Raw genomic sequence first — 57,671 nt, 5'->3', positions numbered from 1 at the left:
CGAAGCCCAGCTCCTTCAGGGCGTCGGCCAGGACGGCCGTGGGCGGCCCCGTGGTGCCGGACGGCGAGGCCGGGTCGGCGCCCGCCACCAGGATCCTCCGGGTGCGGCGCCGCGAGAGCGGAAGTGTGCGCTCCTTGTTGACCAGCAGGGTCGTCGTCGCTCCGGCGATCCGGTCGGCCGCGTCCAGGTGGGCCTCGGTGCCCACCGTGCGCTCGACCTCGCGCCGGGTGACGTACACGTCCCTCAGCAGCCCCAGCCCCGCCTTGAGGCGCAGGATGCGCAGGACCGATTCCTCGATGCGCTCCTCGGTCAGCTCGCCCTCGCGGACGGCGTCCAGGACCGCGTGGTACGCGACGTCGATCGAGGGCGGGTTGAGGAGCTGGTCGACGCCCGCCTTGAGCGCGAGCACGGGGACGCGGTCGTCGCCGTACTTGGTGCGCACGCCCTCCATGCCGAGCGAGTCGGTGACCACGACGCCGTCGTAGCCGAGCCGCTCGCGCAGGATGCCGGTGAGGATCGGGCGCGAGAGGGTCGCCGGGTCGCCGGACGGGTCGAGCGCCGGGACCACGATGTGGGCCGTCATGATCGAGTCGATGCCGGCCCGGATCGCCGCCCGGAACGGCGGGGCGTCCAGCTCCTCCCACTGCTCGCGGCTGTGCCCGATGACCGGCAGGCCGGTGTGGCTGTCGGTCGCGGTGTCGCCGTGGCCCGGGAAGTGCTTGGCCACGGCCGAGACGCCCGCGCCCTGGTAGCCCTTCACCTGCGCGGCCACCATCGACGCCACGGCCTCGGGGTCGGCGCCGAAGGAGCGCACGCCGATGACCGGGTTGGCCGGGTTGACGTTCACGTCGGCGACCGGGGCGTAGTCCTGGCGGATGCCGAGCGCCTTCAGCTCGGCGCCGGCGATCCGGCCCGCCTCGCGGGCGTCGGCGGCCGAACCGCCCGCACCCAGCGCCATCGCGCCGGGCAGCAGCGTCGCGGGCCTGCCGACGCGCGCGATGATGCCGTGCTCCTGATCGGTGGAGATCAGCACCGGCAGGCCGCGCGGCTGCTTCAGGGAGGCCGCCTGGATGCCGTTGGACAGCGCCGCGATCTGCTGCGGGTCGCGGGTGTTGTGCGCCCAGGCGAAGTAGATGACGCCGCCGACCCGGTACTTCGCGACCAGTTCGGCGGCCGTGCGGACGCCCAGCTCCTCCAGGTTGGCGTCGATGTCGGCCTGGTCGGGCTCGGTCGCGGAGTGGCCGTACACCCGCATCACGAAGAGCTGGCCGACCTTCTCCCCCAGCGTCATCCGGGAGACGAGCGCGCGGAGCCTCTTGTCGTCGTACCGGCCGCGGGTGCCGGTACCGGCACCGGCGCCTCCGCGGTCCGCGCCGGCGGTCCGCGCGGGGGCGGCGCCCGCGGTCCCCGCGCTGCCGGCGCCGGCGGCCACGGCGGCGGCCGCCACCGCGGTCGCGGTCAGCAGACCGCGTCTTGAAGCGCCGGGGGAGCCCGGGGCGCCGGGGGCGCCGTTGGCGTCCGGGGCCGTGCTTCCCGTGCTGGTGTCGTGCACGTGCGCTCCTTCCGGAGGAGATCCGCGGACGGATCCGAGGAGGGGCTGCTTCTGAAGGAAACTTCCGAGGAGCACGAATATCCGGGAAGTTTCTTCCAGTCAAGGGTGCGCACACGTGCGGCGCAAGGGGCCGCCACCGGCGCTGTCGGAGGGGGGCGCGCCGGTGGCGGCGTGCTGCCGGCCGCATGCGGCGGAGAGGGTGGTCAGCGATCGCAGCCAGCAGCGAGGCCGACACCGCACTGCGGAGACTCATCCGGCAGCATGCGGGTTTGACGAAGGGTGGCGCGCGGGGGTTCCCGCTTTCCGTCGATCCCGCGAAGTTGGTACGGGTGGGGCGCACGGGGTCGCGCGGCGGGGTGCCCCGGGGGTGCCGGGGGCTCGGTGGAGGGCGTGGACGGGCTCGGACGGGCTCGGACGGGCCCGGGGCGGGTGCGCGGGGAGGGTCAACGGGCGGGGACGGACGCGGGAGTGGGCGCGGGGGCGGATGCGGGCCTGGGTACAGGGGTGGATGCGGACGCGGGGTGCTGCGGGGAGACCTCCGGCCAGTGGGCGCGGAGGGTGGCGACCGTCTCCGCGATCGCCGGGCGGCGGGCCGCGCCGGTGCGCCAGAGGGCGTACAGGTGCCGTACCGGCACCGGCTCCAGCGGGACCTCCACGACCCCCGCGGGCAGCGGGCCGCGGCCGAGGCGGGGCAGCAGCGCGATGCCGAGGCCGGCCGCGACGAGCGCGATCAGCGTGGGGTTCTCGTCGGCCTGGTGGACGATGTCCGGCTCGCAGCCCGCCTCGCGCAGCGTGCGCACGAGCCAGTCGTGGCAGACCCGGCCGGGCGGCTGGCAGATCCACCGCTGGTCCCGCAGGTCCTCCCGGCGTACGGACGGCCTGCCCGCGAACGGGTGCCCCTCCGGTACGAGCAGGTCGCACGGGTCGTCCCCGATCGGCGCCTGGTCGACGCCCGGCGGCGCCGGCAGCGGCGCGATGTCCCAGTCGTGCGCGACCGCGAGGTCCACCGCGCCCTTGGCGACCAGGTCCACCGACAGGTGCGGGTCGATCTCCGTCATCCGGGTGTCCAGGGCCGGGTGCCGTACGGCCAGGTCCGCCAGGACGCCCGGCAGCAGGCCGCGCGCGGCGCTGGCGAACGCGGCGATCGTCAGCCGTCCCGCCGGCAGGCCGCGCCGCTCCTCCAGTTCGGTCTCGGCGCGCTCCACGATGGCCAGCAGTTCCTGGGCGGTGGCGGCCAGGTGCTGCGCCTGGTCGGTCAGCCGCACGCCCCTGCCCTGCCGTTCCAGCAGGACGGTCCTGGTCTCCCGCTCCAGCTTCGCGATCTGCTGCGAGACCGCGGACGGGGTGTAGCCGAGGGCGGCCGCCGCGGCGCCCACGGTGCCGTGGACGGAGACGGCGTGCAGGGCTCGCAGGCGGTGCAGGTCCAGCAACTGGGCCTCCTGGGAGGGGTGGAGGAGGGGGGGAGTGGGGGTGGGGAGGGGGAGTGCCGTTCGGGTTCGCGGTGCGGTGTGTGGTGTGGGTTCGCGGTGCGGTGCGTGCTTGGTGACTCGGGGTTTCTTAAGCAGTGCTTCATTCATTCATACAGGAAGCGGAGCTGGTGCTGAACGGTGCGGTCGGCCGATGCTCGGATCATGCGCCCCGCTCACCTCGGTCTCGCCGTCCTCGTCGCCGCCGTCTGGGGCGTGAACTTCACCGTCATCGAGGTCGGGCTCGGCCACTTCCCGCCGCTGCTCTTCTCCGCGCTGCGCTTCCTGGCCGCCGCCCTGCCCGCCGTGTTCCTCGTGGGCCGGCCGAAGGTCGCCTGGAAGTGGATCGTGGCCGTGGGACTCGTCCTGGGCGTCGCCAAGTTCGGGCTGCTCTTCATCGGCATGGACGCGGGGATGCCGGCCGGGCTGTCGTCCCTGGTCCTGCAGATCCAGGCCGTCTTCACCGCCCTGTTCGCCTTCGTGGCCCTCGGCGAACGGCCGTCCCGGGTGAGGGCCCTGGGCATGGTGATCGCCCTCGGGGGCGTCGTGGTGGCCGCCGTGGGCGAGGGGACGGGCGGGCCGCTCGCCGCCTTCGGGCTCGTCGTCGCGGCCGCCGCCTGCTGGGGTGTCTCCAACGTCGTCACCCGGCGGGCGGCCCCGCCGGACTCGCTGAACTTCATGGTGTGGGTGAGCACGGTCCCGGTGCTGCCGCTGCTGGCCCTGTCCCTGCTGACCGAGGGGGCGTCGCGGGACCTCGCCGCGCTGCGGTCCCTGGACCGGCAGGGGGCGGGCGTCGTGCTCTACGTCGCCTGGGTCACGACCGTCTTCGGCTTCGGTGCGTGGGGGTGGCTGCTGAAACGCCACCCCGCCTCCACGGTGGCGCCGTTCTCGCTGCTGGTGCCGGTCTTCGGGATGTCGTCGGCCGCGCTGTTCCTGGGGGAACCGGTGCGGGGGCCGCAGTGGTGTGCGGCCGCGCTGCTGGTGGGCGGGGTGGCGCTGGCCTCACTGGCCGGGCGGGGCGGGCAGGGCGCCCGGAGGGCCGGAGGAGCCGGGGGCGCCGAGGGGCCCGGAAGCATCGGGGGTTCCGGGGAGCCCGGGGGCGTCGCGGGTGTCCACGGTGCCGTTACGCCGAGTCGGCCAGCAGGCGTGACAGGTGGTCCCGGCCCGGGCCGAGCAGCGGGGGCAGCGGTGCCGCCTTCTCGTACCAGCGCTTCTCGTACTCCCAGCACAGCCAGCCGTCCCAGCCCTCGCGGCTGAGGAGTTCCACGGTCTCGGTCAGCGGCAGGACGCCCTCCCCGAGCGGCAGCGGCGTCGTGTCGTCGGCCGAGGCGATGTCCTTGACCTGGATGTATCCGAGGTACGGGCAGAGCGCCGCGTACGTCTCCGGGGGCTGCTCGCCGCCCAGCCAGGTGTGCATCACGTCCCAGAGGGCGCCCGCGTTGCGGTGGCCGACCAGGCCGAGGACGCGGATGGCGTCCGCGCCGGTGCGGTGGGAGTCGTGGGTCTCCAGGAGGATGCGGACGCCGAGGTCGGCGGCGAGTTCCGCGGCCGTGCCGAGGCGGCGGGCCGCTGTCGCGTCCGCCTCCTCGGGGGTGGCCGCGTCCTCGCCGCCGGGAAAGACGCGGACGTAGGGGGCGCGCAGGTCGTGGGCGAGGTGGAGGAGGGCGGTGATCTCCTCCAGTACGGGGGTGTCGCCGCCCGGGGCAGCTAGGCGGGCGTATCCCGCGAGGCCGAGGATCTCGACGCCGGTCTTCTCGAACTCGGCCCGTACGGCGTCCCGTTCGGCCGCGTCCAGGCCGGTGTGCACCGGTTCCTCGGGGTGGGTGCGGAGCTCCACGCCGTGGTAGCCGTGCGCGGTCGCGAGCCGCAGTACGTCGGTCAGGGGCAGGGCGGGGACGCCGAGGGTCGAGAACGCCAGCTTCATGGAGCGGACCCTACCCGGGACTCGGGGGCGCGGGGTCGGTGCGGGGCCGGAGTACGTCGCGGGGCACGGGGCGGTGGGTGGTGCGTCCGCCGGCGTGGGGTCGGGGCCGCTCTGGGACGGCCGCCCGCAGCTGTGCGGGTCGGGGGCCGTCTGTGCTGTTTCCCGGGGTGTGCTGCGGGCGGACATCCCGGCCGTCCCCTTCCGCCGGTACGGCCGCCACCCGCCGGTGGGGGTTCGCCGCAGCGCACTGCTTCCACCGGCGCGTGCCGGTACAGCTCGCGGGTCAGGGCCGCGGTGCTCCTGTGGAGCCCCTGACCATCAGTTCGCCGCCCACCGTCGCGATTCCGCCCGGGGGCGGCTCCTCCCGGGACATCGCGATGCGGCCCGCCCGGGCGCCCGCCTCCGCCAGGGGGAGGCGGACCGTCGTGAGGGCCGGGACCGCGTCGATGCTGAACGGGAGGTCGTCGAAGCCGGCGACCGAGACGTCGCCGGGGATGCGCAGGCCCGAGTCGCGCAGGGCCGCGCAGGCGCCGAGGGCCACCGTGTCGTTGGCGGCGACGATCGCGGTCAGGTCCGGTTCGCGGCGCAGGAGTTCGAGGGTGGCCTCGTAGCCGGAGCGGCGGTCGTAGCGGCCGTGGACCGTGCGGCGGGGGTCGTCCTCGATGCCGTGGGCCGCGAGGGCCGCGCGGTGGCCCTCCAGGCGGTGGCGGGTGGTGGTGCGCTCCTCTGGGCCCGCGATGTAGCCCAGGCGGCGGTGGCCGAGGCCGATCAGGTGCTCGGTGAGGCGGCGGCCGCCGCCGCGGTTGTCGAAGGTCAGGGCCACCGCGTCGGTGTCGGCGGGGGCGGGCGGGCGGCCGCACAGGACGACGCGGGTGCCCGCGTCCGCCAGTTTGCGCAGCTTGGCGGCGACCGCGGAGACGTGCGCCTCGTTCTCGATGGCGCCCCCCGTGAGGATCACCGCCGCCGCGCGCTGGCGCTGGAGGAGCGTGAGGTAGGTGAGTTCGCGCTCGGGGGAGCCGCCCGTGTTGCAGACCACCGCCAGGCGCTCGCCGCCGGCCCGGCCGCCGGGGCCGCCGATCTCGGACTGGATCGCCCCGGCCATGATGCCGAAGAAGGGGTCGGCGATGTCGTTGACGAGGATGCCGACCAGGTCGGAGGTGGCGGCGGCCAGGGCACTGGCCGGGCCGTTGAGGACGTAGTCCAGCTCGTCGACCGCGCGCAGGACGCGCTCGCGGGTGGACGCGGCCACCGGGTAGTTGCCGTTCAGCACGCGGGAGACGGTGGCGGGGGAGACCTGCGCGCGGGCCGCCACGTCCGCAAGGGTCACGGTCATTCGTCGTCCTCCGGTCGTCGCGCATCTCGCGGGCCGCGCGGTCTTGTCCGATCCGTTGCACAGAGGCTAGCTTCTTTCCGGATAGAAAGCGCTTGCTGCGGTGCTCGCCGATGCGGCGCACGGCGCGCGGGACGGCGTACGGAGGGAATGACGTGACACGCAAGACGGTGCGCATCGCCATGAACGGCGTGACGGGACGCATGGGGTACCGACAGCACCTCGTACGCTCGGTCCTCGCGCTGCGGGAGCAGGGCGGACTGGACCTGGGCGACGGCACCGTGCTGTGGCCCGAGCCCGTCCTGGTCGGGCGGCGCGAGCACGCGCTGAAAGCGCTCGCCGAACAGCACGGTCTGGAGCACTGGTCGACCGACCTCGACGCCGTGCTCGCCGACGAAAGCGTCGACATCTATTTCGACGCCCAGGTGACCTCCGCGCGTGAGGAGGCACTGGCCAAGGCCGTCCGGGCCGGGAAGCACGTCTACACCGAGAAGCCGACCGCCACCGGGCTGGACGGCGCCCTCGCGCTGGCGCGGCTCGCGTCGGAGGCCGGCGTCAGGCACGGGGTCGTGCAGGACAAGCTGTTCCTGCCGGGGCTGCTGAAGCTGAAGCGGCTGGTGGACGGGGGGTTCTTCGGGCGGATCCTGTCCGTGCGCGGGGAGTTCGGGTACTGGGTCTTCGAGGGCGACTGGCAGGAGGCGCAGCGGCCCTCGTGGAACTACCGGGCCGAGGACGGCGGCGGCATCGTCGTCGACATGTTCCCGCACTGGGAGTACGTGCTGCACGAGCTGTTCGGGCGGGTGACCTCCGTCCAGGCGCTGACCGCGACGCACGTGCCGCAGCGGTGGGACGAGCAGGGCAAGCCCTACGACGCCACCGCCGACGACGCCGCGTACGGGATCTTCGAGCTGGAGGGGGGTGCGATCGCGCAGATCAACTCCTCGTGGACCGTGCGCGTCCACCGCGACGAGCTGGTGGAGTTCCAGGTCGACGGGACCGAGGGGTCGGCCGTGGCGGGGCTGAGGAAGTGCCGGGTGCAGCACCGCGCCGCCACGCCGAAGCCGGTGTGGAACCCGGACCTGCCCGCCTCCTACTCCTTCCGCGACCAGTGGCAGGAAGTGCCCGACAACGGCGAGTTCGACAACGGGTTCAAGGCGCAGTGGGAGCTGTTCCTGCGCCATGTGTACGCCGACGCGCCCTACCACTGGGACCTGCTGGCAGGCGCCCGCGGTGTCCAGCTCGCCGAGCTGGGGCTGAGGTCCTCCGCCGAGGGGCGCCGCATCGAGGTGCCGGAGGTGACGCCGTGACCGTCCGGCTTCCGGGCGCGGGGGGCTCGGTGCGGGCCTATGAGCCCCGCACCGAGCCGTTCGCCGTGCCCCCCGGTGCCCCGCTCGCCTCGCGGGCCGTCCTCTCGGCCGCGCACGTGGTCGCCGATCCGTACGCCGACGTCTCGCCCGACGCGCCCGCCGCCGTCGACTGGGACGCCACCCTCGCCTTCCGGCGCCACCTGTGGTCCCACGGGCTCGGTGTCGCCGAGGCCATGGACACCGCCCAGCGCGGCATGGGGCTCGACTGGGCGGGGGCCGCCGAGCTGATCCGCCGCTCGGCCGCCGAGGCGCGGGCCGTGGGCGGGCGGATCGCCTGCGGCGTCGGGACCGACCAGCTCGCCGGCGGGAGCATCGCCGAGGTCCGCGCGGCTTATGAGGAGCAGCTCGCGCTGGTGGAGGGCGTGGGGGCGCAGGCCGTCCTGATGGCCTCGCGGGCGCTGGCCGCCGCCGCGGCCGGTCCCGAGGACTACCTGGAGGTCTACGGGCACCTGCTGCGCCAGGCCGCCGAGCCCGTGGTCCTGCACTGGCTCGGGCCGATGTTCGACCCGGCCCTGGAGGGCTACTGGGGGTCGTCCGACCTGGACGCGGCGACGGAGACCTTCCTGGAGGTCGTCGCCGCCCACCCCGACAAGGTCGACGGGGTGAAGATCTCCCTGCTGGACGCGGGCAGGGAGGTGGCGCTGCGGCGGCGGCTGCCGCGCGGCGTGCGGTGCTACACCGGTGACGACTTCCACTACCCGGAGCTGATCGAGGGGGACGAGCGCGGCTTCAGCCACGCCCTGCTCGGCATCTTCGACCCGCTGGGGCCGCTGGCCGCGCAGGCGGTGCGGGTGCTGGACACCGGGGACGCGAAGGGGTTCCGGGAGCTGCTCGACCCGACCGTCGAGCTGTCCCACCACCTCTTCCGGGCGCCGACCCGCTTCTACAAGACCGGCGTCGTCCTCCTGGCGTGGCTGGCGGGGCACCAGGAGCACTTCGCGATGGTCGGCGGGCTGCAGTCCGCGCGGTCGCTGCCGCATCTCGCCCGCGCCTACGAACTGGCCGACGGGCTCGGCCTGTTCCCCGACCCCGCGCTGGCCGAGGCGCGGATGAAGAACCTGCTGTCCGTGTACGGAGTGGCCCAGTGAGTCTTTCCCGCTTCAGCATCAACCAGATGACCGTGAGGCAGCTGTCGCTGCCCGAACTCGTGGACGCCTGCGGCGAGCTGGGCGTTTCGAACGTGGCGCTGTGGCGCGAGCCCGTGCGGGAGTACGGGGTGGAGGCCGCCGCGAAGCTGGTCCGCGACGCGGGGCTGGGCGTCACGACGCTGTGCCGGGGCGGCTTCCTCACGGCCGTCGGCCCCGCGGAGCGGGCGAAGGCCCTGGCGGACAACCGCGCCGCCGTCGACGAGGCGGCGGCCCTGGGCACCGACACGCTGGTCCTGGTCTCGGGCGGGCTGCCCGCCGGGTCGAAGGACCTGCGCGGCGCCCGGGAGCGGATCGCCGACGCGCTGGCCGAACTGGGGCCGTACGCCGAGGAGCACGGGGTCCGGCTCGCCATCGAGCCGCTGCACCCGATGTTCGCCTCCGACCGCTGCGTCGTCTCCACCCTGACCCAGGCCCTGGACCTCGCGGAGCGCTTCCCCGCGCACCAGGTCGGGGTGACCGTGGACACGTACCACGTCTGGTGGGACGACCGGGCCCCGGCGGAGATCGCCCGCGCGGGCGCAGGCGGGCGCATCCACATCTTCCAGCTGGCCGACTGGGTCACCCCGCTGCCCGAGGGCGTCCTCAACGGCCGCGGGCAGATCGGGGACGGGGCGGTCGACATGCGGGAGTGGCAGGGGTACGTGGAGGCGGCCGGCTACACCGGCCCCATCGAGGTGGAGCTGTTCAACGACGGCCTGTGGGCCCGCGACGGGCGCGAGGTGCTGGCGGAGACGGCCCGCCGGTTCGTGGCGCACACGGAGTAGGGCCGGGCGCCCGTTCGCGCCGGTGAGCGGAGGCCGGAAAGAATTTCCGGAATCCCGTGCAACCCTTTCGGGGCCCGGCGGGTCGTACGTGGCGTCGGGGTTTCCGGGGGAGGGATCCGGGGGGATCCGCGAAGTCCTGACGGGTGGGGAAGCCGAGGGGCCCGGTCGTGACCGGGCCCCTCGAAACGTGTGCGGCGGGCGGGGTCAGAAGAACACGCCGCAGCGCAGCAGGACGTTGGCGTACGGGGTCGCCTCGCCGGTGCGGACGATCAGGCGGGCCCGCGCCGATCCCGCCTTCAGGTCGTCGTGCGGGATCAGGGCCAGACCGGGGAGGCGGGCCGTCAGGAGGGCGGAGGCCGCGGGGTTCGCCTCCGTGACCTCGCGGGCCGCCGTCGCGCCCTCCACGACCAGCTCGTCCAGCAGGCCGTCGAGGACGTCCGCGAAGGACGGGACCCCGGCGCGGAAGGCCAGGTCCACCAGGCGCGGGCCGTCCGGGATCGGCAGGCCCGCGTCGCAGACCAGCACGGTGTCGCCGTGGCCCAGCGCGGCCAGCGCGCCGGCCAGGTGGCGGTTGAGGATTCCGGCCCTCTTCACAGCGCGTCGACCTCCTGCGCGGTCGGGTACGACGCCTGGGCGCCCTCCTTGGTGACGGCCGCGGCGCCCACGCGTGCCGCGTACCCGGCGGCCTCGGCCAGGGCCTCGCCCCGCCCGAGCCGCCAGGCCAGGGCCGCGGTGAAGGCGTCGCCCGCGCCCGTCGTGTCCACGGCCTCCACCGCGACGGACGGGACGCGGGCCGTGCCGGACGCGTCGGCCACCAGGGCGCCCGCGGCGCCGAGGGTGATCACCACCGAGCGGGGGCCGAGCTCCAGCAGCCCGGCCGCCCACTCCTCCGGCCCGCCGCCGGCCGCGCCGCCGAGGACCACCCGGGCCTCGTGCTCGTTGACGATCAGCGGGTCGCAGGCCGCCAGGACCTCCCGCGGCAGTTCCCGCGGCGGGGAGGGGTTGAGGACGAAGCGGGTGCCGGGAGCCAGGTTCCGGACCGTCTCGACCACCGTCTCCAGGGGGATCTCCAGCTGCGTCGAGACCACCCGGGACGCCGCGAGGAGCGCCTGCGCGTCCCTCAGGTCGGCGGGCGTCAGGCGGGAGTTCGCGCCCGGGGAGACCACGATGCTGTTGTCCCCGGAGGGGTCCACCGTGATCAGCGCGACGCCGGTGGGGGCGCCGCCGACCAGGACGCCGGAGGTGTCGACGCCCGCCGCGCGCTGCGCGTCCAGCAGCAGCCGGCCGTGCGCGTCGTCGCCGACCCGCGCCAGCAGCGCCGTGCGCGCGCCGAGGCGGGCCGCCGCCACCGCCTGGTTGCCGCCCTTGCCGCCGGGGTGGACGGCCAGGTCGGAGCCGAGGACCGTCTCCCCGGCGCCGGGCCGGCGCTCGACGCCGATCACCAGATCGGCGTTGGCCGAGCCCACGACCAGCAGGTCGTAGTCGTACATCAGTCCTCTTTCCGTTCCTGTGGGTGCGGGCCGCGTACCGGGCGTCAGGACGTGAAGTCGGCGACGTTCTGCGACGTCACCACCTTCACCGGGACCTTCACCGTCGCGCCGACCTCCTTGCCGTCCGCCGCGCGCAGCGCGTTCTCGACCGCGATCCGGCCCAGCTCCTTGGGCTGCTGGGCGACGGACGCGTACAGCATGCCCTTCTCCACCGCCGCCAGGCCGTCCGGCGTGCCGTCGAAGCCGACGACCGCGACGGACCTGCCGGCCTTGGCGCCGAGGGCCTTGGCCGCGCCGAGCGCCATCTCGTCGTTCTCCGCGAAGACGCCGTCGACGCCCGGGTGGGACTGGAGCAGGTTGGTCATGACGTCCAGGCCCTTGGTGCGGTCGAAGTCGGCCGGCTGCCTGGCGAGGACCTTGATGCCGGGGTAGGCCTTCAGACCCTCGGCGAAGCCCGCGCCGCGCTCGCGGCTGGCGGAGGTGCCGGCCGTGCCCTGGAGGATCACGATCTCGCCCTTGCCGCCCAGCTTCTCGGCGAGGGACTTCGCGGCGAGCCTGCCGCCCGCGACGTTGTCGGAGGCGACCAGCGTCGCCGTCCTCGCCTTGTTGACGCCGCGGTCGGCGGCGACCACCGGGATGTCCGCGTCGTTCGCCGAGCGGACCGCCGGGCCCACGGCGTCGGAGTCGACCGGGTTGACGACGATCGCGCCGATGCCCTCGCCGGTGAAGTTCTGCAGCTGGTTGGCCTGCTGCGAGGCGTCGTTCTGGGCGTCGGTCACGGTCAGGTCGGCGCCCGCCTCCTTCGCGGCCTCCTCGGCGCCCGCCCGCATCTGCACGAAGAACGGGTTGTTCAGGGTGGAGAGGGACAGGCCCACCTTGTTCGCGGACGAGGACGAGTTGCCCGTGAGGAAGGACATCGCGGCGACCACCGCGGCCACGACCACGGCCGCCAGGGCGAACTTCGCCGCCTGCGGGCCCTTGCGGCCCGCCGCCCCGCCCGCGCCGGACGCGGCCGGAGCCGCCCCGGCCCTGCGGCGCACGGTGTCCAGCAGCACCGCCAGCGCGATGACGACGCCGATCACGACCTGCTGCCAGAACGCCGACACCGACAGGAGGTTGAGGCCGTTGCGCAGCACCGCCAGGATCAGCGCGCCGATGAGCGTGCCCGAGGCCTTGCCGACGCCGCCGGACAGGCTCGCCCCGCCGATGACGACCGCGGCGATCGCGTCCAGCTCGTAGCCCTGCGCGGCCTGCGGCTGCGCCGAGGACAGCCGGGCCGCCAGGACGATGCCGGCCGCCGCGGCGAACAGGCCCGACAGGGCGTAGACGACGAGCTTCTGCCGCTTCACGCGCAGGCCCGACAGGCGCGCGGCCTCCTCGTTGCCGCCGATGGCGTACATGGAGCGGCCGATGTACGTGCGGCCCAGGACGAAGGCGGTGACCAGACCGAGGACGATCATGACCAGGACGGGCACCGGCAGCCAGCCGCCGACGGTGTCGCCGAGGTGCGACACGGACGACGGGACGGCGATCGGGCTGCCCTGCGAGATCACCAGGGACAGGCCGCGGCCCACCGACAGCATGGCGAGCGTCGCGATGAACGGCGGCAGCTTCCCGTACGCGACGAGGAAGCCGTTGACCAGGCCGCAGGCGATGCCGGTGACGACCGCGAGGAGCACGGCGATCCAGACCGGTACGCCCTGCGAGGTGGCGCTCCAGGCCAGGACCGTGGCCGACAGGGCCGCCACCGAGCCGACCGAGAGGTCGATGCCGGCCGAGACGATCACGAAGGTGACGCCGAAGGCGAGGATCGCGGTGACGGCGGCCTGCACGCCGACGTTCAGCAGGTTCTGGGTGGTCAGGAAGTCGCCGGAGAGCAGCGACAGGGCGATGACCAGGACGATCAGGGCGGTCAGCGCGCCGTTGTCGAGCAGCAGGCGGCGCAGGCCGCCCGAGGCGCTGCCCGCGCCCCCGCCGCTCTTGAGCGTGTCAGTGGCCACGGGGGGCCTCCTTGTCGACGTCGTTGTCGGGGTGGATGTCGGTGCCGACGGCGGCGCCGTCGTGCGGGGTGGTGCCGTCGGTGGAGACGGCGAGCGCCATGACGGCGTCCTGGGTGGCCTCGGCGGCGGAGAGTTCGCCCGCGACGCGGCCCTGGGCCATCACCAGCACCCGGTCGCTCATGCCGAGCACCTCGGGCAGGTCGCTGGAGACCATCAGGACGGCGTGCCCGGCGGCGGTGAGCTCGTTGATCAGCTGGTAGATCTCGACCTTGGCGCCGACGTCGATGCCGCGGGTGGGCTCGTCGAGGATCAGCACCTTGATGTCGGCGAGCAGCCACTTGCCGATGACGACCTTCTGCTGGTTGCCGCCGGACAGGGTGCGCACGTGCTGGCCGAGGCCCGCCATGCGCACGCCGAGCTGCTCCGCGATCCGGGCGGCGGCCGTGTGCTGCGCCCTGCGGTCGACGAGCCCGGCGCGGGTCGCCGAGCGCAGCGTGACCAGGCCGAGGTTCTCCTCCACGGACGCGTCAAGGACCAGCCCCTGGCCCTTGCGGTCCTCGGGCACGAGCCCGATGCCGGCGGCCATGGCGGCGTTGACGTCGTGCCGGGGCAGCCGCGTACCGGCGACCTCGACCGTGCCCGCGTCGTAGGGGTCGGCGCCGAAGACGGCCCGTACGACCTCCGTGCGGCCCGCGCCGACGAGGCCCGCGATGCCGACGACCTCGCCGGCCCGCACCTCGAAGCGCACGTCGTGGAAGACGCCGTCCCGGGTGAGGCCCTCGACCCTCAGCAGGGGAGCGCCCGTCCCGGTCCGCTCGCGCGGGTACTGCTGGTCGATGCTGCGGCCCACCATCAGGCGCACGAGCTCGTCCTCGGGCGTGGAGGCGGGCACCCGGCCCACGCTCCTGCCGTCGCGGATCACCGTCACCCGGTCGCCCAGGGCGGCGATCTCCTCCAGGTGGTGCGTGATGAAGACGATGCCGACGCCGTCCTCGCGCAGCCGGCGCACGATCGCGAAGAGCTTGTCGACCTCCTCGGAGGTGAGCACGGCCGTCGGCTCGTCCATGATCAGGACGCGGGCGTCCAGGCTGAGGGCCTTGGCGATCTCGACCATCTGGAGGCGGGCGATGCCCAGTTCGCGCACCCGCGCGCGCGGGGACACGCGCACGCCGACCCGCTCCAGGAGGGCGGCCGCGTCCGCCTCCATCCTCTTGCGGTCGATCATCCCCAGGCGGCGCGGCTGCCGCCCCAGGAAGATGTTCTCGGCGACCGTCAGGTCGGGGACGAGGTTGAACTCCTGGTAGATGGTGGCGATGCCGAGCCGCTCCGCGCTCTGCGCGTCCTGGATGCGCACCTCCTCGCCGCCCACGAGGATCCGCCCGGAGTCGGGCCGGTGGGCGCCGGAGAGCATCTTGATGAGGGTGCTCTTGCCCGCGCCGTTCTCGCCGAGCAGGACGTGCACCTCGCCGCGGCGCAGGTCGAAGTCGACACCGTCGAGCGCGACCACACCGGGGAAGGCCTTGCGCACCCCTTCGATACGCAGCAGTTCGTCCGGGTTGCTCACGGGGTGCTCCTTTGCACGCGGGAGGCGGGGGTCTCGGGGGCGCCGGCCGGGGCGCCGGCCCCCGGGCGGCCGGTGCCCTCGCCGCCCTCGTCGCTCTCGCCGCACGAGCGGCGCACGACGAGGCGGGCGGGCAGGGTCACGGACCGCGGCGTCCGGCCCTCGATGCGGTCGACCAGGGCCCGTACGGCGGCCCGGCCCAGCTCGCCGGTGGGCTGGGCGACGGCGGTGACCGGCGGGTCGGTGTGCACGAACCACGGGATGTCGTCGAACGCGGCGAGCGCGATGTCCTCGGGGACCCGCATCCCGCGCGCGCGGATCGCGTCCAACGCCCCCAGGGCCATCAGGTTGTCCGCCGCGAAGACGACCTCGGGCGGCTCGGGCAGGTCCAGGAACCGCTCGGTGGCCCGCCGCCCGCTCTCCGCCTGGAAGTCGCCCTGGCCCACGTAGGCGTCGGGCAGGCCCACGCCGTACTCGGCCAGGGCCGCGCGGAAGGCCTCCACGCGCTCGCTGCCGGTCGTGGTGGCCGCCGGACCCGCGATGATCGCGAGCCTGCGGTGGCCGAGCCCGTGCAGATGGGCGACGAGGTCGCGCACCGCGCCCCGGCCGTCCGCCCGGACCACCGGCACGTCGAGGCCCGGGATCCAGCGGTCGACGAAGACCATGGGGGTCCCCGCGCGCGCGGCCTCCAGCATCAGCGGCGAGCCGCCGTCGGCGGGGGAGACCAGCAGCCCGTCGATGCGCCGGTCCAGGAGTGTGCGGACGTGGTGGTCCTGGAGGTCGGGCCGCTCGTCGGCGTTGCCGATGACGACGCTGTAGCCGAGCGCGCGGGCCTCCTCCTCCACGGAGCGGGCCAGCTCGGTGAAGTACGGGTTGAGCACGTCGCTGATGACCAGGCCGAGGGCCCGGGTCTGGTCGGTGCGCAGGGAGCGGGCCACGGCGTTGGGGCGGTAGCCCAGGGCCGCGACGGCGGCGAGCACGCGGGAGCGCGCGTCCGGGCTGACCGAGGGATGGTCGTTGAGCACACGGGACACCGTGGCGACGGATACTCCGGCCTCGGCGGCGACGTCCTTGATGCCCGCCATCGCTCCACCTCCTCGTGGAATCGATTACACAGGAGATTGGAAACGATTACACGGCAGGTGCGCAAGACTCCGAGACCGGATCGTGACCAGGCGGCCGTCCGGCGTCCGCCCGCCCGCTGCCCGCCTCCGTCCGTCCGCGGGAGGCACCCCGTCCACGGGGAGGCGCCGCTCCGTCCACGGGAAAGGCGGGGGCGCGCCCGCGATGTCGTACCCCGGCGGTAGCGTCGGATCATGTCCAATCAGGCGGGGAACCAGGCCGGGGTCCGTCACCTGGCGGTCCTGGAAGGCGTCCTGGAACGCATCACGTACGCCAACGAGGAGAACGGCTACACCGTCGCCCGGGTCGACACCGGCCGCGGCGCCGGCGACCTGCTCACGGTCGTGGGCTCGCTGCTCGGCGCCCAGGTCGGGGAGTCGCTGCGCATGGAGGGCCGTTGGGGCTCCCATCCCCAGTACGGCAAGCAGTTCACGGTCGAGAACTACACGACGGTGCTGCCCGCCACCATCCAGGGCATCCGCCGCTACCTGGGGTCCGGCCTGGTCAAGGGCATCGGCCCGGTCTTCGCCGACCGCATCACGCAGCACTTCGGGCTGGACACGCTGCAGATCATCGAGGAGGAGCCCAAGCGGCTGATCGAGGTCCCCGGCCTCGGCCCCAAGCGCACCAAGAAGATCGCCGACGCCTGGGAGGAGCAGAAGGCGATCAAGGAGGTCATGCTCTTCCTCCAGACCGTCGAGGTCTCCACCTCCATCGCCGTGCGCATCTACAAGAAGTACGGCGACGCCTCGATCTCGGTGGTCAAGAACCAGCCCTACCGCCTGGCGGCCGACGTCTGGGGCATCGGCTTCCTGACCGCCGACCGCATCGCGCAGTCGGTCGGCATCCCGCACGACAGCCCGGAGCGCGTCAAGGCCGGCCTGCAGTACGCGCTGTCGCAGTCCGCAGACCAGGGCCACTGCTACCTCCCCGAGGAGCAGCTGATCGCGGACGCGGTCAAGCTCCTCCAGGTGGACACGGGCCTGGTCATCGAGTGCCTGGCGGAGCTGGCCGAGCCGGCCGGCGACGAGGAGGAGCCCGGCGTCATCCGCGAGAAGGTCCCGGGACCCGACGGCGGGGACCCCGTCACCGCCGTCTACCTGGTCCCCTTCCACCGCGCCGAGCTGTCCCTCTCCGCCCAGCTGCTGCGGCTGCTGCGCACCGGCGAGGACCGCATGCCCGCCTTCCGGGACGTGGCCTGGGACAAGGCGCTCGGCTGGCTGCACGGGCGCACGGGCGCGGAGCTGGCCCCCGAGCAGGAGGCGGCGGTCCGCCTCGCCCTCACCGAGAAGGTCGCGGTGCTCACCGGCGGCCCCGGCTGCGGCAAGTCCTTCACGGTCCGCTCGATCGTGGAGCTGGCCCGCGCCAAGAGGGCCAAGGTCGTCCTGGCCGCCCCCACGGGCCGCGCGGCCAAGCGCCTGGCCGAGCTGACGGGCGCCGAGGCGTCCACGGTCCACCGCCTGCTGGAGCTGAAGCCGGGCGGGGACGCGGCCTACGACCGCGACCGCCCCCTGGACGCCGACCTGGTCGTCGTCGACGAGGCTTCCATGCTGGACCTCCTCCTGGCGAACAAGCTGGTCAAGGCGGTGCCCCCGGGCGGCCACCTGCTCTTCGTCGGGGACGTGGACCAGCTGCCCAGCGTCGGCGCGGGCGAGGTGCTGCGCGACCTGCTCGCCGACGGCAGCCCGATCCCGGCCGTCCGGCTCACCAAGGTCTTCCGGCAGGCCCAGCAGTCCGGCGTGGTCACCAACGCCCACCGCATCAACTCCGGGCACCACCCCGTGACCCAGGGCATGAAGGACTTCTTCCTCTTCGTCGAGGACGACACGGAGGAGGCGGGGCGGCTCACGGTGGACGTGGCGGCCCGCCGCATCCCCGCGAAGTTCGGCCTCGACCCGCGCCGCGACGTCCAGGTCCTGGCCCCCATGCACCGCGGCCCGGCCGGCGCGGGCACCCTGAACGGCCTGCTCCAGCAGGCGGTCACCCCCGGCCGTCCGGACGTCCCCGAGAAGCGTTTCGGCGGACGCGTCTTCCGGGTCGGCGACAAGGTCACCCAGATTCGCAACAATTACGAGAAGGGCGCGAACGGCGTCTTCAACGGCACCGTCGGCGTGGTGACCGCGCTCGACCCCGTCGAGCAGCGGCTGACGGTGCTCACGGACGAGGACGAGGAGGTTCCGTACGAGTTCGACGAGCTGGACGAGCTGGCGCACGCGTACGCCGTGACGATCCACCGCTCCCAGGGCAGCGAGTACCCGGCCGTGGTGATCCCCGTCACCACCGGGGCCTGGATGATGCTCCAGCGCAATCTGCTCTACACGGCGGTGACCCGCGCCAAGAAGCTCGTCGTCCTCGTCGGCTCGCGCAAGGCGATAGGACAGGCGGTGCGCACGGTCTCCGCGGGACGGCGCTGCACGGCCCTCGACTTCCGGCTCTCCCCCCGCGCCGCGGCCCCGTGAGCGAAATTTGATCGATCAAATGAGTCGCATGGGTCACAGAGCACTTCCCCGCACGGGGAGAAGGGGGCAGGATGAGCAGGTTGGCGGCACTGAGTGCCGCCAATGAGCCCAATGGGCGACCCCGAGTGCACTCTCCTGAGCCAAATGGGGGATGGTAGAGACAGTCAGGGCACCTCGAAGATGAGGCACTACGTCGGTGAGGGAAGACGTGAGCGACAACTCTGTAGTACTGCGGTACGGCGATGGCGAGTACACCTACCCGGTGATCGACAGCACCGTCGGCGACAAGGGCTTCGACATCGGGAAGCTCCGCGCCCAGACCGGTCTGGTGACGCTCGACAGCGGTTACGGGAACACCGCCGCCTATAAATCCGGTATCACCTACCTCGACGGCGAGCAGGGCATCCTCCGCTACCGCGGCTACCCGATCGAGCAGCTGGCCGAGCGCTCCACCTTCCTCGAGGTGGCGTACCTGCTCATCAACGGCGAACTGCCGACCGTCGACCAGCTCGCCACCTTCAAGAGCGAGATCACGCAGCACACGCTGCTGCACGAGGACGTCAAGAACTTCTACAAGGGCTTCCCGCGCGACGCCCACCCGATGGCGATGCTGTCCTCGGTGGTCAGCGCCCTGTCGACGTTCTACCAGGACAGCCACAATCCGTTCGACGAGAAGCAGCGTCACCTCTCGACGATCCGACTGCTCGCCAAGCTTCCGACGATCGCGGCGTACGCGTACAAGAAGTCGATCGGCCACCCGTTCGTCTACCCGCGCAACGACCTCGGCTACGTCGAGAACTTCCTGCGGATGACCTTCTCGGTCCCGGCCCAGGAGTACGAGCTGGACCCGGTCGTCGTCTCGGCGCTGGACAAGCTGCTGATCCTGCACGCGGACCACGAGCAGAACTGCTCCACCTCGACGGTCCGCCTGGTCGGCTCGTCGCAGGCGAACATGTTCGCGTCGATCTCCGCCGGCATCTCGGCCCTGTGGGGCCCGCTGCACGGCGGTGCCAACCAGTCCGTCCTGGAGATGCTGGAGGGCATCCAGGCGACCGGCGGCGACGTCGACACCTTCATCCGCAAGGTGAAGAACAAGGAAGACGGCGTGAAGCTCATGGGCTTCGGGCACCGCGTCTACAAGAACTTCGACCCCCGGGCGAAGATCATCAAGGCGGCGGCGCACGACGTCCTGTCGGCCCTCGGCAAGTCCGACGAGCTGCTCGACATCGCCCTGAAGCTCGAGGAGCACGCGCTGGCCGACGACTACTTCGTCGAGCGCAAGCTCTACCCGAACGTCGACTTCTACACCGGCCTGATCTACCGGGCCATGGGCTTCCCGACCGAGATGTTCACGGTCCTGTTCGCCCTCGGCCGCCTGCCGGGCTGGATCGCCCAGTGGCACGAGATGATCAAGGAGCCGGGCTCCCGCATCGGCCGCCCGCGCCAGATCTACACGGGTGTCGTCGAGCGCGACTTCGTCCCGGTCGAGGAGCGCTGAGCGCCTCTCCGGCGAGGAAGCGCGCACCGGGTCGGCCTCCACGGCCGGCCCGCACCGCACTCACCAGGGCGGCCCCGCCGATCACGGCGCGGGCCGCCTCGGCTTTCCCGGTACGGGGGGCACGGGGCGACCGGTTCGTACTCCGACTCCGTGCGGCGCCCCACCTGAACGGCAGCCGAGGGCTCGATACGGCGAGTGAGCCGAAGGGGCGCGCCTGCGTCGAGGCGGCACGCGCGGAGGCCCGACGAAGGAGCGTCGAGCACGGGGGCCGCCTCGACGCAGGCTGCAGCGCCCCGGAGGCGAACCGAGCCACGAAGAAGGCGGTAGGAAAGCGCCCCACCTACGGTCCCCCCACGGGCCGTCGGCGGGGCGCTTTCCCGTGTCCCGGTGCGGATTCCCCCCACGGGATCCGGCCGGGCGTCTGAAGGGGCAGCGCCTGAAAAGCTGCGGGCAAAACGAGCAGAACTCCGTGCGATCTGCCGGGACCCGTGCGGACGGGAGGGCCGCTCAAAGCTCCCCGCGTCACGTGTCCCGGCGACGCATAATCCCCGGGAACGTCCCCCAAGACGTCCCCAGATGTCAGGAACGCCCCCCAAGACGTCCCTGCCATCGTCTATTTAGACTCACGAACTCCCCGGATGGTTACGTCCGCATCGATGTGATCTACGTCTCTTGCATATGTCCTGAAGATACGCAAGAGCCCCGATTCCCCAACCGGGACTCAAGCGTAAGGATGGTGCGCGTGCTATGTGAAGACCTTATGTGAAGCCAGGCCCGGACTCCAGGGGAAATCATGCCTTCGGCCCGGACGGATCAGGAGAATCGGCGTAGCCGGAGGCTGTTGGTCACCACGAAGACCGAGGAGAAGGCCATCGCGGCGCCCGCGATCATCGGGTTCAGGAGACCGGCTGCGGCGAGCGGCAGCGCGGCCACGTTGTAGCCGAAGGCCCACACGAGGTTGCCCTTGATCGTGGAGAGGGTCCTCCGGGAGAGCCGGATGGCGTCCGCCGCCACCCTCAGGTCCCCGCGCACCAGCGTCAGGTCGCCGGCCTCGATCGCCGCGTCCGTGCCCGTGCCCATCGCCAGGCCGAGGTCGGCGGTGGCGAGCGCGGCCGCGTCGTTCACGCCGTCGCCGACCATGGCGACGGTCCGGCCCTCGGCCCGCAGCCGTTCGACCACGGCGACCTTGTCCTCGGGCAGCACCTCGGCGATCACCTCGTCGATGCCGACGGCGCGGGCCACGGACTCGGCGACGGTGCGGTTGTCCCCGGTCAGCAGGACGGGGGCGAGACCGAGCGCGCGCAGCGAGCGGACGGCCTCGGCGCTGGTCCCCTTGACCGCGTCGGCGACGGCCAGCACGCCGCGGGCGGCGCCGTCTTGGGCCACGACGACGGCCGTGCGGCCCTCGCGCTCGGCGTCCTCCAGGGCGCGGGCCAGTCCGGCCGGCAGCGGGCCGGGCAGCAGCCGGGCGCGGCCGACGAGCACCTCGTGCCCCTCCACCGTGCCGCGCACACCGAGGCCCGCGACGTTCTCGAAGCGCTCCACCGGGGGCAGGGCCCCCACGCGCTCCCCGGCGCCCTCGGCGATCGCGCGGGCGACCGGGTGCTCGGAGGCGTGCTCCAGGGCGCCCGCGAGCCGCAGCAGCTCCTCCTCGTCGGTGCCGTCGGCGGCGTACACCTCCTGGAGGGTCATGCGGCCGGTGGTGACGGTGCCGGTCTTGTCGAGCACGACGGTGTCGACGCGGCGCGTGGACTCCAGGACCTCGGGGCCCTTGATGAGGATGCCGAGCTGGGCGCCGCGGCCGGTGCCGACCATCAGCGCGGTCGGGGTGGCCAGGCCCAGCGCGCACGGGCAGGCGATGATCAGTACGGCGACGGCCGCGGTGAAGGCGGCGGCCGTGTCGCCGGTGACGCCGAGCCAGGCGCCGAACGTGCCGAGCGCGATCAGCAGGACGACGGGGACGAAGACGGCGGAGACGCGGTCGGCCAGGCGCTGCACCTCGGCCTTGCCGTTCTGCGCGTCCTCGACGAGCCGGGCCATGCGGGCGAGCTGGGTGTCGGCGCCGACGCGGGTGGCCTCCACGACGAGCCGGCCGCCGGCGTTCACGGTCGCGCCGGTCACGGCGCTGCCCGTGGTGACGTCCACGGGGACGGACTCGCCGGTCAGCATGGAGGCGTCGACCGCGGAGGCGCCCTCGACGACGATGCCGTCGGTGGCGATCTTCTCACCGGGCCGTACGACGAAGCGGTCGCCCACGGCAAGGCGCGCGACGGGTATGCGGACCTCCCGGCCGTCGCGCAGGACGGCGACGTCCCTGGCGCCGAGTTCGAGCAGGGCGTGCAGGGCGGCGCCCGCGCGGCGCTTGGAGCGGGCCTCCAGATAGCGGCCCAGCAGGATGAAGGCGACGACGCCCGAGGCGACTTCGAGGTAGATCGACGACGCGGCGTCGGCGCGGGAGGCGGTGAACGTGAACCCGTCCTGCATGCCCGCCATCCCGGCGGTGCCGAAGAACAGCGCCCACAGCGACCAGCCGAAGGCGGCCAGCGTGCCGACCGAGACGAGGGTGTCCATGGTGGCGGCGCCGTGCCGGGCGTTGGTGAACGCGGCCCGGTGGAAGGGCAGCCCGCCCCAGACGACCACGGGCGCGGCGAGCGTGAGGCACAGCCACTGCCAGTTGTCGAACTGCAGCGCCGGGACCATGGAGAGGAGGATCACCGGGACGGCGAGCAGGGCGGAGACGGTGAGGCGCTGGCGCAGCGAGGCGAGCTCGGGGTCGTCGCGGCCGGCCGCGACGGAGGCTCCGTCCGCACCCCCTTCGCTCTCCTTCGGGGCGGGCGGCGGCGGGGGTTCCTCGGCCGTGTAGCCGGTCCTCACCACCGTCGCGATCAGGTCGGGGACGGCGACCGGGGCGGCGTACGAGATCTTCGCCTTCTCCGTCGCGTAGTTCACCGTGGCGGTGACGCCCTCCATGCGGTTGAGTTTCTTCTCGACGCGGGCCGCGCAGGACGCGCAGGTCATGCCGCCGATGGTCAGCTCGACCTCGGAGCGGGGCGCACCGTCCGCGGACGACGGCGCGGAGGGTGCTGCGGTGCTGGTCATGTCCGGACTCCAGACGACGGACCGGACCGTGCGGAGCCAGTATCAGCTGGTCGGCGCGGTCCGGTGCGGGACGTGTGTGCGGTGGCCCTGCTCAGGCCCGGCCGGCGTACTCGAAGCCCGCCTCGTCCACCGCGGCGCGGACCGCGGCCTCGTCGAGCGGGGCCTCGGAGACGACGGTGACCTCGCCGCTGGAGGCGACGGCCTTCACGGACGTCACGCCGGCGATCTCGGAGATCTCGCCGGAGACGGCGCCCTCGCAGTGTCCGCAGCTCATGCCGTTCACCCGGTAGACGGTGGTGACGGTGCCGGAGGTGTCGGGCTGGGCGGTCATGTCGTTGCTCCTCGTCGGGCGGGTGGTGCGGATCGCGGGCGCGCGGGCCCGCGCGGCGGTTGCGGGCCGTGGGGGCCCCGGGGACTCCCGGGTTCCCCCTCGCCCTGTTCCACACTATACCCCTAGGGGGTATCAATCCAAGGAAGGTGACGGCGCGGCGCGCCGGGGCGCGGCGGGGGAGGGGACCGGTCTGCGGGCCCCGGCGGAGGCGGGGCCGCGGTGCGCGGATACGGTGCCCGGAGCGGCGTGCCGGGAGCCGGCGCGCCGCCCCGGGGAGCCGTACCGGCCCCCGAGGACGCGGACGGCGGAGCGACGGGGCGAAGAGACGCATGCGGGCAGTGGTGTTCGAGCGGTACGGCGAGCCGGCCGAGGTGCGGGAGGTGCCGGACCCTGCGCCCGCGCCGCACGGCGTGGTGGTGCGGGTCGAGGCCACCGGGCTGTGCCGCAGCGACTGGCACGGCTGGATGGGGCACGACCCCGACGTCACGCTGCCGCACGTGCCGGGGCACGAGCTGGCCGGCGTCGTCGAGGCGGCGGGCGCCCGGGTGACGCGCTGGCGGCCGGGCGACCGGGTCACCGTGCCGTTCGTCTGTGCCTGCGGGAGCTGCGCCGCCTGTGCGGCGGGCGACCACCAGGTGTGCGAGCGGCAGACGCAGCCCGGGTTCACGCACTGGGGGTCCTTCGCCGAGTACGTGGCCCTGGACCACGCCGACGTGAACCTGGTCGGGCTGGCGGAGGGGACGTCCTTCACGACGGCGGCCTCGCTCGGCTGCCGCTTCGCCACGGCGTTCCGCGCGGTGGTCGCGCAGGGCCGGGCGGCGGCGGGCGAGTGGGTGGCCGTGCACGGGTGCGGCGGCGTGGGCCTGTCGGCGGTGATGATCGCGGCGGCCTCGGGCGCGCGGGTCGTGGCGGTGGACCTGTCACCGCGCGCGCTGGAGCTGGCCCGGGGGTTCGGTGCCGCCGCGTGCGTCGACGCGTCGGCCGTCGAGGACACCGCGGCCGCGGTCCGCGAGCTGACCGGCGGCGGCGCCCACCTCTCCCTGGACGCGCTCGGCTCCCCGGCCACCTGTGCGGCCTCGGTCGGCAGCCTGCGCCGCCGCGGCCGGCACGTGCAGGTGGGCCTGCTGCCGTCGCCGGACGGCACCACCCCCGTACCGATGTCCCGGGTGATCGCGCTCGAACTCGAACTGCTCGGCAGCCACGGCATGCCGGCGCACGCCTACCCGCGGATGCTGGAACTGGTCGGCGCCGGAGTGCTGCGCCCCGAACTGCTGGTGACGTCCACGGTCCCGCTGGCCGCGGTGGCGCGGGCGCTGGCGGAGATGGGCACGGCCCCGGGCGCCGGGGTGACGGTCGCCGAGCCCTGGAGCTGACGACGGCCGCCGGGTCCCGGGGCCGGCGGGACGGCTCCGCCAGGGACGGGAGGCGGTGGGGCCGGGTACGGAACGTGCCCCGCCGGGGACCGGGGCGGGGCACGTAGGGGGTCGGGGCGTTCCGGAGGGCCGGTCGGTCGGGCCCGCTGCGATCCGGTCCGCTCCGGCCCGGTCGGGTTCGGTCCGGTCCGTTCTAATCCGTTCTGCGGCCTCTGTTGCCGGGCCGCGAGGCGACCCACGTGCGGACGGTGTCGGCGTACCAGTAGGGCTTGCCGCCCTCCACGTGGTCCGGCGGGGGCAGCAGTCCGTGTTTGCGGTAGGACCGGACTGTGTCGGGCCGTACGCGGATGTGCGCCGCGATCTCCTTGTACGACCAGAGTCTGCGGTCGGTCATCAGTAGCTCCTCCCTGCGCGCGCACATCGGTGGCGGCCGGGGGTGGCCGTCGGGGGAACCGGATGCCGCGCCGGTGATCAGCACCTGCGACCGGTGAACGACCGTGCGGGGAGGGGGACAGGGGCTGTCGAGGGCGTGTGACGTGCAACCCGCGTAAGCGTGACGAGTGTTACGGAGCCGTGGTGTTCGTGACACGGGCGATGCATCACGCCTCACTGGCGCACCACGGGCCCCAACCGGCGCGACGCGCCCGGGGATTGCGCCGGGCGGTGGAGGCGCCGACTGGGGTTTTTCGTAGTCCGAATGTCCGGACAAAACGTTGACACGGCTCCCCGGGCGAGGCTAATCCTGGGGGCAGCCGATGCGAAAGGAACGCGATGGGCGAACCCCGGGAGTCCACCGAGTCCACCGCCCACGACCTGGTCACCATGGGCCGGATCGGTGTGGACCTCTATCCGCTGCAGACCGGTGTCCCGCTGGACGAGGTGACGTCGTTCGGGAAGTTCCTCGGGGGCTCCGCCTCCAACGTCGCGGTCGCCGCGGCCCGGCTGGGGCGGAGAACGGCCGTGATCACCCGCACCGGGGACGACCCCTTCGGGAGATACCTGCACCGGGAGCTGCGGAACCTCGGGGTCGACGACCGCTGGGTCACGCCCGTGCCCGGACTGCCCACTCCGGTCACGTTCTGCGAGGTGTTCCCGCCGGACGACTTCCCGCTCTACTTCTACCGGCGACCCAAGGCGCCCGACCTGGAGATCGACGCGCACGACCTCGACCTGGACGCCGTCCGGGCCGCCCGGGTCTTCTGGGTGACCGGCACGGGGCTGAGCGAGGAACCCAGCCGCACGGCGACCGTCGCGGCGCTCGCCCACCGCGCCGAGGCGGGCGCGACCGTCTTCGACCTCGACTGGCGTCCCGTGTTCTGGCGCGACCCGGACGCGGCCCGCCCCTTCTACGCCGAGGCGCTGCGCCACGCCACGGTCGCCGTCGGCAACGTGGACGAGGTCGAGGTCGCCACGGGGGAGCGGGAGCCGTACGCGGCCGCCCGCGCGCTGCTCGCCGCGGGCGTCGGGCTCGCCGTGGTCAAACAGGGACCGAAGGGCGTCCTCGCGCTGAGCGCGGACGGCGGGCGGGCCGAGGTGGAGCCGCTGCCGGTGACGGTCCTCAACGGCCTCGGCGCCGGGGACGCGTTCGGCGGCGCCCTCTGCCACGGCCTGCTGGCCGGGTGGGACCTGGAGCGGACGATGCGGTACGCCAACGCCGCGGGCGCCGTCGTCGCCTCCCGCCTGGAGTGCTCCTCCGCGATGCCGACGCCCGACGAGGTCGAACGGGCCCTGGCGGAGGGGGCGGTCCGATGAGCGCGCCCCGCCCGAAGGGCGCACCCGACGCCTCCGGCGTACCCGGCGCACCCGATGCCTCCAGTACGCCTGGCACGCCCGACGTCTCCGATACACCCGGTACGCCCGGCGCCTCCGGTACGCCGGGCCGCCGCGACCTGCACCTCCCCGCCGGGGCCACCGCCACCGCCGCGTACGCCCTGGACATCGGGCCCGAGCGGGCCGGCTGGGCCTTCAGCGGCCTGCGCGTCGTGGAACTGGGCCCGGGGGAGGCGCACGTCTTCGGCACCGCCGACAGCGAGTGGATCGTGCTGCCGCTCGCCGGCGGCTGCACCGTGCGCGTCACCGACACCGCGGCACACGCCCCGGCGGACGTCACCGCGGCGGCCGGGGGCACGGCCACCGCCGCGGGCGTCACCACGTTCGACCTCTCGGGCCGCAAGGGCGTCTTCGACGGAGTCAGCGACTTCGCGTACGTCCCGCGTGACGCCCGGGTGCAGATCGCCTCCGGCGCGGGAGGCCGCTTCGCCCTGGCAGGAGCGAAGTGCGAGCGCCGACTCCCCGCCCGCTACGGCCCCGCGCCGGAGGTTCCCGTCGAGGACCGCGGCAGCGGCCGCTGCACCCGGAAGGTGCGCAACTTCGCCGCCGCCGACGCCTTCGACTGCGACCGCCTCATCGCCGTGGAGGTGGTCACCCCCGGCGGCAACTGGTCCTCGTACCCGCCGCACAAGCACGACGAGCACCGGCCGGGGGAGGAGAGCGAGCTGGAGGAGATCTACTACTTCGAGATCGAGGGTCCGAACGGTCTCGGGTACCAGCGCGTGTTCCCCTCGCGCGAGGGCGGCAGCGACGTCCTCGCCGAGGTCCGCACCGGCGACGCCGTCCTCGTCCCCGACGGATGGCACGGCCCGTCCGTCGCCCAGCCCGGCCACGCGATGTACTACCTGAACGTGATGGCAGGACCGGGCGGGGACCGGGAGTGGCGGATCCGTTTCCACCCCGAGCACACGGAGGGCTACCGATGACAGAGCCGAGGACGGACCGGCCGGCGGAGCCGGCCGCGGGCCGGTCCGCGCGGCCGGCGACCGTCAGGCTGACGGTCGCTCAGGCGCTGGTGCGGTTCCTGGCCGCGCAGTACACCGAGCGCGACGGCGCGCGGCGCCGGCTGATCGACGCCACCTGGGGCATCTTCGGGCACGGCAACGTCGCCGGGATCGGCCAGGCGCTCGTGGAGTACGCGGCGGAGATGCCGTACCACCAGGGGCGCAACGAGCAGGCCATGGTGCACGCGGCCGTCGGCTACGCCCGCCAGAGCGACCGCCTGTCCACGCACGCCGTGACGACCTCCATCGGGCCCGGCGCCACCAACCTCGTCACGGGCGCCGCGCTCGCCACGATCAACCACCTGCCGGTCCTGCTGCTGCCCGGCGACACCTTCGCCGCCCGCCCCGCCGACCCGGTCCTGCAGCAATTGGAGGTCCCTTACGCCGGGGACGTGTCCGTCAACGACTGCCTGCGGCCGGTCTCCCGCTACTTCGACCGCGTCACCCGCCCCGAGGCGCTGGTCCCGGCCGCGCTGCAGGCGATGCGCGTGCTCACCGACCCGGTCGAGACCGGCGCCGTCACGCTCGCGCTGCCGCAGGACGTCCAGGCGGAGGCGTACGACTGGCCGGCGGAGTTCTTCGCCGAGCGCGTGTGGTGCGTGCGCCGGCCGGTCGCCGACCCGGAGGAGCTGGCCGCCGCCGTGCGGACCGTGCGCGCGGCCCGCCGCCCCCTCGTCGTCGCGGGCGGCGGCGTGCACCACAGCGGCGCGGAGGAGGCGCTCAGGGAGTTCGCCGAGGCCACCGGCTTCCCCGTCGCCTCCACCCAGGCCGGCAAGGGCTCGCTGCGCTTCGACCATCCGCAGGACGTCGGCGGCGTCGGGCACACCGGCACCGCCACCGCCGACGAACTCGCCCGCACCGCCGACCTGGTGATCGGCGTCGGCACCCGGTACACCGACTTCACCACCGCCTCCCACACCCTCTTCGCGGGCGACGGCGTGCGCTTCGTGAACCTCAACATCGCCGCCTTCGACGGCCACAAGCTGTCCGGGCAGCCGCTCGTCGCGGACGCCCGCGCCGGCCTGGAGGCGCTCACCGAGGCGCTCGTCCTGCACGGCCACCGTGCCGACCCCGCCTACGTCGCCGAGTACACCGAGGACAAGGAGCGCTGGGAGTACCGCGTCGACGCCGCCCTCGAGGCCGAGGACGCCGACCTGCGCCCCACCCAGCCGCAGGTCCTCGGCGCGCTGGACCGGCTCGTCACCGAGGACGACATCATCGTCAACGCGGCCGGCTCCCTCCCCGGCGACCTGCACGGACTGTGGCGGACCCGGTCCCGCGACCAGTACCACGTCGAGTACGGCTACTCGTGCATGGGCTACGAGATCCCGGCCGCGATCGGCGTGAGCCTCGCCGCGCCGGGACGTCCCGTGTGGGCGCTGGTCGGCGACGGGACGTACCTGATGATGCCGACGGAGATCGTCACCGCCGTGCAGGAGGGCGTCCCGGTCAAGGTGGTGATCCTGCAGAACCACGGCTACGCCTCGATCGGCGGCCTGTCGGAGTCGGTGGGCGCCGAGCGGTTCGGCACCGCCTACCGCCACCGCGACGGGGACGGCGGCTTCACGGGCGCGCCGCTCCCCGTCGACCTCGCGGCGAACGCCGCCAGCCTCGGCCTGCGCGTGCTGCGTGCGAGGACGGTGCGCGAGCTGTCCGCGGCGCTCGCCGAGGCGCGCGCCGCGACCACTCCCACATGTGTCTACGTGGAGACCGAAACGGCAGACACAGTGTCGGGCGCGCCCCCGGCCCAGGCCTGGTGGGATGTACCCGTGGCCGAGACCGCCGGCCGGCCGGCCGCGGTCAAGGCCCGCGAGGTGTACGACCGGCAGGTCGCGGCGCGCCGCCGCCACCTGTGAGGTCCGGCGCGCCGCCGCCGTCCGTGAAGCCGTCCGCGAAGGAGCGAGGAGCCATGACGAAGACCGTCCAGCACTGGATCGGGGGAAGGGCCGTCGAGGGCACGTCGGGCGCGTACGGGCCGGTGACGGACCCGGCGACCGGCGCGGTGGCCCGGCGGGTCGCCTTCGCGACGGCCGGCGAGGTGGACGCGGCGGTCGCCGCCGCGAAGGAGGCGTACGCCGCCTGGGGGCAGTCCTCGCTCGCGCAGCGCACGTCGATCCTGTTCAGGTTCCGGGCGCTGCTCGACGAGCACCGGGACGAGCTGGCCCGGCTGATCACCGCCGAGCACGGCAAGGTGCACTCCGACGCGCTCGGCGAGGTCGCGCGCGGCCTGGAGATCGTCGACCTGGCCTGCGGGATCGCCGTGCAGCTGAAGGGCGAGCTGTCCACGCAGGCCGCGAGCCGCGTGGACGTGGCATCGATCCGGCAGCCGCTGGGCGTCGTCGCGGGCATCACTCCGTTCAACTTCCCGGCCATGGTGCCGATGTGGATGTTCCCGGTCGCCATCGCCTGCGGCAACACCTTCGTGCTCAAGCCGAGCGAGAAGGACCCGTCGGCGTCCGTGCTCCTCGCCGGACTGCTGGCCGAGGCGGGGCTGCCGGACGGCGTGTTCAACGTCGTGCACGGCGACAAGGCCGCCGTCGACCGGCTCCTGACCCACCCGGACGTCGCGGCCGTCTCCTTCGTGGGCTCCACCCCCGTCGCCCGGTACGTCCACGCCACCGCCTCCGCGCACGGCAAGCGCGTCCAGGCGCTCGGCGGCGCCAAGAACCACATGCTGGTGCTGCCGGACGCCGACCTGGACGCGGCCGCCGACGCCGCCGTCTCCGCCGCGTACGGCTCGGCGGGCGAGCGCTGCATGGCCGTCTCGGCCGTCGTCGCCGTCGGCTCCACCGGCGACGCGCTGGTGGAGCGGATCCGCGAGCGCGCCGAGAAGATCAAGATCGGCCCGGGCGACGACCCGTCCTCCGAGATGGGCCCGCTGATCACGAAGGCCCACCGCGACAAGGTGGCGTCCTACGTGGCGGGCGCGGCGGCGGAGGGCGCCGAGGTCGTCCTCGACGGCACCGGATTCACGGTCGAGGGCTACGAGGACGGCCACTGGATCGGCCTGTCGCTGCTCGACAAGGTGCCCACCACGGCGAAGGCGTACCAGGACGAGATCTTCGGCCCGGTGCTGTGCGTGCTGCGCGTGGAGACGTACGAGGAGGGCGTGGCCCTCATCAACGCCTCGCCGTTCGGCAACGGCACCGCGATCTTCACCCGCGACGGCGGCGCGGCCCGCCGCTTCCAGCTGGAGGTGGAGGCCGGCATGGTCGGCGTCAACGTGCCGATCCCGGTCCCGGTGGGCTACCACTCCTTCGGCGGCTGGAAGGACTCGCTCTTCGGCGACCACCACATCTACGGCAACGACGGCACGCGCTTCTACACGCGCGGGAAGGTCGTCACCACCCGCTGGCCGGACCCGTCCGAGGCCCCGGCAGGCGTCGACCTGGGCTTCCCGCGCAACCACTGAACGGGACCGGCGCCGCCGGGCGGGAGTCCGAACCGCGGACCCCCGCCCGGCCCGTGCGCGGCGGCCCGTACCGTTGGCGCATGGATCTTCGACTGCCCCGACCGCCGCGGCCCCGGCCGCGGGGACCGCGCCGGTGGCTCGCCGCCGCGGCCGCCGTCGCCGTGCTCGCCGGCGCCGGCACGTGGACGGCCGTGAGCGCCGCCGCCGACGAGCCGCCGGAGGTTCACCGCGCCGACAGGGTCGCGGACATGGGCGGCGGCGTGCGGATCGACACCTCGTACTTCACCGCGGGCTCAGGACGCCGCCCCGCCGTGCTGCTCGCCCACGGCTTCGGCGACACCAAGGCATCCGTGCGCGCCCAGGCGGAGGACCTCGCCCGCGACGGGTACGCGGTGCTGACGTGGTCCGCGCGCGGCTTCGGACGGTCCACCGGGAAGATCGGGCTCAACGACCCGAAGGGCGAGGTCGCCGACGTCTCCAAGCTGATCGACTGGCTGGCACAGCGGCCGGAGGTGCGGCTCGACGGCGACGGCGACCCGCGCGTGGGCGTCACCGGCGCCTCGTACGGCGGCGCGGTCTCCCTGCTCGCGGCCGGGTACGACGAGCGCGTGGACGCGATCGCCCCGTCCATCACCTACTGGAACCTCGCGGACGCCCTGTTCCCGAACGGGGTGTTCAAGAAGCTGTGGGCGAGCCTGTTCATCAACTCCGGCGGCGGCTGCGAGCGGTTCGAGGCCGAGCTGTGCCGGATGTACGAGCGGGTGGCCGAGTCCGGCACGCCGGACGCCGGGGCGGCGAAGCTGCTCGACGAGCGCTCCCCGTCCGCCGTCGGCGACCGGATCGGGGTGCCGACGCTCATCACGCAGGGCCAGTCCGACTCCCTCTTCCCGCTCGGCCAGGCCGACGCGATCGCGAAGGCGGTCCGGGCCAACGGCGCGCCCGTGAAGGTCGACTGGATCTCCGGCGGCCACGACGGCGGCGACATGGAGGCCGCCCGCGTGTACGCCCGCGTGGACGCCTGGTTCGACCGCTACCTCAAGGGCGACGAGAGCGCCGACACCGGCCCCGCCTTCCGCGTCAGCCGCACCGGGGGCGTGGACTCCACCGACGGGGAGTCCACGCTGCGCGGCGCGAGCGCCGACGCCTACCCGGGCCTGTCGAACGACACCCGCACGATCGGACTCGCGGGCCGCGAGCAGCGCTTCGACAACCCCGCGGGCGCCGGGCCGCCCAGCCTGTCCTCCCTGCCCGGCCTGGGCAGCGCCGGCGGCCTCGGGCGGCTGTCCTCGCTCGGGGTGGGCGTGTCCCTGGACTTCCCCGGCCAGTTCGCGAAGTTCGACTCCGCGCCGCTGTCCGAGGACCTGCGCGTCACCGGCTCGCCCACCGCGACCGTCCACGTGAAGTCCACGGGCGGCGACGCGGTGCTCTTCGCCAAGGTCTACGACGTCGGCGCGGACGGCACGAGCCAGGTGCTGCCGTCCCAGCTGGTCACCCCGGTACGGGTGGAGGGCGAGCGGGACGTGCGCCTCACGCTCCCCGCGATCGACCACGAGGTGCGCAAGGGGCACCGGCTGCGCCTGGTGCTGTCCTCGACCGACCTCGCGTACGCGTCGCCGGCGGCCCCGGCCACGTACACCGTGTCCCTGAAGGGCGACGGCCTCACGGTGCCGACCGTGCCCGCCCTGGCGGCGCCCGCCACGTCGCTGCCGTCCTGGGTGTGGTGGCTGCCGGGGGCCGCCGCGGTCCTCGCGCTGGTCCTGCTGCTGACGGGCCGCCGCCGCACGGCGGCCGCGCCGGCCGACCCCGCCCTGGCCGACGTCCCGCTCGTGATCAGCGGACTGAGCAAGCGGTACGCGAAGTCGACGGACCGGTACGCGGTGCGCGACCTGTCCTTCCGCGTCGAGCGCGGCCAGGTCCTGGGCCTGCTCGGCCCGAACGGCGCGGGCAAGACCACCACCCTGCGCATGCTGATGGGCCTGATCGAGCCCGACGGCGGCGAGATCCACGTCTTCGGGCGGCCGGTGCGGCCCGGCGCGCCGGTGCTGTCCCGGGTCGGGGCGTTCGTGGAGGGCGCGGGCTTCCTGCCGCACCTGTCGGGCCGCGAGAACCTGGAGCTGTACTGGCGGGCGACCGGCCGCCCCGCCGAGGACGCGCACCTGGACGAGGCGCTTCGGATCGCCGGCCTCGGCGACGCCCTGGCCCGCGCGGTCCGCACCTACTCCCAGGGCATGCGCCAGCGCCTCGCCATCGCCCAGGCCATGCTCGGCCTGCCCGACCTGCTGATCCTGGACGAGCCGACCAACGGCCTCGACCCGCCGCAGATCCGCGAGATGCGCGAGGTGATGATCCGGTACGCGGCGGCGGGCCGCACGGTCATCGTCTCCAGCCACCTCCTCGCGGAGGTCGAGCAGTCCTGCACCCACCTGGTCGTCATGGACCGGGGGCGGCTCGTGCGGACGGGTCCCGTGCGGGAGATCGTCGGCGCGGGCGACACGCTGCTGGTCGGCCTCGCCGAGGAGGTCCCGGACGCGCTCGTGGAGAAGGTCGCGGCCCTGCCGGGCGTGGCCTCGGCGGTGCGCGCGGAGGGCGGCCTGCTGGTGCGGCTCGAAGCGAAGGGGCCGGGGAAGGGAGCGGAGGCGGAGGGCGGCACCACCGTCCCGGCGGCCGCTCCCGGCGCCCCCGCGGACGGCGCCCCCGTCCCGGACGGCGCCCCGGCCCCAGATGGTGCCCTTGCCCCGGACGGTGGCTCCGCCGAGCACGGTGGCTCTGCCCCGGACGGTGGCTCCGCCGAGCACGGTGGCTCTGCCGCGGACGGTGGCTCCACCGAGGACGGCGGCTCTGCCCCGGACGGTGGCTCCACCGAGGACGGTGGCTCCACCGAGGACGGTGGCTCCACCGAGGACGGTGGCTCCACCGAGGACGGCGGCTCCGCCGCGGCCGCGCGGCTGCTCGTGGAGCTCGTCCGGCTGGAGGTGCCGGTGGCCTCGCTCGGCCCGCACCGGCGCCTGGAGGACGCGTTCCTGACCCTGATCGGAGGCACCCCGTGACCGCATCGGCCGCACCCACCGAGGTGGCCCACGGCTACCGGCCGGGGCGCACCCTCCCGCTGCGCGTGGAACTGGCGCGGCAGCTGAAGCGGCGCCGCACGCTGCTGATGTTCGGCGTGCTGGCCGCGCTGCCGTTCGTCCTGGTGGTGGCGTTCGCGATCGGCGACGAGCCGGGCTCGCGCGGCGACCGGATCAACCTGATGGACACCGCCACCGCCTCGGGCGCCAACTTCGCCGCGACGGCCCTGTTCGTCTCGGCCGGCTTCCTGCTGGTGATCCCCGTGGCGCTGTTCTGCGGGGACACGGTGGCCTCCGAGGCGAGCTGGGCGTCGCTGCGCTACCTGCTCGCCGCGCCCGTGCCGCGGGTCCGCCTGCTGTGGTCGAAGCTGGTCGTCGCGCTCGGCCTGAGCCTGGCCGCCATGCTGCTGCTGCCGCTGGTCGCGCTGGCGGTGGGCACGGCGGCGTACGGCTGGGGGCCGCTGCAGATCCCGACGGGCGGCGCGCTGGCCACCGGCACGGCCGTCCAGCGGCTGCTCGTCGTGGTCGCGTACCTCTTCGTGTCGAACCTGGTCACCGCCGGGCTGGCGTTCTGGCTGTCCACGCGGACCGACGCCCCGCTGGGCGCGGTGGGCGGCGCGGTCGGCCTGACCATCGTCGGCAACGTGCTGGACGCGGTGACCGCCCTCGGCGACTGGCGCCGCTTCCTGCCCGCGCACTGGCAGTTCGCCTGGGCCGACACCGTCCAGCAGACCCCGGAGTGGAACGGCATGATCCAGGGCGCCTCGGTCTCCGTGGCGTACGCCGTGGTCCTGTTCGCCCTGGCCTTCCGCGGCTTCGCCCGCAAGGACGTGGTGAGCTGAGCGCCGTCGCGGCGGGCCGCCCCGGCCGGTCCGCCGCCCCGGCCTGAGGCCCGGCCGGCTCGCCGCGACGGCCGCGGCACGGGCGGCCCGTCGCGACGGCGGCGGCTCCCCGCCCGATGGGGGTTCCCCGTTGGCGGCCGGGCGGGCGACGTCCGCGACGCACCCGCGCATCCGGCCGCGCGGCACCCTCCCCGTACGGACGCCTTCCTCGTGCGGGTCGCGGGCGGATCCTGGCGCTCCCGGCCCGTTGATTTTTATTGACCCACGGGTAAGTTGACTCCGGAGTAAGGAAGCGCCACCCCTCCGCCCGCACGCCAGTCGCGACCGGGAGCCGTCATGGGCGTACGCACAGATCTGAAACGGGCACGGCGACGTGCCGACCTCGTGTCCCGCGGCGAGGTCGAGCTGATCAGGGACGGCGGCGGCGCGGTGCGCGAGGTGCGCACCGCGCCGCTGGTCCCGGCGCCCGCCACCGGCAGCATCGCCGACCTGCCCTTCACCAACGCCGCCGAGGCGCCCGGCGCCGTCGTGCTGCGCCGCGCGGAGGGGGCCGCCTGGCGCCCGGTGACCGCCGCCGCCTTCGCCGCCGAGGTCACCGCGGTCGCCAAGGGACTGGTGGCCGAGGGCGTCCGGCCGGGCGACCGGGTCGCGGTGATGTCCCGCACCCGCTACGAGTGGACGCTGCTGGACTTCGCGATCTGGGCGGCCGGCGGCGTGCCGGTCCCGGTCTACGCCACCTCCTCGCCCGAGCAGATCGAGTGGATCGTCCGCGACTCCGGCGCCCGCGTCGTCGTGGCGGAGACCGCCGAGAACGCGAAGGCGGTCGCCGCGGGCACGGCCGCCCACCCCGCACCCCCGCGCGTCCACGTCCTGGACGCGGGCGCGGTCACCGAACTCACCGCGGCGGGCCGCGACATCGCCGACGAGGAGATCACCGGACGGCGCGCCGGACTCACCCCCGGCACCGTCGCGACCCTGTGCTACACCTCGGGCACCACAGGCCGGCCCAAGGGCTGCGTCCTCACCCACGCCAACCTGCACGCCGAGGCCGCCAACACCGTCGAGCTGCTGCACCCCGTCTTCAAGGCGGCCACCGGCCGGACGGCGTCGACGCTGCTGTTCCTGCCGCTCGCCCACATCCTCGGCCGCACCCTCCAGATCGCCTGCCTGACGGCGCGCATCGAGCTGGGCCACTTCCCGAGCATCAAGCCGGACGAACTGCGGCCCGCGCTGCGCGCGTTCCGCCCCACCTTCCTGGTCGGCGTCCCGTACCTCTTCGAGAAGATCCACGACACCGGCCGGGCCACCGCCGAGAGGATCGGGCGCGCCGCCTCCTTCGACCGCGCGCACCGCGTCGGCGTCCGCTTCGGCGAGGCGTACCTGAACGGGTTCCTCGGCCGGGGCAAGGGGCCGGGACCGGGTCTGTACGCCGCGACCGCCCTGTACGACCTGCTGGTCTACCGGCGCATCCGCAAGGAGCTGGGCGGCCGCATGCGCTACGCGATCAGCGGCGGCTCTCCGCTCGACCGCGAGCTCACCCTCTTCTTCCAGGCGGCCGGCATCGCCGTCCACGAGGGCTACGGGCTGACCGAGACCACCGCCGCCGCGACCGTCGTGCCGCCGCTGGCGCCCCGGCCCGGCACGGTGGGCCTGCCGGTGCCCGGCACCGCGGTCCGCATCGCCGACGACGGGGAGGTGCTCGTCAAGGGCGGCGTGGTCTTCGGCGCGTACTGGAACGACCCGGAGGCCACCGCCGCCGCCCTGTCCGACGGCTGGTTCGCCACCGGCGACCTCGGCGCCCTGGACGAGGACGGCTACCTCACCATCACCGGCCGCAAGAAGGACATCCTCGTCACCACCGGCGGCAAGAACGTCTCGCCCGCCGTCCTGGAGGACCGGCTGCGCAGCCGGGCCCCGGTCGGCCAGTGCATGGTGGTCGGCGACAACCGCCCCTTCGTCGGCGCCCTGATCACCCTGGACCCCGAGGCCGTCGCCCACTGGCTGGCCGTACGGAGGATGCCCGCCGGCACCCCGCTGTCGGAGCTGGTGCGCGACCCGCGGATGGTCGAGGACGTGCAGCGGGCCGTCGACCACGCCAACGAGGCCGTCTCCCGGGCCGAGTCCATCCGCGCCTTCCGCCTGGTCGAGGGCGAGTTCACCGAGGACAACGGCCTGCTCACCCCGTCCCTGAAGGTCAAGCGGCAGGCGGTGGCGGAGGCGTACGCGGACGAGATCGAGGCGCTGTACGGGGGCTGAGGCGGCAGCCGCTGCGGGTGCCGCTGTCGCTGCCGCAGCCACGGTGGTGCTGGTGCTGGTGCTGGTGCTGGTGCTGGTGCCGGACCGGTGTTGACGTCGGTGCCGGTGCCGGTGCCGGGCGCTCGGCCGGCCCGTCCGGCCCGGCGGCCCGGCACACGACAGCGGGCCGCCGGAATCCGGCGGCCCGCTGCGTCGCTCGTCGGGATCAGTCCTCGGCGGCGTGCGACAGGATCGACACGTCCTCCAGCAGGTGCGCCAGGGCACCGTCGCGCTTGGACTGCGTGGAGTTCTCGGTGCACTGCTGGTTCAGGTCGTCCGACAGGATCGGGAGGTCCTGCACCGCGACGGCGATGACCTGGACGGCGGCGTTGATGTCCTCGAGGCCGATGCAGGGCTTGTTGAAGGAGCCCTGGATGAGCGCCATCTGCGGGCTCATGTTGCCGTACGTGGCCGAGTTCCCGTAGCTCTGCCAGGCGCCGTTGCCGCTGGCCGCGACCGGGCCGCTGTCGTCACTGATCGCCAGCGCCTGCGGAGCCATGGCGGCGGAGGCACCGATGGCGGAGGCGGCGATCGCCGCCGTGGCAACAACCTTCTTGAACACTGGCCAGTCCTTTCCTAGAAAAACCCCGTCGACCGGAGTGCACTGGTCAACTGGGCGCGCGCGATGTGGTTTCTCTTATTCACCCGGTCGGCTCATCCGTAAATTGACGCCGGGGGGTGAACGGCGGTTCGCCGAATCGGACGGGTCCGGGTTCTCCCGTGGGTGCCTGCGGCCAACCGGGTGAACACCCGCAACCAATCCTGATGTGCCCGGTTGATGAGGCCGTAGGACATGCGTCGCTACGACGAAAGGAACACGAAGTGCTCAAGAAGGCCATGGTCGCCGCGGCGGCCGCCGCTTCTGTCATCGGTATGTCGGTGGCGGCTGCCCCCCAGGCGCTTGCCATCGGTGACGACTCCGGGCCGACCGCGGCCAGCGGCAACGGCGCCTCGTCCTCGTACGGCAACTCGGGGACCGCGGGCGACATGAGCCCGCAGCTTTCTCTGGTCGAGGGGACGCTGAACAAGCCGTGCGTCGCCCTGGAGGACATCAACGTCGTCGTCCAGATCATCGCCGTCGCGGTGCAGGACGTCCCGATCCTGTCGGACGACCTGGCCCAGCAGTGCGACGACAACTCCACGCAGGCCAAGCGCGACGGTGCCGCGTCGCACATCCTGGAGGACGTCTCGGCCCTGTCGGCGGCCATCGAGGACTGAGTCCTCGCCGGAGCAGTCCGGGCGGCCCGCGCCGACGAGGTGTGCGGTCCGCCCGGGCTTCCCCGTAACGGCGGCCGGCTCCCGGAGCCGGCGCCGTGGAACCGTGGCGCCGCCGCGCGTCCGTCCGTGTCCTCGCGGGAAGAAAGCGGCGGCGACGTGCTTCTTGCGATTCCTGGGAAGTGCCGCCACTTCCGCGCCCTGCATTCGGGTGAATTCCGCTGTGGTGCACGTTCCGTAGTTTCTTCTTTTGTCTGTTCCTCGTTAATAGTCCGCAGGGTCATGGCGCGAGCATGTTCAAGTTGTGTTCGTCCGGCCTTTCGGCCGTCAATAGGGGCATGACCGCAATGAAAGGGAAGCACGTGATGCACAAGAAGACTGCCGCCGTGTTCGCCGGTGTCGTGATGGCTCTGGGCATGGCCGCTCCGGCCTTCGCCGACGCCGGTGCCGAGGGTGCCGCCGTGGGCTCGCCGGGCGTCCTCTCCGGCAACACCGTCCAGGTTCCGGTTCACGTCCCGGTCAACGTCTGTGGCAACACCATCGACGTCATCGGCCTGCTGAACCCGGCGTTCGGCAACGCCTGCGCCAACGACTGACGCAGCGCACGGCAGTACAGCTGTGACACGCCGGCCTTGGACCCCGTTCCCGGTTCCAGGGCCGGCTTTACCTCCCCTACAAGAAGAAAAGACTACGAGAGTGCGACAGACCCTGAGCAGGGGAATGGTCGCGGCCGCCGCCGCGACGAGCATCTTCTCCCTCTACGGCCCCGGCGCCCAGGCGTTCGCCGACTCGAACGCCGACGGGGTCGCCGCCGACTCCCCCGGCGTGCTGTCGGGCAACAACGTCCAGGTCCCGCTGGACGTGCCGGTGAACGCGTGCGGCAACACGGCGAACGTCGTCGCCGCCCTGAACCCGGCCTTCGGTAACGCCTGTGCCAACGTCTCCGACAAGCACGACGACAAGCACGAGGGCGGCCATCACGGTGCGTCCGGCGGACACGGCGGATCGGGGTACGGCGACTCCGGGCACGGTGACTCCGGACGCGGCGACTCCGGGCGCGACGGCGCCGGACACGACGGCGGGTACGGCCAGGAGGACGCGGCGCACCACGGCGACTCCGGTCACGACGGCCACAGCGGTCACACCGGTCACGGGGGTGGCGGACACGGCTCGGACGGCGCCTCGGCGTCGGGCGTCGCACAGGGCTCGCCCGGTGTCGGCTCCGGCAACAACGGGCAGGTCCCCGTGGACGTGCCGGTCAACGCGTGCGGCAACAGCGTCGACGTGATCGGCCTGCTGAACCCGGTCTTCGGCAACGACTGCGAGAACGTCCCGGAGGGCTACGGGGACACCCCCGAGGAGCCCCCGCACACCCCGCCGGCCGAGGAGCCCGAGCACGAGGGACCCGAGCCCGAGGAGCCCGAGCAGGTGGAGCCCGAGTACGAGGAGTCCGGCCGCGACGAGCCGGAGCGCGAGGAGCCCCGGCCCGGCACGTCCGTCGAGGGCCGGTCGGTCGTCGCCCCGCAGGGCGAGTCCGCGCACCTCGCGCACACCGGCAGCGGGGAGATGCTCGCGCTCTCCGGCGCGGGTGCCGGCCTGCTGCTCGGCGGAGCGATGCTGTACCGCAGGGGACGGGCCGCCGCCGGCCGGTGACCCTTCGGGTGCCGGACGGCCGACCGCGTCCGGCTCTCTCGCGGCACTCTCGTGGCAGACCGCCACGGCGCCGTCCGGACGTCCGGCGGGCGGTGCGGGCGACGCGAGCGGTGTACGAGATCGGGGCCGGGACGGTGCGCAGCGGTGGGCTGTGCCGTCCCGGCCCTTCGCGTCGCCCTCCGGACGGCCGTCGGCCCGGCCGCTGCGTCCGGAGCGTCCGGCGTACCGCGAACGGCCGACCGGGCGGCCGGCCGTGTGCACGGCCGGCCGCTCCCGCCGCCGATCCGGTCCGTCCCGGTCCGGCCCGCAGCGTGCACCCTTTCAAGTCCCCGTGCTGGAAGAGACTTTGACCGGCCCTCGGGAGTACGGCACGGAGGCGCAGGCCCGGACGCGGCGCGGGGGTGTCCTTCGCCGTCTCGTCCGTGTGGGGGATCGGGACGCCTCCGGGCGCGGAAGTTCCCGTGGCGCCGCGCTCCGACATGTGACTGAGTGTCAGTCGACGGAGGAGAAGCGGTGACGGGAGGAGCGGCGCATGGCCCCGGTGCGGCGGAGACGGACGGCGCGGCCTGCGTTCCTGGCCGCGTCGTGCGCCGCGGGCCTCGCCGGCCTCCTCGTGTCGGCCGTCCTGGTCCCGGGGGCGGGGCACGCGGTGGGTGCGACGGACGTGTCGGGCGTGGTGGGCGCGACGGGGGCGAGGAACGCGGCGGGTACGGGTGCGGCACGAGGCGCAGAGTCATCGGTTCCGGTTCCGGTTCCAGTCCCGGAGCCGGCGCCGGTGACGGACGCTTCCGCACCGGCGGAGCCTGCCGCACCGGTCGCCCCGACCACGTCGCCCGTGCCGTCAGCGCCCGGAACACCGGTGTCCGGGGCGTCCGCTTCCGGAACGCCGGTGCCCGGGACGCCTGTGCCGTCCGCGTCCGGTGAGGCGGCCCCCGCGCCCTCCGCTCCCTCCGCGTCCGCCGGAGCCGGTGAGCCGGCTCCCGGTGCCGAGCGGCCCGCCTTCGGGGCCTATCTGGACTACGGCCCGCGCGGCGTGACCCGGATGGCCGGGCTCAGCCGCTGGCTCGGTGGGGCCGACCTGCGCGTCGGGCACACGTACCTGCCCGGCGACCTGTGGAGCAACATCGAGGGCGCCCCCGGCTTCCTCGACGCGTGGGCCGAGTGGCGGCGCGGCGGCGACGACCGGCTGTTCGTCCTCAACGTCCCCATGCTGGAGCGCAACGAGGAGCGCGTCCCGGACGCGGAGGTCGCGGCCCTGCTGCGGCGCGGCGCGGCCGGGGAGTTCGACCACCACTTCCGCGCCCTCGCCGAACGGCTCGTCGGGCTCGGCATCCCGGACACCGTCCTCGTGCCCGGCTGGGAGATGAACGGCATCACGTACACCCACCGCTGCGGTCCCGACCCGGAGGCATGGAAGGCGTACTGGAACCGGATCGTCGCCGCCATGCGCGCGGTGCCGGGACAGGGGTTCCGGTTCGACTTCACGCCGAGCCGGGGGCGCGACGCCGTCCCCTGGACGGAGTGCTACCCGGGGGACGACACGGTCGACGTCATCGGCATGGACGCCTACGACCAGCCGCGGGGGCTGTCGTTCGAGGAGCAGGTGAGGGAGCCGTACGGGCTCCGGGCGCACGTCGACTTCGCGAGGGCCCACGGGAAGCCCGTCTCGTACCCCGAGTGGGGGCTCTTCCGCAACGGGGACAACGCGACGTACATGAGGGGCATGCTCGCGTGGATGGACGAGCACCGGCCGCTGTACAACACGCTCACCGACTACTGCCCGCACGGCGTGTGGACCTGCGGCGACAACCCGAGGGCGGCCGCCGTCTACCGGTCCGCGCTCTTCGGGCGCACGGACGGGGACCCGGTGTCGCCGGCGCCCTCCCGGACACCGGTGCCCGCGCCCGCCCGGCCGGTGCCGCCGCGTGGCTGCGCCCCGCTGTGGGCGGGCGGCTGGACCGCGTACTGGCTCGGCGGCGGGTTCTGCCTCCGCCACGACCGGTGGACACGGCACCGGCCGTGAACCGGCACCGAGACGTGAACCGGTGAGGACGTGGTCGGGCCGGTACCGGCCAGGGCGTGGCCGAGTCGGGCCCGGCCAGGGCGTGGCCCGGCCGGGCCCGACCGGTACCGGCCGGGGTGCGGTGGTCAGCGGCTGCCGCTCCCCGGGGTCCGGGCCGTCCCGCCCGGTCCCCGGTCCCGGGCCTCGTTCCGGTTCCGCCGGGCCCGGAGCGCGGCCCTGCCCCGGTCGCGGGCCGCGAGGCCGCCGACGGCCGCCGCCAGCAGCGGGGCGGTGCGCCGACGGGCCAGGAGGTAGCGCTGGTTGACGACGGGGCGCGGCCGCCAGTGGTGCTTGTACGGCTCGTCGCCGCGCAGCAGGCTGAGCGTCCGCCGCCCGCCCGTCCCGGCGTGCTGGGCGCAGGCGTGCAGCAGCATCGTCGCCACGTCCGCCTTCCGCTCGCGCAGCCCGGGATGGGCCCCGTACAGGTAGCCGCCCGCCAGCTCGCGGGAGAGCAGCGTCAGGTCGACCGCCATCACCGCGCCGTCGAGCCGGAACTCCGTGACGACGGCGTCGCCGCGCCGGACCATCGGGGCCGCCGACCGCACCAGATGCTCGGCGAACCGTTCCTTCAGGTGCTCCGCCGTCACCTTGCGGTTCTGCCACTGCATCCGGTGCAGCGCGAGCAGCCGGCGCAGGGCCGTGCCCGTCTCCTCCGGGGGCACGACCCGCCGCTCCACGCCCAGCGCGGTGAGCTTGCGCAGCTTGGCGCGCGCCCGCTGGGCCTTCGCGCCCGCCAGCCGCCCCACCAGGTCGTCCATCGGCGCGGCGGGCAGTTCCAGGCACAGCGAGTCCGGCACCCGGCGGCGCGGTCCGCTCCAGTGCGCGTAGACGCGTTCCGCCGCGCCGCCGGGCCGCACCTCGCGCAGGTCCACCAGCGCGCCCCGGGCGGCCGCCGCGAGCCCGGCGGCGAGCGCCCCGGCCGCCGCGTCGGCGCGCTCGTCGTCGAGCAGCACGTCCCCGAAGTCGGAGATCGTCCCGCCCAGCGGCACGAGCGCGGGCCACGGCCGCAGGACGCGGGTCAGCGGCGCCGCCGCGGCGAGCTCGCCGTCGGCGTCGCGGACCAGCACGACCCCGAGCCGCCCGGGCACGCCGTACGACAGCCACCAGGAGTGCAGCCAGGCGTGGCTCTGGAACGGGGTCGCGGTGGAGCACCGCCCGTACAGCCGGTCCCACGCGGGGCCGAGCGCCGCGAACTCCCGCTCGTCGGCGCACACCTCCGCCCTCACGGCTGCCCGGTGGCGACGGCGGCGGGGGCGGGAGCGGCCTGCGCGGTGGCCTGCACAGGGGCCTGCGAGGGGGCAGGTACGGGCGCGGCGGCCGGAGCGCCGGGATCCCGCCGGGGCCGCACCAGCAGCGCGAGCCCGCCGAGCAGTCCGCCGGCGCCCGCGCCGACCAGACCCGTCAGCGCCGGACCCGGCGACGACGGCTCGGCGGGGCGCGCGGCCTCGGCGAACCGGACGAGCCCGACGTGCGTGCTGTCCCGGGCGCCCTCGGCGTGCCGGGTCAGCGCGAGGGAGACGGCGTTGGCCATGTCCGCGGCGAGGCCGGGGCGGGCGGAGGTGGCCGAGACGGCGACCATCGGGGCGTCCGGCGAGGTCGCGGTCCGCACGCTCGCGCGCAGCACGGCCACCGGGACGCCCGCCCGCGCCCGGGCGTCGCCGAGCACCGCGAGCTGGGTGGCGACCCGCCCGTACGCCTGCGCGAAGCCGAGTGCCGCGGCCGGGTCGGACCCGTCCACGGGGACGGCGACGACGTACCCGGTGGCCGTGTACTGCGGCGTCCTGACCGCCCCGTACGCGCCGCCGGCCAGGCCGCAGGACAGGGTGGCCGCCAGGAGCAGCGACCAGGGCGGCAGCGACCTCGCGCGGGCGGCCAGGCGTCCCGTCCGGCTCCGCGGGCGCTGCCCACCGGTCGGCTTCTGCGTCATGAGGACCTTCCTTGCCGGGTCGCGGCCGCGTAGACGGCCATGAGGCGGGTGGCGCTGCGGGTGATGCCGTAGTGGTGGACGGCCTCGGGGACCGAGCGGGTGTGCGGGCCGGCCTCGCGCAGGGAGCGCAGGGCGTGGGCGAAGGAGTCCGCGTCGCCCCGTACGCGCCGGGCGGCGGGCGCCGCGCGCGGCGGCAGGTCCTCGACGGCCGGGCAGGAGACGTAGAGGACGGGCAGCCCGGCGGCGAGCGCCTCGACGACGGCCAGCCCGAACGCCTCCTCGGCGGAGGGCGAGGCGAGGACGTCCATCGCGGCGAGCAGGGCGGGCAGGTCGGTGGAGTCGCCGGGGTCGGCGGGATCCGCGGAAGTGGCGGGAGCGGCGGGGATGATGAGGTCAGTGGGGGCGGCGAGGGCGCTGGAATCGGCGCAGTACGCGGACCCGGCGGGGTGTACGGGCCCATCGCGGTGCACGGACCCGCCGCGGTGCACGGACCCGCCGCGGTGCACGGACCCGCCGAGGTATGCGGACCCGCCGAGGTGTGCGGACCCGGCAAGGTGTGCGGACCCGGCGGGGTGTGCGGACCCGATGGGATGTACGGGATCGCCGGGGCCGTTCGGGCGCTCCCCGGCGAACAGGACGCGGTCCGCGACGCCCGTGCGCCGGGCCGTCCGGCGCAGCGCGGCCTCCTCGGGACCCCCGCCGACCAGCAGCAGCCGCACCTCCTCGGGCAGCCGGGCCAGCGCGCGGACCAGCACGTCGAACCGCTTGCCCGCGGTGAGGCGGCCCACGCCGCCGACGACGAACGCCCCGTCCGGCAGGCCGAGCCGCCGCCGGGCGGCCGCGCGCCGGGCCGGGGCGAAGCGGAAGCGGTCCACGTCGACGCCGTTGGGCACGACCTCGATGCGCGGGGCGGGCACGCCCCAGCGGCGCAGTCGTTCCGCCACGGTCGGCGACACGGCGACGGTGGCGGAGCCCAGCCGCTCGCTCGCCAGGTACAGGCCGCGCACGCCCGGGGTGAGCCGGCGGCCCTCCAGTTGCGAGGCGCCCAGCGAGTGCTCGGTGGCGACGACGGTCCGGACGCCCGCGAGACGGGCGGCGGGCCTGCCGTACACGCAGGCGCGGTACAGGTGCGTGTGGACGAGGTCGTAGCGGCCCGCGCGGATCAGGCCGGTCAGGCGGGGGAGGACCGACAGGTCGCGGTTGCCGCCCATGCCGAGGTGGACGACGCGCACGCCGTCCGCGACCAGGCCGTCGGCGACCGGGCCCGGGTCGGTGAGGGTCGCCACGTCGCAGTCGGCGGGCAGATGGCGCAGCAGCAGGCGCAGCTGCTGCTCGGCGCCGCCCACGCCGAGGCCGGTGATGACGTGCAGGACCTTCATCGCGTCGGCCCCTTCGGGAGCGCGGTCCCTTCCTGGGACGCGAGGTCCTCCGGGGACGCGGTCCCCTCCTGGAGCGTCGTCGCCTCCCGGGGTGCTACGGGGTCCTCCCGAAGGGCGCGGCGGCGCAGCCGGTGCAGGCCGCGCTTGGCGAGCAGCCGCCACGCGGTGTCCTTCTCGCCGATGTGCACGCGGGGCAGCGCGAAGGCCCCGGACAGCGGGCCGGGGTCGACGGCGCACGCGTAGGCGTACCCGGCCGCGCGGACGGCGCGGGCGACGCGCCGGTCGACCGCGCCGTACGGGTAGCAGAAGCCGGTGACCTCACGGCCCGTCAGCCCGGAGAGGAGGACGCGGCTGCCGCCGACCTCGGCGCCCAGCGTCGCGTCGTCGGCCACGGTGAGGTCGAGGTGGGTGAGGCCGTGCGAGGCGACCTCCACGCCGTCGCAGGCGGCGGCGCGGCGGACGCCGTCGGCGTCGAGCAGGGGCTTGCGCGGGCCGAGCGGGTCCCACGCGTTGTCGCCGCCGAGCCGGCCCGGCAGGACGAAGACGGTGGCGCCGAAGCCGTGGCGGCGCAGGACGGGCAGGGCCTCGGCGAGGAAGTCGGCGTAACCGTCGTCGAAGGTCAGGCCCACCAGGCCGGAGGCGTCGCCGCGGGCGCGGGCCGCGAGCAGGTCGGCCACGCTCACGCCGCGCAGCCCGCTGCGGCGCAGCCGGTCCAGCTGCCGGTCGAGCCGGCCGGGCGAGACCGTGACCCGGTACGGGTCGTCGGAGCAGTCGCCCACCGAGTGGTACATCGCCACCCACGGGGGCGCGCCGCCGGACCGTACGCGGGGGCGGGCGCCCTCAGCGGGAACGGGCGCGGGAGCGGGGGCGGGGACGGGAACGCGGGCGGAAGAGGGCACGACGGGCATGCGGCATCCTTCGTACGGCGGAGCGGAGGAGGGGGGTCACGGCGTCGGCGCCGCACACCCGGAGCAGCAGGAGGTGGACGAGGAGGACGGCCGCGCCGCCGGCGGCCAGACCGGGGGCGGGGGAGCCGGCCGACGCGGGGGCGACCGCCTCCGCGCAGTACAGCCCGGCCGCGGCGGCGCCGCAGGCGGCGACGGCGGGCCCGGCCAGCGCGCGCAGCACCGGGCGGACCCGGACGGGGACGGCGCGTCCGCCCGGCCCGGCCAGCAGCAGCCCGGCCGAGACGGTGATCCCGACGGCGTTGGCGGCGGCGATGCCGCGCACGCCCCAGGGGCCGACGGCCCACGCGCCGAGCCCCCAGGTCGCCGCGAGGCCCGCGCCCATCGCGGCCAGCGGGTACCAGGTGGGGCGCCCGGCCGAGAAGTACGAGCGGACGAGGGCGCCCACCAGCGTGTGGCCGAGCAGCCCGAGGACGTACACGCGCATCACGGACGCCGTGGCCGCCGTGTCCGCGGCGGTGAACGCGCCGCGCCGGAAGAGCAGGTGCACGATCTGCGGGGCGCAGGCGAAGACGGCCGCGGCGCCGAGCAGCACGAGGCACGAGGCGACTGCGACGTCGCGCTCGACGCGGGCGCGGGCCCGCTCGGTGTCGCCCTCGGCGAGCGCCCGCGCCACCACCGGGAAGGTGACGGTGCACAGCATCAGCGACAGCGTCATCGGGATCTGGGCGACCTTCTGCGCGTAGTTGAGGTGCGAGATGGCCCCGGCGGGCAGGCCGGACGCGAGGAAGCGCTCGACGAGGACCTGCGCCTGGCGGCACAGCGCGAACAGCAGCACGGGCGCGACCAGCGCGAACGCCACCGGGCGCGACGCGGACCCGTTCTCGGCGGGCACGGGCGCGGGCGCGGACCCCTTCTCCGCGGACGCGGGCGCGGGCCCGTTCTCCGCGGGTGCGGACGCTTCCTTCGCGGGTGCGGGTACGCCCGCTGCGGACACGCCCTCTGCGGACACGCCCTCTGCGGGTGCGGGTGCCGGCACGGGGGCCTGCGCCGGCGTCGGCCGCGGAACCGTCACGGGCCGGGTGGTCCGGTGGCGCAGCCGTCGCCACAGCGGCGGTGTCTGGACCGCCGCCATCAGGCAGCCGCCCACGGCGACCCCGGCCGCCGCCGAGCGCACGCCCCAGCGGCCGCCGAGGACGGCCATCGTCGCGATGATGCCGGTGTTGTAGGCGACCTGGACGGCGGCGGGCGCCAGGAAGCACCGGTGCGCGCGCAGCGCCGCGCTGCCGTACCCGGCGAGCCCGAAGGTCAGGACGCAGGTCGCGGTGAGCCGGGTGCAGTCGACGGCGAGGGCCCGGTCGGGCAGGCCCGGCGCGAGCGCGGGGACCAGCAGCGGTGCCCCCGCGATCAGCAGCGCCCCCGCGGCCGCGAACGCGAGCGCGAGCCGGGGCAGCGTCGCCCGCACCAGCGCGCGCACCGGGTCGCCGTCCGTGCCCCGGGCCGCGTGCGCCAGGGCCGCGCTGAACGCCGGTACGAGGACGAAGGCCATGCCGTCCTCGATCAGCAGCGTCGAGGCCACCTCGGGCACGGTCCAGGCCACCAGGAAGGCGTCCGTCCCGGCCCCCGCGCCGAAGAGGTGCGCCAGCGCCTGGTCCCGCCCGAGCCCGAGGAGCGCGCCCGCGACCGACAGGGCGGCGGTGACGAGCGCGGCGCGGGCGAGGAACCCGTGCGGGTGCGGGACGGAGCCCGGACCCGCTTCCGGACCCGCTTCCGGGTCCGGGTCCGGGGCCGGGTCGACGGTCGCCACGCCGACGGTCGTGCCGCGAACCGGGGAGGGCGGCGTCCCGGTGCTCATGCCCGCGTCTGCGCCCGTGTCCGTACCCGCGCCCGCGTCTGCGCCCGTGTCCGTGTCCGTACCCGCGCCCGCGTCTGCGCCCGTGTCCGTGTCCGTGCCCGGGGTGCGGCCCCGGGGCCAGGCCCTGGTCCGGGAGGCCGGTGTCATCGCGGCGCCTCCTCGCCGGGCGCGAGCGCCCACCACGCGGCGACGCCGAGCACCACGGCGGTCAGTACGGTCGACGGCCCGCCGATGTCCGCGTAGGCGAAGTCGACCAGCTGCCACAGCAGCAGGCCGCAGCCCACGAGCGCGCAGTCGAGGCCGGAACCGCGTCCGCACGGGTGCGGTGCGCGCCGTACGCGCACGAGGCGCCGCAGCCCGCACACCAGCAGCGCCAGCCAGCCGCCCGCCAGGGCGAGCAGCCCCAGCAGCCCCTGTTCGGCCAGGACCAGCAGGTACATGTTGTGCGGCGACAGCAGCGGCTGCCGCCGGAACGAGGCGCCCGCGCCGTCCGTGTCGCTGCCGGAGGACAGGGCGAGCGAGGCGTGGCCGTCGCGGTACTCGGGGAACGCCTTGAGCCCCACGCCGGTCAGCGGCCGCTCGGCCCACATGCCGGCCGCGGCCGCCCACATCGTGTACCGGTCGGTCACCGACTGGTCCGGCGCGTCGGCGACCCGGGTGATGCTGGCGACCCGCTCCTGGAGCAGCGCGCCGCCGGCCCCGAACCCGCCGACCAGCACCACGCACACGGCGGCCGCCGCCGCGAACACCCGTACCGCGCGCCGCGCCCCGGCCAGCAGCAGCTGCGCCGCGCACGTCACCGCCGTGGCGATCCACGCCCCCCGGCTGAAGGACACCGCGAGCGGCGCCAGCAGCACGAGCGCGCACCCGGCCGCCACCGCCCGCCGCCGCACCGGCCCCGGTCCGAGCGCCAGCCCCACCGCGGCCACCACCCCGAACGACACCACGGTCGCCATTCCCATCACGTCGCCCGCCCCGAACGTCCCCACGGCGCGGATCTCCTCGCCCCGGTACGAGGCCCCGGTACCGGTGGCGTACTGGCGCACCCCGACCGCCCCCTGCCACAGCGCGAGGCCCACCAGCGACCAGGCCACCAGCCGCAGGTCACGGCGGTCCCGCACGAGCAGCAGGACGGCCGCCGGCACCAGCACGAAGACCTGGAGGCAGCGGACGAGCCCGGTGAGGCCGACGGCCGGCGCGACCGCCCCGACCGCCCCGGCCGCCGCGACGGCGACACCCGCCACGGGCAGCCCGAGGACCACGGCGGCGGTACGCGACAGGGGCCGCCGCCGCAGCCGCAGCAGCCGTACCGCGCAGCCCGCCACGACCAGCCCGGACACCGCGTCGGCCGGGGTGGCACCGCCCTCGGCCCCCGCCGCGCCCGCGGGCAGCGCCGCCGCGCCGATCAGCGCGGCCACGGGCAGGACGGGCAGTGCGGCCCGCACCCGACGGAGGACGACGGCCGAAGCCGGGACCGAAACCGGAATCGAAGCCGAGGCCGAGGCCGAGGCCGAAACCGGTCCCGAGCCCGAGTCCAGGACCGGGACTTGAGCCGGTGCCGGTGCCGGTGCCGGTGCCGGAGCCGGAGCCGGAGCCGCCGGGACCGGGGGCGGGGACGGAGCGGCCGGGGCGGGGCGCACCGGCTCAGCTCCCCGCCGGGCGGACGAGCGACGCGGCGGTGCGCAGCAGGATGCAGACGTCCCGCCACAGCGACCAGGTGTCGATGTACGCGTTGTCGAAGCGGCAGCGGTCCTCGATCGAGGTGTCCCCGCGCAAGCCGTTGACCTGCGCGAGGCCCGTGATGCCGACGGCCGTCCGGTGCCGGGCCGCGTAGCCCGGGTAGGTCTCGCCGAACCGGTGGACGAAGTGGGGGCGCTCGGGCCGCGGCCCGACCAGGCTCATGTCGCCGCGCAGCACGTTCCACAGCTGCGGCAGCTCGTCCAGCGAGGTCCGCCGCAGGAAGCGGCAGAACCGGCCCATCCCCCGCTCGTCCGCCACGCTCCAGCGCGTGGCGGCCTCGTGCGCGTCGGCCGGCCGGTGCGTACGGAACTTCAGCAGCGTGAACGGCTGCCCGCCCTTGCCGATCCGCTCCTGCCGGAACAGCACCCCGGGCCCGGCCGTGAGCCGCAGCCCGGCCGCGCACAGCAGCAGCAGCGGGCCCGCCGCCACCAGCAGCGCCCCGGCGCCCAGCACGTCCAGCACCCGCTTCGCGACGCCGTCGCACCCGCTGCCGTACGGGTGCCCGGTCCCGCCGTTGTACGGATGTCCGTTCCCGTTTCCGCAAGCGTGCCCGGACCCGTCTCCGTACGCGCGCCCGGGTACGTGGTCGGGGAGGCGCCGGCAGGAGAAGCCGGCGAGCCATTCCGGGGGAGCGTCGGTGCCCGGGTCCGTCCGGACCTCCCAGATCTCGCAGCCCCACGCGCCGAGCGAGCGCAGCAGGAGCGCCCGTTCGACGCCGTCGGGCCCGACCGCCAGCAGCGACCGGACGCCGTCGCGCGCGACCGCCTGCCGGACCTCCTCCTCGGTGGTCAGGACGGGCAGCCCCGGGGCGCCTCCCGCGTCGTGCCCGGCCACGACGCCCACCGGGCGCACCCCGCACCGCGGCCGGCGCAGGAACGCGGCGGCCACCCGCTGGGCCGCCGCGGCGGATCCGACGACCAGGGCCGCACGGGGCCGGCGGACCAGCGCCCGGCGGCGCGCGCCGTGCACGGCGGCCCGGCCGAGGCAGCCCGCCGCCGCGTGCAGCGCGCAGCCGGCGGCGAGCGTCGACGCGGGCAGCGCGGCGGCCGGTGCGTGCGCCGCCAGGACCGCCGCGAGCACACACCAGCCGAGCATCACCCGGCCGCACACGGCGGGCAGTTCGTCCAGGGCGGTGGCCGCGAGGGCGGGCCGGTACAGCGCTCCGCGCGCGTTCAGCAGGGTCACGGCGAGCAGCAGCAGGGTGAGCAGCAGCGGGTGGCGCCGGCCCGGCTCCAGGACCAGCCCACCCAGCAGGGCGGCGCAGGCATCGACGGCGAACAGCGGCAGCCAGGCGGCGCGCCGCGCGGCGGGACGGCCGCCGGTCCGGGCCCCCGTGCCGTCGGCCCGGGAGCGGAGACCGCCGAACCGGGGGCGGGGGGCGCCGGCCGCGGCACGCGGCGGAGCGGGCGGGACGAACGCGGCGGCCGGGACGGGCGGCCCCACGGCGGCACCCCGCCCCGCAGCGGCGGCCGATTCCGCGGGGGCGGCCGGAGGGCCGGGCCGTACCGCGCGCGGTCGGCCGGCGGGAGGGGGAACGGTACTTTCCGTGGTCACGGCTTGAGGAACTCCCTGCACTCGATGTGTTCCACGTGTTCCTCGCGCCGGGCGGCCACCGGGCCCCCGGCACGGCGTACGGCTCCGGCACGGCGTACGGGTCCGGCGTGCCGTACGGGTCCGGCGTGTCCCGCGGTCCCGGTGTCGCGGGCAGCGAGCAGTTCGCCGTAGACGGCGGCGACGGCCGCGGCGGTGCGCCGTACGTCGTGCGCGTCCCGCACGTGACGGCGGCCCAGACGGCCCAGCGCCTCCCGCAGCGGCGGGTCGAGCAGCAGCCCGGTGACCGCCGCGGCCAGCGGCTCCGGCCGGCCGGGCGGCACCAGGCAGTGCGCGGCGGCTCCGGCCGGCAGGCTCTCGCGGGCGCCGTCCACGTCCGTCAGCACGACGGGCCGCCCGCACGCCATCGCCTCCAGCGGCGCCAGCGCCATGCCCTCCCAGCGGGACGGCAGGACGACCAGGTCGGCGGCCCGGTACCAGGGCAGCGGGTCCGCGACCGCGCCGGCGAACCGCACGGAGCCGGCCGCGCGGTCCCGCAGCCGCGCGCCGTCCGGACCGTCGCCGACCAGCACCAGCCGCGCCTCCGGCACCCGTGCCCGTACCGCGTCCCAGGCGTCCAGCAGGACGTCCTGCCCCTTCTGCCGGCACAGCCGCCCCACGCAGACCACGAGCGGACCCGCGGGTCCTGGGACCGGAAGCGCCACGGCGTCCGTGTCCGTGTCCGTTTTCATGTCCGTTTTCATGTCCGCGTCCGCGGGCGCGGGGGAGAAGCGGCCGGTGTCGACCCCGTTGGGGATCACGGCCCACCGCCCGGCGACGCCGGCCCGCAGACCGGTGCGCCGCTCGGCCTCGCTGACGCACACGATGCGGTCGGCCCATCCGGCGCCCCACCGCTCCCAGTTCAGCGCCAGCCGGGCGGCGGCCCCGCCGACGGCCTCGAACGACCAGGCGTGCGGCTGGAAGACGGTGGGCACCCGCCCGCGCACCGCGAGCCGCGCGGCCAGCCCCGCCTTCGCGCTGTGCGCGTGCACGACGTCGGGCCGCGTCCGCTCCACGATCCGGCGCAGCGCGCGCACTTCCCGTACGAGCCGCGGACCCGGGGCGCGCGCCGCGGCCCAGAGCCGTACGCCGCCGCCCAGCGCCAGGACCGCCGGGGCGAGCCCGCCGCCGTCCGGGCACGCGACCACGACGTCCGAACCGGCGGCGAGCTGTGCGCCGGCCAGGTCCGTCACCACCCGTGCCACTCCGCCGTCCACGGGCTGCGAGACGTGCAGGATCCGTGGCCGGGGGCCGGCAGCCGACAGGTGCATGGGAGGTCTCCTCGCTCACGGACCGCGCGACGGCCGTGGGACGGGTGAACGAAGGGGGAGGGGAGAGGGAGGCAGCGGCCGTCGGGGAACGGCGGGAGGAGGGCCGGGACGGCGGGAGCGGGAAGGCGGGCCGGGCGGCGCGGCGGTGAGGGGCGGGGTACGTCACAGGGGCGCCCGCGCCGACTCCCGTGAGCTGCGGGCGGCTTGAGGCGAACCGAACTGTAATAGCTGTCCGTACTTATCGGTGAAAAAGGGCGACTGTGTCGCAAAGGGGGGCGCCCTTCGCCCGCGACGTCACCTGTTCGGACGCGCAACTCCCGGATGCCTCACGCGTTGATCAAGGGCCGGGTATCCCGCCCGGATGTTTGCCGATTCCAAGGAGCACCTCTCCATGTCGCGTATCGCGAAGGGCCTGGTCCTTACCACTGTTGCCGCCGCCGCCGTCGCGGGCACCGCGGGCGTCGCCGCCGCCGACAGCGGCGCGCAGGGCGCCGCCACCCACTCCCCGGGCGTGCTGTCGGGCAACGTCCTGCAGGTCCCGGTCCACATCCCGGTGAACGTCTGCGGCAACACCATCGACGTCATCGGTCTGCTGAACCCGGCGTTCGGCAACACCTGCGTCAACGACTGACGACCGCAGCAGCACGGCCGGCCGCTCTCCCGCAGGGGAGGGCGGCCGGTTCGCGTTGCCCCGAATGGACGGAGGGCCGCGCACGGTGCCCGCCGCACCGCGACATGAGGTCTCACCAGCGACAACGGCGTCCGGAGAGGACTCGCACGGATACGCTCCGCTCGCGAACGGTTGCAGGCGGCGACGACCGCTTCCACGGTGGGCACAAGATCCGTCTCGTTTGTCGGAAGGACTTCTCCATGCGCGCTCTGCCCGCACGGCGTATCGCGACCGCCGCGCTCTGTGCCGCCCTCCTGACCGGTGCCGCCGGGCCCGCCGCGGTGGCGGCCGGACACGACGCGGCGCGCGACGTCCGCCATGGGGACCGGGCCGCGGCCGCCGACTCTCCCGAACTGCTCCGGCAGGCCCGGGCGCTCGGTGAGCTCGGCGCCGTCCTCCAGCCCTCCGCCGAGCTGCTCGACACGGCCCTCAAGGCCGAGACGGGGCAGCTCTCCGCCGAGCAGAAGACCGAGGTGCACAGACTCGCCGGCGAGATCAGGACCGCCCTGGACGGCCTGTCGGCGGCGCCCGCGCAGCAGACCCCGGCCCGGCCCCCGGCCGCGGCGACGCCGGACGCGCCCGCCGTGCCCCTCACACCGGCCCTGCCGGACGGGCAGGCGGCGTCCGGCGTTCCGTCGGTCCCCGGCCAGGCGGTGCCCCCGGCGCAGGACCAGCAGGGCGAGCAGGGCGAGCAGGGCTGGCAGGACCAGCAGGGCCGGCAGGACCAGCAGGACCAGCAGGCCGCGAAGGGCGCGGGCGTGCTGCTCCCGCAGAGCCCGCGGGCCGTGAAGACGCCGGGCGACACGAAGGTCCGCGACCGCACGAGCGTGATCAGCGCTCTGCTGACCGCGGTCGACGCGCTGGTCCGGGCGGTCGCGGGCGACGACGCCACCACCGTGGGCAAGCGGTCCGAGAGCGTGGTGAAGGGGCTGACCGACCTGGTCGAGACCACGCTCCTCGGCAGCGGGTCCGGGTCCGGCGCGTCCGGGTCCGGCACGTCCGGCCGGCCCGAGAACCCCGAGAACGCCGCCCCGGAGCGGCAGGACGGCGCCGCGCCCGGGCTGCCCGAGGGCGCGGCTCCCGGGCGGCAGGACAGCGCCGCGCGCCAAGCGGGGCAGCAGGCGTCCACCCTGCCCGCCACCGGCCTCCAGCGCGGCTGACCGGCCCGTTCCGCGAGCGGGACCCCGGAAGGGAAGCGCGGGACGAGCCCCGGGGAAACAACCTCCGGCGGACGGACCGCAGAGACGAACTGCGGGGACGGACCGCAGGAAAAGAACCGCACGAGGGGAGCGGCTCCCGAGGCGAAGCGGGCGCCGTCCTCCTCCTCAGCCGTCGTGCCGGCCGCCGAGAGGCCGGCACGACGGCTGCGCGCCGTCCCCGGGCCGCTCCCGGCCCGGTCCGTCCTCCGCCCGGCGGGCGGACCCGCGTCCGTGCGGCCGGACTTCCGTCCAGGTGTGCGGAGAAAAGTGGGACGTACGAGAGTTTCCCAGGTGAACGGCGCTCGTTGGGCACGGTGCGAGGCCGGCGTCCGCGACGCCCGGCCGGTGAGAAGCCCCCGGGCGACGCTGGTCGCCGAAGAAAGGATCCCGATGAAGTCTCTCAAGGCCGTCGCCGTCGTTGCCGGGTCCCTGGCCGCCGCCGGTGCCGCCGCGCCCGCGCAGGCCTCCGACGTGATGCCGCCCACCAGCCTCAACGGTGGTCTGGAGAGGGTCCTCAGCCACCCGCTCGAGGTCCAGCCGGTGCAGTCGAACGCGTTGGACACGGAGAACGAGGGCTCCGTGCTCAACGCCGTGAACGACGTCACGGAGAACCTGAACTCGGCCGACGCCCCCACCTCCCACCTCCTCGGCGGGCTGCCGCTCCAGGGCTGACACGGGGTCCGCGCGGGCACGCCGCGCCGTTCGGGAGGCCGGTTCCGGCAAGCGGGACCGGCCTTCGCGCTGCGCCCGCCCGCCCGCCGCGTCGCCCGTTCGTGTGGAGAGCCCCGGCGTATTGCTCCACCCGGGTGAGAGCGCGTTCCGCCGTGCCCGGACGCGTCGTACGGTGCCGCGGTGACCTCGACTCCCAGCGAAACCCTGCCCTTCGAGGCCGCCGACCTCGGCACGCTCGCGGTGATGCCCTGGAGCGGCGAACACCCCGACGGGGACATGCCGTTCCTGCTCGCCTACTCCCTCGGGGACGGCGCGGGCGGCCCCGACGGCGCGAGAGCCGCCGTCGAGCGGCTGCTGCGGGACAACGGCCTGCCGCCCGGCGACGAGATCGTCGACGGCACCGGCCGGCCGGACCTGCCGGTCACCCTCCTCGTCGAGGACGGCCGGGCGCTCGTGACCATGCCCTACCTCAACGCCCGGTGCGGCGTGCCGCCGGAGTGGCTCGCCGCGGCCGGCGAACGGGGCTACGCCTACTTCCTGTTCACCAGCCGCCCCTGGCCGCAGGCCCGGCCCGGCGAACCCGTCGCGCCGGAGGACCTGGCCGCCTTCGTGGGCGACGACGACACCCTGACCCGCGCGGCGCACTGCCTCCTCCCGGCCCGCGGCCTGCGCTGACGCGGCACCGGTCCACCCGCCTGCCCGTCCGCACACCCGCCCGTACGTCCGTCCGTCTGTCCGTGCTGCGGGTGCGCGCATGACAGAACGCCGAGCAGTGCCGAGCAGTGTTGAACAGCGCCGAGGGGCGCGCGGGACGCATGGGGGAGAAGAGCCATGGCCGTCGACGACGCACCGGAGCCGGTCGGGCCGGAGGACGGCACGGAGACCGGGCCGGGAGACGGTACGGGGCCCGGGCCGGGGGACAGCACGAGGGCCGTACCGCCGGCCCGCGACGGGACGCGTCGCGCCCTGCTGCGGGGAGCGGTGCGCGGCATGGGCGCGACCGCCCTCGCCGGCGCCCTGGTCCCCCTGACGGCACACCCCTGGCCCCCGCAGGCGACGCCCCGGCCCTCGCCGGACGGGAAGGCGCGAGCGGTCGGAACGACGCAGGCGGACGACGGCCCGTCACCGGACGGGGACCCGCAGCCGGACGGGGACTCCCGGCCGGACGGCGACCTCTCCTTCGACGAGGTGTACCGCGGACACCGCATCCGAGGCGTGCCTGCCGCGGTTCTCGCCCCCTCGCCCGCTCCGGCCCCCGCTCCCGGCGCGGCACGGGCCGCCGCGCCGGCTCCCGCGCACGACGGCGGCCGCGACGGACACGGCGAACACGACCGACACGACGGGCACGACGGACACGGCGGACACGGCGGCGGCCGTGACGCCTCGCGCGGCGGCGCCTGGTACGTCACCGTCGACGGCCGCCCGCTGCACCTGATGCGGCGCGCGGACGGCGGCTACCTGACCATGCTCGACCACTACCAGTCGTATCCGACGCCGCTCGCGGCCACCCGCGCGGCCGTCGACGAACTCGGCGCGTCGCTGCGGCTGCACCCGCCCGGCGCACGGGCCGAGGGGAACCCCCATGGCGTACACGCGTAAGAACGTGAACAAGCTGACGCGCACGGAGCGGCGGCGGCTCGTCGAGGCGTTCCTGGAGCTCAAACGCAGGGGCGAGTACGACGAGTTCGTCCGGATGCACATCGAGTACTACGTCTCCGACGGCGAGGGCGGACTGCGGACGGCCCACATGGCGCCGACCTTCCTGCCCTGGCACCGGCGGTTCCTGCTGGACCTGGAGCGGGCGCTGCGGCGCGTGGACTCCTCGGTGAGCGTGCCGTACTGGGACTGGACGAGGGACCGCACGCCGTCGGCCGCCCTGTGGGGCGACGACCTGCTCGGCGGCAACGGGCGCCGCTCCGACCACCAGGTGACCACCGGGCCGTTCGCGTACCGGCACAAGAAGTGGGTGGTCAAGGAGTCGGTGACCGACGGCGCGTACCTCATGCGGGACTTCGGCCGCCCCAAGGACCCGGTCGCCCTGCCCACGGCGGACGACCTGGCCGAGGCGCTGAAGGACCCCGTCTACGACAGTGCGCCCTGGAACTCGACCTCCGAGGACGGCTTCCGCAACAAGCTGGAGGGGTGGGGGCGCGGGAGCGGCGGCGTGGTGTGGCGCAACCACAACCGGGTGCACCGGTGGGTCGGCGGCCACATGCTCGGCGGCGCGTCGGTCAACGACCCCGTCTTCTGGCTGCACCACTCGTTCGTGGACCTGCAGTGGTCGCGCTGGCAGAAGCGGCACCGCGGGGCGCGCTACCTGCCCGAGGCGCCGCCCGGGCCGAGGGACCGGCAGTACCGCCGGGTGGTGGCGCGGCACGAGCGGATGCCGCCGTGGGACGTGACACCGGACGAGCTGGAGGACCACAGCGGGATCTACCGGTACGTGTGAGGCGCCGTGCGCCGCGGGCGGGGCCCGGGGCGGATCCCGGACGCGAGGGCGGATGCGAGGACGAGTGCGGTCCCGGACGCGGGCGCGAGAAGGGGCGCGTCCGCGCGTACGAAGGCCCCCGGAGGTCGCGGACCCGACCCGGTCGGGTCCGC

General features: G+C 75.0%; 44 protein-coding genes and 1 pseudogene (1 of these 45 running past the window's edge). 24 read left to right on the top strand and 21 right to left on the bottom strand.

Annotated features, from left to right (window positions below; all coding sequences use genetic code 11):
• Positions 1-1,552, bottom strand: partial view of a glycoside hydrolase family 3 protein gene (locus IE271_RS08920; protein ID WP_190189663.1) — the 5' portion only. 383 nt of this gene lie to the left of the window's left edge; only the first 1,552 of its 1,935 coding nucleotides appear in the window; its start codon is at positions 1,550-1,552; its stop codon lies beyond the left edge, outside the window.
• A gap of 443 nt (positions 1,553-1,995) precedes the next feature.
• On the bottom strand, positions 1,996-2,982 hold the full coding sequence (locus IE271_RS08915) for a LysR family transcriptional regulator (protein ID WP_190189662.1): 987 nt from the start codon (positions 2,980-2,982) through the stop codon (positions 1,996-1,998).
• 201 nt (positions 2,983-3,183) lie between these two features.
• Here IE271_RS08915 and IE271_RS08910 point away from each other — a divergent pair, with 201 nt between their 5' ends.
• Positions 3,184-4,275: an EamA family transporter gene (locus tag IE271_RS08910; protein WP_190189661.1), complete on the top strand. Its 1,092-nt coding sequence runs from the start codon at positions 3,184-3,186 to the stop codon at positions 4,273-4,275.
• Here the strand turns inward: IE271_RS08910 and IE271_RS41770 are convergent.
• Positions 4,265-4,942 (bottom strand): annotated as a pseudogene (locus IE271_RS41770) (sugar phosphate isomerase/epimerase family protein); the annotation flags it as partial. The gene IE271_RS08910 and the pseudogene IE271_RS41770 sit on opposite strands and share 11 nt — an antisense overlap.
• A 283-nt stretch (positions 4,943-5,225) precedes the next feature.
• Positions 5,226-6,275, bottom strand: coding sequence for a LacI family DNA-binding transcriptional regulator (locus tag IE271_RS08905; RefSeq protein WP_190189660.1), 1,050 nt, complete (start codon positions 6,273-6,275; stop codon positions 5,226-5,228).
• A gap of 152 nt (positions 6,276-6,427) precedes the next feature.
• On the opposite strand from IE271_RS08905, the gene IE271_RS08900 reads away from it, so the two are divergent.
• The 3 genes from IE271_RS08900 to IE271_RS08890 are packed head-to-tail and all read left to right on the top strand — an operon-like array spanning position 6,428 to position 9,551.
• Positions 6,428-7,579 carry a Gfo/Idh/MocA family protein gene (locus IE271_RS08900; protein ID WP_190189659.1) on the top strand — a complete coding sequence of 384 codons (1,152 nt, stop codon included), beginning with the start codon at positions 6,428-6,430 and terminating at the stop codon, positions 7,577-7,579.
• Entirely contained in the window at positions 7,576-8,727 is a 1,152-nt protein-coding gene (locus IE271_RS08895; protein ID WP_190189658.1) for a dihydrodipicolinate synthase family protein, read from the top strand. Before IE271_RS08900 ends, IE271_RS08895 begins: the two co-directional genes overlap by 4 nt.
• A 26-nt stretch (positions 8,728-8,753) precedes the next feature.
• A complete protein-coding gene (locus IE271_RS08890) occupies positions 8,754-9,551 on the top strand; it encodes a sugar phosphate isomerase/epimerase family protein (protein WP_190189856.1) in 798 nt (265 codons plus the stop codon).
• 204 nt (positions 9,552-9,755) lie between these two features.
• Here the strand turns inward: IE271_RS08890 and rbsD are convergent, their stop codons facing one another.
• Genes rbsD through IE271_RS08865 form a run of 5 tightly spaced genes read right to left on the bottom strand, consistent with a single transcriptional unit; the run spans position 9,756 to position 15,687 of the window.
• Entirely contained in the window at positions 9,756-10,145 is a 390-nt protein-coding gene (gene rbsD / locus IE271_RS08885; RefSeq protein ID WP_190189657.1) for a D-ribose pyranase, read from the bottom strand.
• Positions 10,142-11,041, bottom strand: a complete 900-nt coding sequence (locus IE271_RS08880) for a ribokinase (protein ID WP_190189656.1) — start codon at positions 11,039-11,041, stop codon at positions 10,142-10,144. The genes rbsD and IE271_RS08880 overlap by 4 nt, the downstream gene beginning before the upstream one ends.
• Before the next feature lie 44 nt (positions 11,042-11,085).
• Positions 11,086-13,041, bottom strand: a complete 1,956-nt coding sequence (locus IE271_RS08875; RefSeq protein WP_190189655.1) for an ABC transporter permease/substrate-binding protein — start codon at positions 13,039-13,041, stop codon at positions 11,086-11,088.
• Positions 13,031-14,605, bottom strand: a complete 1,575-nt coding sequence (locus IE271_RS08870; protein WP_229919209.1) for a sugar ABC transporter ATP-binding protein — start codon at positions 14,603-14,605, stop codon at positions 13,031-13,033. The genes IE271_RS08875 and IE271_RS08870 overlap by 11 nt, the downstream gene beginning before the upstream one ends.
• Positions 14,602-15,687, bottom strand: a complete 1,086-nt coding sequence (locus IE271_RS08865; protein ID WP_229919208.1) for a LacI family DNA-binding transcriptional regulator — start codon at positions 15,685-15,687, stop codon at positions 14,602-14,604. The genes IE271_RS08870 and IE271_RS08865 overlap by 4 nt, the downstream gene beginning before the upstream one ends.
• Before the next feature lie 231 nt (positions 15,688-15,918).
• On the opposite strand from IE271_RS08865, the gene recD2 reads away from it, so the two are divergent.
• Together recD2 and IE271_RS08855 are read left to right on the top strand one after the other, a co-directional pair.
• Positions 15,919-18,183 carry an SF1B family DNA helicase RecD2 gene (recD2, locus tag IE271_RS08860; protein WP_190189654.1) on the top strand — a complete coding sequence of 755 codons (2,265 nt, stop codon included), beginning with the start codon at positions 15,919-15,921 and terminating at the stop codon, positions 18,181-18,183.
• Positions 18,184-18,391: 208 nt separating this feature from the next.
• Positions 18,392-19,681 carry a citrate synthase gene (locus tag IE271_RS08855; RefSeq protein ID WP_190189653.1) on the top strand — a complete coding sequence of 430 codons (1,290 nt, stop codon included), beginning with the start codon at positions 18,392-18,394 and terminating at the stop codon, positions 19,679-19,681.
• Positions 19,682-20,494: 813 nt separating this feature from the next.
• On the opposite strand, the gene IE271_RS08850 is transcribed toward IE271_RS08855, so the two are convergent.
• A complete protein-coding gene (locus tag IE271_RS08850; RefSeq protein ID WP_190189652.1) occupies positions 20,495-22,780 on the bottom strand; it encodes a heavy metal translocating P-type ATPase in 2,286 nt (761 codons plus the stop codon).
• 91 nt (positions 22,781-22,871) lie between these two features.
• Positions 22,872-23,111 (bottom strand): heavy-metal-associated domain-containing protein, encoded by a 240-nt coding sequence (locus IE271_RS08845; protein WP_190189651.1) that lies wholly within the window; start codon positions 23,109-23,111, stop codon positions 22,872-22,874.
• A gap of 329 nt (positions 23,112-23,440) precedes the next feature.
• Here IE271_RS08845 and IE271_RS08840 point away from each other — a divergent pair, with 329 nt between their 5' ends.
• Complete coding sequence (locus IE271_RS08840) at positions 23,441-24,484, top strand: zinc-dependent alcohol dehydrogenase family protein (RefSeq protein WP_190189650.1); 1,044 nt, start codon at positions 23,441-23,443, stop codon at positions 24,482-24,484.
• Positions 24,485-24,677: 193 nt separating this feature from the next.
• Here IE271_RS08840 and IE271_RS08835 read toward each other — a convergent pair whose 3' ends face one another.
• Positions 24,678-24,878, bottom strand: coding sequence for a helix-turn-helix transcriptional regulator (locus IE271_RS08835; RefSeq protein WP_190189649.1), 201 nt, complete (start codon positions 24,876-24,878; stop codon positions 24,678-24,680).
• A gap of 377 nt (positions 24,879-25,255) precedes the next feature.
• Between IE271_RS08835 and iolC the strand changes: the two genes are divergently transcribed.
• From iolC to IE271_RS08800, 7 genes are all read left to right on the top strand, one after another.
• Entirely contained in the window at positions 25,256-26,236 is a 981-nt protein-coding gene (gene iolC / locus IE271_RS08830) for a 5-dehydro-2-deoxygluconokinase (RefSeq protein WP_190189648.1), read from the top strand.
• A complete protein-coding gene (iolB, locus tag IE271_RS08825) occupies positions 26,233-27,240 on the top strand; it encodes a 5-deoxy-glucuronate isomerase (RefSeq protein ID WP_190189647.1) in 1,008 nt (335 codons plus the stop codon). The genes iolC and iolB overlap by 4 nt, the downstream gene beginning before the upstream one ends.
• Positions 27,237-29,174, top strand: coding sequence for a 3D-(3,5/4)-trihydroxycyclohexane-1,2-dione acylhydrolase (decyclizing) (iolD, locus tag IE271_RS08820; RefSeq protein WP_190189646.1), 1,938 nt, complete (start codon positions 27,237-27,239; stop codon positions 29,172-29,174). Before iolB ends, iolD begins: the two co-directional genes overlap by 4 nt.
• Positions 29,175-29,227: 53 nt before the next feature.
• On the top strand, positions 29,228-30,730 hold the full coding sequence (mmsA, locus tag IE271_RS08815) for a CoA-acylating methylmalonate-semialdehyde dehydrogenase (protein ID WP_190189645.1): 1,503 nt from the start codon (positions 29,228-29,230) through the stop codon (positions 30,728-30,730).
• Positions 30,731-30,810: 80 nt separating this feature from the next.
• Positions 30,811-33,777: an alpha/beta fold hydrolase gene (locus IE271_RS08810; RefSeq protein WP_190189644.1), complete on the top strand. Its 2,967-nt coding sequence runs from the start codon at positions 30,811-30,813 to the stop codon at positions 33,775-33,777.
• Complete coding sequence (locus IE271_RS08805) at positions 33,774-34,637, top strand: ABC transporter permease (protein WP_190189643.1); 864 nt, start codon at positions 33,774-33,776, stop codon at positions 34,635-34,637. Before IE271_RS08810 ends, IE271_RS08805 begins: the two co-directional genes overlap by 4 nt.
• Positions 34,638-34,973: 336 nt before the next feature.
• Positions 34,974-36,893: an AMP-dependent synthetase/ligase gene (locus IE271_RS08800; protein WP_190189642.1), complete on the top strand. Its 1,920-nt coding sequence runs from the start codon at positions 34,974-34,976 to the stop codon at positions 36,891-36,893.
• A gap of 205 nt (positions 36,894-37,098) precedes the next feature.
• On the opposite strand, the gene IE271_RS08795 is transcribed toward IE271_RS08800, so the two are convergent.
• On the bottom strand, positions 37,099-37,494 hold the full coding sequence (locus tag IE271_RS08795; protein WP_190189641.1) for a rodlin: 396 nt from the start codon (positions 37,492-37,494) through the stop codon (positions 37,099-37,101).
• Between the two features lie 260 nt (positions 37,495-37,754).
• On the opposite strand from IE271_RS08795, the gene IE271_RS08790 reads away from it, so the two are divergent.
• From IE271_RS08790 to IE271_RS08775, 4 genes are all read left to right on the top strand, one after another.
• Positions 37,755-38,150, top strand: coding sequence for a rodlin (locus IE271_RS08790; RefSeq protein ID WP_190189640.1), 396 nt, complete (start codon positions 37,755-37,757; stop codon positions 38,148-38,150).
• Positions 38,151-38,551: 401 nt separating this feature from the next.
• Entirely contained in the window at positions 38,552-38,743 is a 192-nt protein-coding gene (locus IE271_RS08785; protein WP_268256181.1) for a chaplin, read from the top strand.
• 100 nt (positions 38,744-38,843) lie between these two features.
• Positions 38,844-39,800, top strand: a complete 957-nt coding sequence (locus IE271_RS43565; protein WP_308435163.1) for a chaplin — start codon at positions 38,844-38,846, stop codon at positions 39,798-39,800.
• A 532-nt stretch (positions 39,801-40,332) separates the two neighbouring features.
• Positions 40,333-41,823: a glycoside hydrolase family 26 protein gene (locus IE271_RS08775; protein ID WP_190189638.1), complete on the top strand. Its 1,491-nt coding sequence runs from the start codon at positions 40,333-40,335 to the stop codon at positions 41,821-41,823.
• Between the two features lie 125 nt (positions 41,824-41,948).
• Here the strand turns inward: IE271_RS08775 and IE271_RS08770 are convergent, their stop codons facing one another.
• The 8 genes from IE271_RS08770 to IE271_RS08730 all read right to left on the bottom strand — a co-directional run bounded on the left by IE271_RS08770 (position 41,949) and on the right by IE271_RS08730 (position 52,529).
• The gene (locus tag IE271_RS08770) at positions 41,949-43,088 is read right to left on the bottom strand and encodes a GNAT family N-acetyltransferase (RefSeq protein ID WP_190189637.1); all 1,140 of its coding nucleotides are present in this window, start codon (positions 43,086-43,088) and stop codon (positions 41,949-41,951) included.
• Positions 43,085-43,789 carry a YveK family protein gene (locus IE271_RS08765; protein WP_229919207.1) on the bottom strand — a complete coding sequence of 235 codons (705 nt, stop codon included), beginning with the start codon at positions 43,787-43,789 and terminating at the stop codon, positions 43,085-43,087. The genes IE271_RS08770 and IE271_RS08765 overlap by 4 nt, the downstream gene beginning before the upstream one ends.
• The gene (locus IE271_RS41765) at positions 43,786-45,168 is read right to left on the bottom strand and encodes a glycosyltransferase (protein ID WP_229919206.1); all 1,383 of its coding nucleotides are present in this window, start codon (positions 45,166-45,168) and stop codon (positions 43,786-43,788) included. The genes IE271_RS08765 and IE271_RS41765 overlap by 4 nt, the downstream gene beginning before the upstream one ends.
• Positions 45,165-45,959, bottom strand: a complete 795-nt coding sequence (locus IE271_RS08750) for a polysaccharide deacetylase family protein (RefSeq protein ID WP_229919226.1) — start codon at positions 45,957-45,959, stop codon at positions 45,165-45,167. Before IE271_RS08750 ends, IE271_RS41765 begins: the two co-directional genes overlap by 4 nt.
• A 49-nt stretch (positions 45,960-46,008) precedes the next feature.
• A complete protein-coding gene (murJ, locus tag IE271_RS08745; protein WP_229919205.1) occupies positions 46,009-47,928 on the bottom strand; it encodes a murein biosynthesis integral membrane protein MurJ in 1,920 nt (639 codons plus the stop codon).
• Positions 47,929-48,071: 143 nt separating this feature from the next.
• Positions 48,072-49,373 (bottom strand): O-antigen ligase family protein, encoded by a 1,302-nt coding sequence (locus IE271_RS08740; RefSeq protein ID WP_229919204.1) that lies wholly within the window; start codon positions 49,371-49,373, stop codon positions 48,072-48,074.
• Positions 49,374-49,572: 199 nt separating this feature from the next.
• On the bottom strand, positions 49,573-51,243 hold the full coding sequence (locus tag IE271_RS08735; protein ID WP_444546141.1) for a sugar transferase: 1,671 nt from the start codon (positions 51,241-51,243) through the stop codon (positions 49,573-49,575).
• Positions 51,219-52,529: a glycosyltransferase gene (locus tag IE271_RS08730; protein ID WP_190189633.1), complete on the bottom strand. Its 1,311-nt coding sequence runs from the start codon at positions 52,527-52,529 to the stop codon at positions 51,219-51,221. The genes IE271_RS08735 and IE271_RS08730 overlap by 25 nt, the downstream gene beginning before the upstream one ends.
• Positions 52,530-52,920: 391 nt before the next feature.
• Here IE271_RS08730 and chpG point away from each other — a divergent pair, with 391 nt between their 5' ends.
• The 6 genes from chpG (at position 52,921) to IE271_RS08700 (ending at position 57,519) form a co-directional block, all read left to right on the top strand.
• Positions 52,921-53,160 (top strand): chaplin ChpG, encoded by a 240-nt coding sequence (gene chpG / locus IE271_RS08725; protein WP_190189632.1) that lies wholly within the window; start codon positions 52,921-52,923, stop codon positions 53,158-53,160.
• A gap of 239 nt (positions 53,161-53,399) precedes the next feature.
• The gene (locus IE271_RS08720; protein ID WP_190189631.1) at positions 53,400-54,359 is read left to right on the top strand and encodes a hypothetical protein; all 960 of its coding nucleotides are present in this window, start codon (positions 53,400-53,402) and stop codon (positions 54,357-54,359) included.
• 429 nt (positions 54,360-54,788) lie between these two features.
• Entirely contained in the window at positions 54,789-55,070 is a 282-nt protein-coding gene (locus tag IE271_RS08715) for a hypothetical protein (protein WP_190189630.1), read from the top strand.
• A gap of 180 nt (positions 55,071-55,250) precedes the next feature.
• Positions 55,251-55,745 carry a DUF5949 family protein gene (locus IE271_RS08710; RefSeq protein WP_190189629.1) on the top strand — a complete coding sequence of 165 codons (495 nt, stop codon included), beginning with the start codon at positions 55,251-55,253 and terminating at the stop codon, positions 55,743-55,745.
• Between the two features lie 156 nt (positions 55,746-55,901).
• Positions 55,902-56,669: a tyrosinase family oxidase copper chaperone gene (locus tag IE271_RS43880; RefSeq protein ID WP_373308734.1), complete on the top strand. Its 768-nt coding sequence runs from the start codon at positions 55,902-55,904 to the stop codon at positions 56,667-56,669.
• Positions 56,653-57,519, top strand: a complete 867-nt coding sequence (locus IE271_RS08700; protein WP_190189628.1) for a tyrosinase family protein — start codon at positions 56,653-56,655, stop codon at positions 57,517-57,519. Before IE271_RS43880 ends, IE271_RS08700 begins: the two co-directional genes overlap by 17 nt.
• The last annotated feature ends 152 nt before the right edge of the window (positions 57,520-57,671 follow it).

This window comes from Streptomyces minutiscleroticus, from assembly GCF_014650875.1.
Classification (GTDB): domain Bacteria; phylum Actinomycetota; class Actinomycetes; order Streptomycetales; family Streptomycetaceae; genus Streptomyces; species Streptomyces minutiscleroticus.
This window is presented reverse-complemented; position numbering and strand designations above follow the sequence as displayed.

Bases quoted from the DNA above. Each gene is read 5' to 3' on its own strand.
- IE271_RS08910 (WP_190189661.1), top strand. From the start codon at position 3,184: ATGCGCCCCGCTCACCTCGGTCTCGCCGTCCTCGTCGCCGCCGTCTGG.
- IE271_RS08905 (WP_190189660.1), bottom strand. From the start codon at position 6,275: ATGACCGTGACCCTTGCGGACGTGGCGGCCCGCGCGCAGGTCTCCCCC.
- IE271_RS08890 (WP_190189856.1), top strand. From the start codon at position 8,754: ATGACCGTGAGGCAGCTGTCGCTGCCCGAACTCGTGGACGCCTGCGGC.
- IE271_RS08880 (WP_190189656.1), bottom strand. From the start codon at position 11,041: ATGTACGACTACGACCTGCTGGTCGTGGGCTCGGCCAACGCCGATCTG.
- IE271_RS08865 (WP_229919208.1), bottom strand. From the start codon at position 15,687: ATGGCGGGCATCAAGGACGTCGCCGCCGAGGCCGGAGTATCCGTCGCC.
- recD2 (WP_190189654.1), top strand. From the start codon at position 15,919: ATGTCCAATCAGGCGGGGAACCAGGCCGGGGTCCGTCACCTGGCGGTC.
- IE271_RS08850 (WP_190189652.1), bottom strand. From the start codon at position 22,780: ATGACCAGCACCGCAGCACCCTCCGCGCCGTCGTCCGCGGACGGTGCG.
- IE271_RS08845 (WP_190189651.1), bottom strand. From the start codon at position 23,111: ATGACCGCCCAGCCCGACACCTCCGGCACCGTCACCACCGTCTACCGG.
- IE271_RS08840 (WP_190189650.1), top strand. From the start codon at position 23,441: ATGCGGGCAGTGGTGTTCGAGCGGTACGGCGAGCCGGCCGAGGTGCGG.
- IE271_RS08835 (WP_190189649.1), bottom strand. From the start codon at position 24,878: ATGACCGACCGCAGACTCTGGTCGTACAAGGAGATCGCGGCGCACATC.
- iolC (WP_190189648.1), top strand. From the start codon at position 25,256: ATGGGCGAACCCCGGGAGTCCACCGAGTCCACCGCCCACGACCTGGTC.
- iolB (WP_190189647.1), top strand. From the start codon at position 26,233: ATGAGCGCGCCCCGCCCGAAGGGCGCACCCGACGCCTCCGGCGTACCC.
- iolD (WP_190189646.1), top strand. From the start codon at position 27,237: ATGACAGAGCCGAGGACGGACCGGCCGGCGGAGCCGGCCGCGGGCCGG.
- mmsA (WP_190189645.1), top strand. From the start codon at position 29,228: ATGACGAAGACCGTCCAGCACTGGATCGGGGGAAGGGCCGTCGAGGGC.
- IE271_RS08810 (WP_190189644.1), top strand. From the start codon at position 30,811: ATGGATCTTCGACTGCCCCGACCGCCGCGGCCCCGGCCGCGGGGACCG.
- IE271_RS08800 (WP_190189642.1), top strand. From the start codon at position 34,974: ATGGGCGTACGCACAGATCTGAAACGGGCACGGCGACGTGCCGACCTC.
- IE271_RS08785 (WP_268256181.1), top strand. From the start codon at position 38,552: ATGGCTCTGGGCATGGCCGCTCCGGCCTTCGCCGACGCCGGTGCCGAG.
- IE271_RS08775 (WP_190189638.1), top strand. From the start codon at position 40,333: ATGGCCCCGGTGCGGCGGAGACGGACGGCGCGGCCTGCGTTCCTGGCC.
- IE271_RS08765 (WP_229919207.1), bottom strand. From the start codon at position 43,789: ATGACGCAGAAGCCGACCGGTGGGCAGCGCCCGCGGAGCCGGACGGGA.
- IE271_RS41765 (WP_229919206.1), bottom strand. From the start codon at position 45,168: ATGAAGGTCCTGCACGTCATCACCGGCCTCGGCGTGGGCGGCGCCGAG.
- IE271_RS08750 (WP_229919226.1), bottom strand. From the start codon at position 45,959: ATGTACCACTCGGTGGGCGACTGCTCCGACGACCCGTACCGGGTCACG.
- murJ (WP_229919205.1), bottom strand. From the start codon at position 47,928: ATGAGCACCGGGACGCCGCCCTCCCCGGTTCGCGGCACGACCGTCGGC.
- IE271_RS08730 (WP_190189633.1), bottom strand. From the start codon at position 52,529: ATGCACCTGTCGGCTGCCGGCCCCCGGCCACGGATCCTGCACGTCTCG.
- chpG (WP_190189632.1), top strand. From the start codon at position 52,921: ATGTCGCGTATCGCGAAGGGCCTGGTCCTTACCACTGTTGCCGCCGCC.
- IE271_RS08720 (WP_190189631.1), top strand. From the start codon at position 53,400: ATGCGCGCTCTGCCCGCACGGCGTATCGCGACCGCCGCGCTCTGTGCC.
- IE271_RS08715 (WP_190189630.1), top strand. From the start codon at position 54,789: ATGAAGTCTCTCAAGGCCGTCGCCGTCGTTGCCGGGTCCCTGGCCGCC.
- IE271_RS43880 (WP_373308734.1), top strand. From the start codon at position 55,902: ATGGCCGTCGACGACGCACCGGAGCCGGTCGGGCCGGAGGACGGCACG.
- IE271_RS08700 (WP_190189628.1), top strand. From the start codon at position 56,653: ATGGCGTACACGCGTAAGAACGTGAACAAGCTGACGCGCACGGAGCGG.